At 39.9% G+C, this 57,671-nt stretch carries 59 protein-coding genes and 4 pseudogenes; 42 read left to right on the top strand and 21 right to left on the bottom strand.

All coding sequences use genetic code 11. The features are described from left to right. Positions 1–84 precede the first annotated feature (84 nt). Both PGLA_RS15905 and PGLA_RS15900 read left to right on the top strand, forming a co-directional pair. Entirely contained in the window at positions 85–1,341 is a 1,257-nt protein-coding gene (locus PGLA_RS15905; protein WP_068534409.1) for a sugar efflux transporter, read from the top strand. Positions 1,342–1,537: 196 nt separating this feature from the next. Then, positions 1,538–2,107, top strand: coding sequence for an SF0329 family protein (locus PGLA_RS15900; RefSeq protein WP_068534407.1), 570 nt, complete (start codon positions 1,538–1,540; stop codon positions 2,105–2,107). 94 nt (positions 2,108–2,201) lie between these two features. On the opposite strand, the pseudogene PGLA_RS27525 reads toward PGLA_RS15900, so the two are convergent. Continuing rightward, positions 2,202–2,333 (bottom strand): annotated as a pseudogene (locus PGLA_RS27525) (MFS transporter); the annotation flags it as partial. 44 nt (positions 2,334–2,377) lie between these two features. On the opposite strand from PGLA_RS27525, the gene PGLA_RS29440 reads away from it, so the two are divergent. The 6 genes and pseudogenes from PGLA_RS29440 to PGLA_RS15880 all read left to right on the top strand — a co-directional run bounded on the left by PGLA_RS29440 (position 2,378) and on the right by PGLA_RS15880 (position 10,697). Further along, positions 2,378–2,509 carry a hypothetical protein gene (locus PGLA_RS29440; protein WP_281197362.1) on the top strand — a complete coding sequence of 44 codons (132 nt, stop codon included), beginning with the start codon at positions 2,378–2,380 and terminating at the stop codon, positions 2,507–2,509. 745 nt (positions 2,510–3,254) lie between these two features. Then, complete coding sequence (locus PGLA_RS15895; protein WP_211269561.1) at positions 3,255–5,489, top strand: S-layer homology domain-containing protein; 2,235 nt, start codon at positions 3,255–3,257, stop codon at positions 5,487–5,489. 613 nt (positions 5,490–6,102) lie between these two features. Continuing rightward, positions 6,103–8,325, top strand: a complete 2,223-nt coding sequence (locus PGLA_RS15890) for a 5'-nucleotidase C-terminal domain-containing protein (RefSeq protein ID WP_068534404.1) — start codon at positions 6,103–6,105, stop codon at positions 8,323–8,325. Between the two features lie 248 nt (positions 8,326–8,573). Then, positions 8,574–8,744, top strand: a pseudogene (locus PGLA_RS29800) (acetyltransferase); the annotation flags it as partial. A 338-nt stretch (positions 8,745–9,082) separates the two neighbouring features. After that, a complete protein-coding gene (locus PGLA_RS15885; protein WP_068534402.1) occupies positions 9,083–10,120 on the top strand; it encodes an NADH:flavin oxidoreductase/NADH oxidase in 1,038 nt (345 codons plus the stop codon). Positions 10,121–10,265: 145 nt separating this feature from the next. After that, positions 10,266–10,697: a MarR family winged helix-turn-helix transcriptional regulator gene (locus PGLA_RS15880; protein WP_068534400.1), complete on the top strand. Its 432-nt coding sequence runs from the start codon at positions 10,266–10,268 to the stop codon at positions 10,695–10,697. Between the two features lie 111 nt (positions 10,698–10,808). On the opposite strand, the gene PGLA_RS15875 is transcribed toward PGLA_RS15880, so the two are convergent. Then, entirely contained in the window at positions 10,809–11,387 is a 579-nt protein-coding gene (locus PGLA_RS15875) for an LURP-one-related family protein (protein WP_211269560.1), read from the bottom strand. A 298-nt stretch (positions 11,388–11,685) separates the two neighbouring features. On the opposite strand from PGLA_RS15875, the gene PGLA_RS29435 reads away from it, so the two are divergent. From PGLA_RS29435 to cysI, 6 genes are all read left to right on the top strand, one after another. Then, positions 11,686–11,820, top strand: a complete 135-nt coding sequence (locus tag PGLA_RS29435; protein ID WP_281197360.1) for a hypothetical protein — start codon at positions 11,686–11,688, stop codon at positions 11,818–11,820. Positions 11,821–11,846: 26 nt separating this feature from the next. Continuing rightward, the gene (locus PGLA_RS15870) at positions 11,847–12,281 is read left to right on the top strand and encodes a DNA alkylation repair protein (RefSeq protein WP_084411162.1); all 435 of its coding nucleotides are present in this window, start codon (positions 11,847–11,849) and stop codon (positions 12,279–12,281) included. Between the two features lie 491 nt (positions 12,282–12,772). Continuing rightward, positions 12,773–13,138, top strand: coding sequence for a helix-turn-helix domain-containing protein (locus PGLA_RS15860; RefSeq protein ID WP_068534394.1), 366 nt, complete (start codon positions 12,773–12,775; stop codon positions 13,136–13,138). A gap of 361 nt (positions 13,139–13,499) precedes the next feature. Further along, the gene (locus PGLA_RS15855; RefSeq protein ID WP_161487929.1) at positions 13,500–15,254 is read left to right on the top strand and encodes a methyl-accepting chemotaxis protein; all 1,755 of its coding nucleotides are present in this window, start codon (positions 13,500–13,502) and stop codon (positions 15,252–15,254) included. Between the two features lie 352 nt (positions 15,255–15,606). Then, the gene (locus tag PGLA_RS15850; protein ID WP_068534390.1) at positions 15,607–17,439 is read left to right on the top strand and encodes an assimilatory sulfite reductase (NADPH) flavoprotein subunit; all 1,833 of its coding nucleotides are present in this window, start codon (positions 15,607–15,609) and stop codon (positions 17,437–17,439) included. A 37-nt stretch (positions 17,440–17,476) separates the two neighbouring features. Beyond that, on the top strand, positions 17,477–19,201 hold the full coding sequence (gene cysI / locus PGLA_RS15845; protein ID WP_068534388.1) for an assimilatory sulfite reductase (NADPH) hemoprotein subunit: 1,725 nt from the start codon (positions 17,477–17,479) through the stop codon (positions 19,199–19,201). 104 nt (positions 19,202–19,305) lie between these two features. On the opposite strand, the gene PGLA_RS15840 is transcribed toward cysI, so the two are convergent. Then, positions 19,306–19,662 (bottom strand): hypothetical protein, encoded by a 357-nt coding sequence (locus PGLA_RS15840; RefSeq protein ID WP_068534386.1) that lies wholly within the window; start codon positions 19,660–19,662, stop codon positions 19,306–19,308. Between the two features lie 465 nt (positions 19,663–20,127). On the opposite strand from PGLA_RS15840, the gene murB reads away from it, so the two are divergent. The 3 genes from murB (at position 20,128) to PGLA_RS15825 (ending at position 22,295) form a co-directional block, all read left to right on the top strand. Continuing rightward, complete coding sequence (murB, locus tag PGLA_RS15835) at positions 20,128–21,039, top strand: UDP-N-acetylmuramate dehydrogenase (protein WP_068534385.1); 912 nt, start codon at positions 20,128–20,130, stop codon at positions 21,037–21,039. Between the two features lie 362 nt (positions 21,040–21,401). Further along, the gene (locus tag PGLA_RS15830; protein WP_068534384.1) at positions 21,402–21,614 is read left to right on the top strand and encodes a VOC family protein; all 213 of its coding nucleotides are present in this window, start codon (positions 21,402–21,404) and stop codon (positions 21,612–21,614) included. Positions 21,615–21,797: 183 nt separating this feature from the next. Beyond that, the gene (locus tag PGLA_RS15825) at positions 21,798–22,295 is read left to right on the top strand and encodes an 8-oxo-dGTP diphosphatase (protein ID WP_068534383.1); all 498 of its coding nucleotides are present in this window, start codon (positions 21,798–21,800) and stop codon (positions 22,293–22,295) included. A gap of 171 nt (positions 22,296–22,466) precedes the next feature. Here PGLA_RS15825 and PGLA_RS15820 read toward each other — a convergent pair whose 3' ends face one another. Continuing rightward, complete coding sequence (locus tag PGLA_RS15820) at positions 22,467–23,165, bottom strand: DsbA family oxidoreductase (protein WP_211269559.1); 699 nt, start codon at positions 23,163–23,165, stop codon at positions 22,467–22,469. Positions 23,166–23,322: 157 nt separating this feature from the next. On the opposite strand from PGLA_RS15820, the gene PGLA_RS15815 reads away from it, so the two are divergent. Beyond that, the gene (locus PGLA_RS15815; protein ID WP_068534381.1) at positions 23,323–24,639 is read left to right on the top strand and encodes a voltage-gated chloride channel family protein; all 1,317 of its coding nucleotides are present in this window, start codon (positions 23,323–23,325) and stop codon (positions 24,637–24,639) included. 30 nt (positions 24,640–24,669) lie between these two features. Here the strand turns inward: PGLA_RS15815 and PGLA_RS15810 are convergent, their stop codons facing one another. From PGLA_RS15810 to PGLA_RS15800, 3 genes are read right to left on the bottom strand one after another with little or no spacing between them, the layout of a single operon-like run. Next, complete coding sequence (locus PGLA_RS15810) at positions 24,670–25,821, bottom strand: Ger(x)C family spore germination protein (protein WP_068534379.1); 1,152 nt, start codon at positions 25,819–25,821, stop codon at positions 24,670–24,672. Beyond that, entirely contained in the window at positions 25,818–27,302 is a 1,485-nt protein-coding gene (locus tag PGLA_RS15805; protein WP_245699989.1) for a spore germination protein, read from the bottom strand. The genes PGLA_RS15810 and PGLA_RS15805 overlap by 4 nt, the downstream gene beginning before the upstream one ends. Further along, positions 27,299–28,393 carry an endospore germination permease gene (locus tag PGLA_RS15800; RefSeq protein WP_068534378.1) on the bottom strand — a complete coding sequence of 365 codons (1,095 nt, stop codon included), beginning with the start codon at positions 28,391–28,393 and terminating at the stop codon, positions 27,299–27,301. The genes PGLA_RS15805 and PGLA_RS15800 overlap by 4 nt, the downstream gene beginning before the upstream one ends. Positions 28,394–28,608: 215 nt before the next feature. Between PGLA_RS15800 and PGLA_RS15795 the strand changes: the two genes are divergently transcribed. After that, positions 28,609–29,379, top strand: coding sequence for an exodeoxyribonuclease III (locus tag PGLA_RS15795; protein WP_068534376.1), 771 nt, complete (start codon positions 28,609–28,611; stop codon positions 29,377–29,379). A 36-nt stretch (positions 29,380–29,415) separates the two neighbouring features. Beyond that, on the top strand, positions 29,416–30,654 hold the full coding sequence (locus PGLA_RS15790) for an aminopeptidase (protein ID WP_068534374.1): 1,239 nt from the start codon (positions 29,416–29,418) through the stop codon (positions 30,652–30,654). A 112-nt stretch (positions 30,655–30,766) separates the two neighbouring features. Here the strand turns inward: PGLA_RS15790 and PGLA_RS15785 are convergent, their stop codons facing one another. Continuing rightward, positions 30,767–31,432, bottom strand: coding sequence for an S-layer homology domain-containing protein (locus PGLA_RS15785; RefSeq protein WP_068534372.1), 666 nt, complete (start codon positions 31,430–31,432; stop codon positions 30,767–30,769). A 183-nt stretch (positions 31,433–31,615) separates the two neighbouring features. Between PGLA_RS15785 and PGLA_RS15780 the strand changes: the two genes are divergently transcribed. Next, positions 31,616–31,948 (top strand): antibiotic biosynthesis monooxygenase, encoded by a 333-nt coding sequence (locus PGLA_RS15780; RefSeq protein ID WP_068534370.1) that lies wholly within the window; start codon positions 31,616–31,618, stop codon positions 31,946–31,948. Positions 31,949–32,137: 189 nt separating this feature from the next. Here the strand turns inward: PGLA_RS15780 and PGLA_RS15775 are convergent, their stop codons facing one another. Together PGLA_RS15775 and PGLA_RS15770 are read right to left on the bottom strand one after the other, a co-directional pair. After that, a complete protein-coding gene (locus tag PGLA_RS15775) occupies positions 32,138–32,602 on the bottom strand; it encodes a DUF2062 domain-containing protein (RefSeq protein WP_068534368.1) in 465 nt (154 codons plus the stop codon). 103 nt (positions 32,603–32,705) lie between these two features. Beyond that, on the bottom strand, positions 32,706–33,560 hold the full coding sequence (locus tag PGLA_RS15770; RefSeq protein ID WP_084411158.1) for a YihY/virulence factor BrkB family protein: 855 nt from the start codon (positions 33,558–33,560) through the stop codon (positions 32,706–32,708). A gap of 397 nt (positions 33,561–33,957) precedes the next feature. Here PGLA_RS15770 and PGLA_RS15765 point away from each other — a divergent pair, with 397 nt between their 5' ends. Together PGLA_RS15765 and PGLA_RS29100 are read left to right on the top strand one after the other, a co-directional pair. Continuing rightward, the gene (locus tag PGLA_RS15765; RefSeq protein ID WP_068534366.1) at positions 33,958–34,614 is read left to right on the top strand and encodes an HD domain-containing protein; all 657 of its coding nucleotides are present in this window, start codon (positions 33,958–33,960) and stop codon (positions 34,612–34,614) included. A gap of 115 nt (positions 34,615–34,729) precedes the next feature. Next, a pseudogene (locus PGLA_RS29100) lies at positions 34,730–34,840 on the top strand (cupin domain-containing protein); the annotation flags it as partial. A 292-nt stretch (positions 34,841–35,132) separates the two neighbouring features. Here the strand turns inward: PGLA_RS29100 and PGLA_RS29795 are convergent. Further along, positions 35,133–35,339: a LacI family DNA-binding transcriptional regulator gene (locus PGLA_RS29795; RefSeq protein WP_425415397.1), complete on the bottom strand. Its 207-nt coding sequence runs from the start codon at positions 35,337–35,339 to the stop codon at positions 35,133–35,135. A 231-nt stretch (positions 35,340–35,570) separates the two neighbouring features. Here PGLA_RS29795 and PGLA_RS15760 point away from each other — a divergent pair, with 231 nt between their 5' ends. Together PGLA_RS15760 and PGLA_RS15755 are read left to right on the top strand one after the other, a co-directional pair. Beyond that, positions 35,571–36,251 (top strand): class I SAM-dependent methyltransferase, encoded by a 681-nt coding sequence (locus tag PGLA_RS15760; RefSeq protein ID WP_068534363.1) that lies wholly within the window; start codon positions 35,571–35,573, stop codon positions 36,249–36,251. A gap of 210 nt (positions 36,252–36,461) precedes the next feature. Continuing rightward, positions 36,462–37,286, top strand: a complete 825-nt coding sequence (locus PGLA_RS15755) for a Cof-type HAD-IIB family hydrolase (protein WP_068534361.1) — start codon at positions 36,462–36,464, stop codon at positions 37,284–37,286. Between the two features lie 258 nt (positions 37,287–37,544). On the opposite strand, the gene PGLA_RS29095 is transcribed toward PGLA_RS15755, so the two are convergent. The 3 genes from PGLA_RS29095 to PGLA_RS15745 all read right to left on the bottom strand — a co-directional run bounded on the left by PGLA_RS29095 (position 37,545) and on the right by PGLA_RS15745 (position 39,051). Beyond that, positions 37,545–37,835: a hypothetical protein gene (locus PGLA_RS29095; RefSeq protein WP_245699987.1), complete on the bottom strand. Its 291-nt coding sequence runs from the start codon at positions 37,833–37,835 to the stop codon at positions 37,545–37,547. Positions 37,836–37,920: 85 nt separating this feature from the next. Then, positions 37,921–38,301: a class I SAM-dependent methyltransferase gene (locus PGLA_RS29090; RefSeq protein ID WP_245699985.1), complete on the bottom strand. Its 381-nt coding sequence runs from the start codon at positions 38,299–38,301 to the stop codon at positions 37,921–37,923. Between the two features lie 222 nt (positions 38,302–38,523). Then, positions 38,524–39,051, bottom strand: coding sequence for a dihydrofolate reductase family protein (locus PGLA_RS15745; RefSeq protein WP_068534360.1), 528 nt, complete (start codon positions 39,049–39,051; stop codon positions 38,524–38,526). 81 nt (positions 39,052–39,132) lie between these two features. Between PGLA_RS15745 and PGLA_RS15740 the strand changes: the two genes are divergently transcribed. The 5 genes from PGLA_RS15740 (at position 39,133) to PGLA_RS15720 (ending at position 43,794) form a co-directional block, all read left to right on the top strand. Beyond that, a complete protein-coding gene (locus tag PGLA_RS15740; protein WP_068534358.1) occupies positions 39,133–40,110 on the top strand; it encodes a helix-turn-helix transcriptional regulator in 978 nt (325 codons plus the stop codon). 16 nt (positions 40,111–40,126) lie between these two features. Then, a complete protein-coding gene (locus PGLA_RS15735; RefSeq protein WP_068534357.1) occupies positions 40,127–40,930 on the top strand; it encodes an amino acid ABC transporter substrate-binding protein in 804 nt (267 codons plus the stop codon). Positions 40,931–40,975: 45 nt separating this feature from the next. Further along, positions 40,976–41,644: an amino acid ABC transporter permease gene (locus PGLA_RS15730; RefSeq protein ID WP_068534356.1), complete on the top strand. Its 669-nt coding sequence runs from the start codon at positions 40,976–40,978 to the stop codon at positions 41,642–41,644. Positions 41,645–41,658: 14 nt separating this feature from the next. Then, positions 41,659–42,411: an amino acid ABC transporter ATP-binding protein gene (locus tag PGLA_RS15725; RefSeq protein ID WP_068534355.1), complete on the top strand. Its 753-nt coding sequence runs from the start codon at positions 41,659–41,661 to the stop codon at positions 42,409–42,411. 537 nt (positions 42,412–42,948) lie between these two features. Continuing rightward, positions 42,949–43,794, top strand: coding sequence for an alpha/beta fold hydrolase (locus PGLA_RS15720; protein WP_245699982.1), 846 nt, complete (start codon positions 42,949–42,951; stop codon positions 43,792–43,794). 85 nt (positions 43,795–43,879) lie between these two features. Here PGLA_RS15720 and PGLA_RS15715 read toward each other — a convergent pair whose 3' ends face one another. After that, complete coding sequence (locus PGLA_RS15715; protein ID WP_068534353.1) at positions 43,880–44,326, bottom strand: OsmC family protein; 447 nt, start codon at positions 44,324–44,326, stop codon at positions 43,880–43,882. 204 nt (positions 44,327–44,530) lie between these two features. On the opposite strand from PGLA_RS15715, the gene PGLA_RS15710 reads away from it, so the two are divergent. Continuing rightward, positions 44,531–44,797: a CPBP family glutamic-type intramembrane protease gene (locus PGLA_RS15710; protein WP_068534350.1), complete on the top strand. Its 267-nt coding sequence runs from the start codon at positions 44,531–44,533 to the stop codon at positions 44,795–44,797. Between the two features lie 281 nt (positions 44,798–45,078). Here the strand turns inward: PGLA_RS15710 and PGLA_RS15705 are convergent, their stop codons facing one another. Continuing rightward, positions 45,079–46,197 carry a DUF4303 domain-containing protein gene (locus tag PGLA_RS15705; protein ID WP_068534348.1) on the bottom strand — a complete coding sequence of 373 codons (1,119 nt, stop codon included), beginning with the start codon at positions 46,195–46,197 and terminating at the stop codon, positions 45,079–45,081. Between the two features lie 132 nt (positions 46,198–46,329). Here PGLA_RS15705 and PGLA_RS29585 point away from each other — a divergent pair, with 132 nt between their 5' ends. The 3 genes from PGLA_RS29585 (at position 46,330) to PGLA_RS15695 (ending at position 48,108) form a co-directional block, all read left to right on the top strand. Beyond that, positions 46,330–46,515: a hypothetical protein gene (locus tag PGLA_RS29585; protein WP_068534346.1), complete on the top strand. Its 186-nt coding sequence runs from the start codon at positions 46,330–46,332 to the stop codon at positions 46,513–46,515. A gap of 72 nt (positions 46,516–46,587) precedes the next feature. Continuing rightward, on the top strand, positions 46,588–46,731 hold the full coding sequence (locus PGLA_RS29580) for a TetR family transcriptional regulator C-terminal domain-containing protein (protein ID WP_342671691.1): 144 nt from the start codon (positions 46,588–46,590) through the stop codon (positions 46,729–46,731). A 189-nt stretch (positions 46,732–46,920) separates the two neighbouring features. After that, positions 46,921–48,108, top strand: coding sequence for an MFS transporter (locus tag PGLA_RS15695; protein WP_068534344.1), 1,188 nt, complete (start codon positions 46,921–46,923; stop codon positions 48,106–48,108). Positions 48,109–48,235: 127 nt separating this feature from the next. On the opposite strand, the gene PGLA_RS15690 is transcribed toward PGLA_RS15695, so the two are convergent. Next, complete coding sequence (locus PGLA_RS15690; protein ID WP_068534342.1) at positions 48,236–48,571, bottom strand: Asp23/Gls24 family envelope stress response protein; 336 nt, start codon at positions 48,569–48,571, stop codon at positions 48,236–48,238. Between the two features lie 329 nt (positions 48,572–48,900). Here PGLA_RS15690 and PGLA_RS15685 point away from each other — a divergent pair, with 329 nt between their 5' ends. The 4 genes and pseudogenes from PGLA_RS15685 to PGLA_RS26930 all read left to right on the top strand — a co-directional run. After that, positions 48,901–49,980: an AI-2E family transporter gene (locus PGLA_RS15685; RefSeq protein ID WP_068534340.1), complete on the top strand. Its 1,080-nt coding sequence runs from the start codon at positions 48,901–48,903 to the stop codon at positions 49,978–49,980. A gap of 401 nt (positions 49,981–50,381) precedes the next feature. Continuing rightward, on the top strand, positions 50,382–51,143 hold the full coding sequence (locus tag PGLA_RS15680; protein WP_068534338.1) for a LuxR C-terminal-related transcriptional regulator: 762 nt from the start codon (positions 50,382–50,384) through the stop codon (positions 51,141–51,143). Between the two features lie 98 nt (positions 51,144–51,241). Continuing rightward, on the top strand, positions 51,242–51,886 hold the full coding sequence (locus PGLA_RS15675) for a hypothetical protein (protein ID WP_068534336.1): 645 nt from the start codon (positions 51,242–51,244) through the stop codon (positions 51,884–51,886). A 110-nt stretch (positions 51,887–51,996) separates the two neighbouring features. Beyond that, positions 51,997–52,188, top strand: a pseudogene (locus tag PGLA_RS26930) (long-chain fatty acid--CoA ligase); the annotation flags it as partial. 248 nt (positions 52,189–52,436) lie between these two features. Here the strand turns inward: PGLA_RS26930 and PGLA_RS15670 are convergent. Together PGLA_RS15670 and PGLA_RS15665 are read right to left on the bottom strand one after the other, a co-directional pair. Next, complete coding sequence (locus tag PGLA_RS15670) at positions 52,437–53,327, bottom strand: alpha/beta hydrolase (RefSeq protein ID WP_084411150.1); 891 nt, start codon at positions 53,325–53,327, stop codon at positions 52,437–52,439. Positions 53,328–53,402: 75 nt separating this feature from the next. Then, the gene (locus PGLA_RS15665; RefSeq protein ID WP_068534334.1) at positions 53,403–53,792 is read right to left on the bottom strand and encodes a VOC family protein; all 390 of its coding nucleotides are present in this window, start codon (positions 53,790–53,792) and stop codon (positions 53,403–53,405) included. 182 nt (positions 53,793–53,974) lie between these two features. Here PGLA_RS15665 and PGLA_RS15660 point away from each other — a divergent pair, with 182 nt between their 5' ends. Together PGLA_RS15660 and PGLA_RS15655 are read left to right on the top strand one after the other, a co-directional pair. After that, positions 53,975–54,391: an ROK family protein gene (locus tag PGLA_RS15660; RefSeq protein ID WP_068534332.1), complete on the top strand. Its 417-nt coding sequence runs from the start codon at positions 53,975–53,977 to the stop codon at positions 54,389–54,391. A gap of 59 nt (positions 54,392–54,450) precedes the next feature. Further along, positions 54,451–54,789, top strand: a complete 339-nt coding sequence (locus PGLA_RS15655; RefSeq protein ID WP_068534330.1) for an ROK family protein — start codon at positions 54,451–54,453, stop codon at positions 54,787–54,789. Between the two features lie 164 nt (positions 54,790–54,953). Here the strand turns inward: PGLA_RS15655 and PGLA_RS15650 are convergent, their stop codons facing one another. Further along, positions 54,954–55,682, bottom strand: coding sequence for an SDR family oxidoreductase (locus PGLA_RS15650; protein ID WP_068534327.1), 729 nt, complete (start codon positions 55,680–55,682; stop codon positions 54,954–54,956). A gap of 202 nt (positions 55,683–55,884) precedes the next feature. On the opposite strand from PGLA_RS15650, the gene PGLA_RS15645 reads away from it, so the two are divergent. Then, on the top strand, positions 55,885–56,238 hold the full coding sequence (locus PGLA_RS15645) for a winged helix-turn-helix transcriptional regulator (protein ID WP_068534439.1): 354 nt from the start codon (positions 55,885–55,887) through the stop codon (positions 56,236–56,238). 116 nt (positions 56,239–56,354) lie between these two features. Next, a complete protein-coding gene (locus PGLA_RS15640) occupies positions 56,355–56,948 on the top strand; it encodes a hypothetical protein (protein ID WP_068534437.1) in 594 nt (197 codons plus the stop codon). Positions 56,949–57,067: 119 nt separating this feature from the next. Here PGLA_RS15640 and PGLA_RS15635 read toward each other — a convergent pair whose 3' ends face one another. Next, positions 57,068–57,430 (bottom strand): hypothetical protein, encoded by a 363-nt coding sequence (locus PGLA_RS15635; RefSeq protein ID WP_068534325.1) that lies wholly within the window; start codon positions 57,428–57,430, stop codon positions 57,068–57,070. Positions 57,431–57,671 lie beyond the last annotated feature (241 nt).

The raw sequence follows: 57,671 nt of genomic DNA, 5'->3' as shown, positions 1-57,671 counted from the left end.
ACTTCTTTACGATTAACTATTTAATACTATAAAATATACTAATTGAAATATACGAGATACATAGAGGGAAAGAGTGGGAATAGGATGAGTAACTTTTTAGCTGCAGTTAGAAAACGAACACAATCCGTAATGGGCATTGATGGTTTTTCGGTCATTTTGCTGGTAAATGTTTTTCTTGGGATCGCTTTCTCATTTGTACTACCGTTCAGCTCCATGTTCGGGATTGATGAAATCGGCATGAGCAATACGGAGTTTGGTGTGTTTATGATGGTCTCCACGCTCTTCGGCGTCGGCTTCAGCACCTATATCGGCAAGTTGTCTGACCGTGTATCTGACCGTAAGATGATTCTTGTTATTTGTGCTCTCGCTGGAGCGATCGGATATATCGGGTATGCATATTCCCGTAACTATTATGTGCTTCTCGCGATCTCTGCCACATTTTTAGGTATATCTTCCTCCACCTTTTCACAAATTTTTGCTTACGGACGGGAGATATTAGTGAAGGCTAAGGTACCTGCCAAAGAGATTCCGTTTTATATGAACATACTGCGTGTTCTTTTTGCCCTATCTTGGACTGTAGGTCCTGCCATCGCGGCTTATGTTCTGCTATATTTCGGTTTCAAAGGGATGTTCCTGGTAGCAGCAGCCTGCTATATCATCGTTGTAGGTATCGTTCTGCTCTCTCTTAAAAAGACATCTAAGGAAGAAATAGCACAGCCAAAACCACCACAAGCATCGATCCCTCTGCGGCAAGTCATCTTCCAACCATTTATATTTGTTAATTTGATTGCCTTTACACTGATTTCAACAGCGAACACGATCAGCTCGCTGAACATGGCCCAATTCGTAACGAAAGTATTGAACGGTGAAGAGAAGGATGTTGGTATCATTTTCAGTATTCCGCCTGTCTTCGAAGTTCCTTTTATGCTTGGGTTTGGCATTTTGGCGTTGCGGGTCAAGAGCGACCACCTGATTCGTCTAGGCTCATTGCTCGCTTTTGCATACTTCGGCACCATCTTCTTCGCCACAGATATATGGCATATATTTCCGATTCAGGTACTTAGCGCGGCATACATTTCTATTACAAGTGGCATTGCTATTACCTACTTCCAGGACTTCATACCGGATATGCCCGGTACCGCAATGACTCTCTATTCCAACACAGGCAAAATCGGCTCCTTGCTCGGTTTCCTGCTGTTCGGTTTACTATCAGATGCGTTCGGTTACCGTAACGTCTATCTATGGTGTGCGATTTTTGCTTTTATCGCTATGATAATGCTCTTCGCTTTAGTAAAAGCCAAACGAGTCCAGTTCGGATCCAGTTCGTCTGTAAGTGCATAACCCTTGTAAACAAAACAACACGACCTGATATTGGTTGTGTTGTTTTGTTTGTGTGGTCAATAGAGAGTATAGACTGCGCTTTTTCATTTATTGGAGGTTACTTGTATTTAGTATGATAGATGTGTTGGTTATTGTATTATGGATAATAGAACGACTGCCTCAATAGGTATTAATAATATAGAACATAGGAGGCAACATGTCCTGGAGCAAATTGAAGCAACAACTGGAGAGTTTTCTCTGTCCTGCGTTAAATGGAAGGGTCGAATACCGTGCAACCAGCTACCGTTATTTACCTGATAAAGCAGGAATTTGTTATATTGCGGTAGATAAAAAGAACGTACTCAATATGAGTGATATAAATACCTTAATCAGATGGTATCAGACGGAGCTGGAAGTTAAGAATGATTCAGATATCCAAATTCCTATCAACAATGAAGAAATTGAAGCGGTCAGAATAGATACCAAGGGGAAAGTTCCGGAGGATCGTCTAAAAGTAATTGTAAGAAGTAGGAAAATATCGGAACATGCCAAGGAGCTTATGTCTGCACAGTCATCATTAAGCAAATCAAATTTTATCGTTGTGGCTAATATGTTTTTATCCATATCTATAGAGGAAAGCTTAGAGAGCAATGATATCTTATTGAATATTCTAGCTTTGGTGGACAGACGAGTTGGAAAAAAGCGAATTTTAAACATGACCGAGAAGATGAAGTTAAAGCATCCAATTGTGCAGTATTTTTATGAATTACGGCTTAGTACGTTATGAAAATAAAAAAAAGTTATTTACCTCCCGATCGGGAGGTTTTTGATGCACGGTGATTCGTACCACTCAATGGTTTGTAGATTTGAACTTGTTGAACCTACGACTCTTGCAATTGCCCTGACTCCCGGCGCCGCCGACTCATGAATACCAAAGACAATGCAATTACCGTGAGGATAATCCCAAGCAATTGAAATCCCTCGAACCTGAACTTACCTCCCATTACGATACCTCTTTTGGAGAACTTTGGAACAAGGCTTCAATGAATTAGCTATAATGGCTGGTAGATTGCAAGCAATCGAACCATTGCGACAGAAGCAGGTTGAACTAGAGGAACAGTTAAAGCAGGAATTGGCTCCACGACTGTACCAGATACTTAACTGGGAGGAAACGTTGAATTTATCGTAATGCCCTTGAAAAAGAATGGATGTATCCTGCAGGAATAAAAGATGGCATGAAATGTCTTAAGGAGATACAGGATTTTACATCAGATTGAAGATAAAGAGCGGAAGAGTTAAGCATGGGTGCTTACCTTCCGCTCTTTATTTTGTGTTCAGGATTTAAGTTTATCGTACTCGATTTCAATTAAATGAAAGAAAGAGGAAGGCTTAATATTCAGCCCATCACATAGTTCAAATATCTTGCTGACAGAGGGCTCGTTTCGACCTACCACTATCAGATGTAAGAGCGATCTACCTCGCATTTTCCAGCTAAGTCCTCTTTATTCGTATAGCTTTTAAGGTTTTACCGATAACTTGTTTGATAGTTTGCTCATTATGGTCCAAAGGAAAAGACTCCTTTTAAAACCATTATCAATGAGTTATCATCAGGCGCAGGAGGATTTGCAAAATGGGTATTTCAACTATCAGTATCGGACAGAACAACGACACGGATAAAACAATTGATTGACAAGAAATTTGTTTTATTGATACTATAGCAGAACTACATAGTTGATAATGAATATCATTATCAGTAAAGCAAGCTATTTAGAAAATCTTTCTTTCTTTTTTGAGAACGTCTAGATTGATTATCTTTATCAATTCACTAAGCTATTTTGAGAGGAGATGTGAGCAACAGGTTCAGGTTTGACAACTACAGATTGATTCATGCAAACAAGAATGGTGAAAAGGAAAGTGAGACAATGAAGAAAAGCATGTCAATATTTACGAAATGTGTTTTGTCAGCTACTGTGATGGCTTCCGCCCTGTTCGTCGGGTATGGAGAGAAGGCATTAGCTGCTCCCGTGTTTAGTCAATGGGGAGAAGATGGCGAGGAGGAGGGGCAATTTAGTTTTCCCCAAGGGATGGCAATTGATCAAGCAGGAAATCTTTACGTCGCGGATACAATGAACAGCCGTGTGCAGAAATTCACATCAAATGGGCAGTTTCTACAAGAATGGGATATTGACGGAATGGTCTTCGGAATGCCAAGGGCCATTGCGGTTGATCATAGTGGGCTTGTCTATGTGAATAATGGACAAGGCAACATTCGGGTATTTCAGCCAGACGGCACCGAACTGAGGCGTTGGGATGATAGTGATTTTCTGAATACTGGCGTATTGGGACTGGCAGTCGATCAGGAGGGTAACGTGTATGTATCGAATGCCGGATTGCATCAGGTGCGAAAATATGATCCAACTGGACAAATTTTGCTCACATGGGGAGCGCCTGGAACCGCTCCCGGGCAATTTAATGCTCCGTCTGGCATCGCGATCGATCGCGATGGCACCATTTTTATCGCTGACCCAGGCAACTTCCGCATCCAGAAATTCGATGCCATGGGCGACTATCTTGGACAATGGGGAGAGGGGGAAAGCGCCGAACCAGGGCAATTCAGTTTTCCACAAGCGCTCATCTTTGATCGGTACGGAAATCTGCATGTAATGGAGACGAAGAATTATCGGATTCAAGTGCTTGATCCGTATGGGAAATCAATCAGGATGTGGGGTACGGAAGGCTCAGCTCCTGGAGAATTTGAGGTTACATTCGGTGTTGCCACCGATAATGCCGGAAATATCTATGTAGATGATTCCATGCTACGCCGTGTGCAAAAATTTTCACTCACCTTGGACAGCCCACAAATCGTGACAACTTCAGACCAGGCGACCGTCACATGGCCTGAGGTAGAGGGGGCAACCGATCTCGAGCTTGAATGGTCGCAAGACGGAGAAAATTGGAGCAATAAGGCCTTGGCCGCCAACGAAACGAAGACAACGATTTATCCATTGACAGTCAATACAAACTATCAGTTCCGCCTAAGCGCCAATTTTGCTCCTGGGCAAAGAATGGCCTCCAATCTGGTGGAAGCCAGAACCGCGAACCTACCACCATTGCCACCCGTCTATCCGGTAACGGATGTGTCTTCGACACAATCGACGTCACCAAGTGAAACCAAATTGACTTCAACAAATGGTCAAATAACGCTTCCCGCGGGTAAAATGGGCGAGGTTAGTCTTGAAGATATGATCAGGATCTCGATTCCGGCTAATGCAACAAATAAAGAACTGAAATTAACGATAGAGAAAGTCCTGAACTCCCAAAATATTCTAAATAATAAAGAGGTTCTGGGCAGCTCGATATTTGAAATTCTGAAAAACTTCCCGGAAAACTTCAGTAAACCGGTAACGATAACTCTAACATTTGATCCAACAAGTTTGAAGAGCAATCAATCGGTGGGTGTCTTCTATTATGAGGATGGGAAGAAAGAATGGATGGGTGTCTCCGGGGGTAAAATCAACGGCAACCGCATTAGTGTGGAAGTTAATCACTTTGGGAAGTTTGCAGTACTCGTTGTAGATCAAGCTACGGGTATGCCCGTAACGAACCACCCAACGGAAACGTCAACGGTAGCTAGTATTAGTGATATCTTTGGGCACTGGGCAGAGGCGAACATCAAGCAAGCAATAAGTAGCGGAATCGTCATGGGTTATCCGGATGGTACATTTAAGCCGAATCATACCGTGACACGTGCGGAATTTGCAGTAATGCTGATGAATGCGCTGAAGCCACAAGAGGCAGGAGTGGCGCTGACCTTTACAGATTCTGCGAAGATCGGAGCTTGGGCGCAGAAAGCGGTCGCGCAAGCTGTACAAGCAGGTATAATTAAAGGGTATAAGGACAGTACCTTCCGTGCGGATGCTGAGATCACACGCGCTGAGATGGTAGCAATGATTGGGAATGCTCTGGGTCAGTCTATCGAAGCAAATTCCGTAACTGACTTCGCAGACGACAAGGATATTCCGGCGTGGGCGAAAGGCAGTGTGGCTAACGTGAAGCGAGCAGGTATTGTGCAAGGTAAAGGAGCGAACCAATTCGCCGCTCAAGACCATGCAACGAGGGCTGAAGCCGTAACGGTTCTGCTGAAAATGTTGGTTCAAAAGAGTAAGTAAAGTAAAAATAACAAGCTTGGACGGTCCTTGTGGACCTTCTAAGTTTGTTTTGCATTCGGTCAAATTTGAAACCAAATTTGCGATAGTATTTAGAAAGTTATTTTCTCAATATTAAGCATACGACTCATGTGGAGTGCGTAGGAAAACACCTTTCTTATGTGGTATCAAGGAAATGTCTATCAACCATGCCAATTCAATTTCGAGTCGCTCATTTCAGCTACTCGTGTACGAGTGTTCATCATCGATGATTCTGTGCTCAGCCGCAATCGAAGTAAGAACAACAGAGAACAACAGCCTGAATGCTATCCAACTGATGTTTGAATCGCTCTAAAGTCTACGCCAATTATGGATTTGTTTGATCACAAGGCCATTCAACCAAAACAGAAAAGGAAGCGTGCGATCATAACCTTGAACTGACATCCACAACTCATAGAAAATCTCGACAACAATGTATAAAATAGAACAATTTTATTTTTTGATATATCTAAAATGCAGCATATACATTAGAATGAATATGTCGAAGGGATCAGGAATGTGCGGTATGTATTCTATCGATGACAAGCTGTATCTAGTTAGCATGTACGGTAATCCAACACAACAAAGGAGAATCATAATGAAGGCTAAGAAAAAAATGCTTTTTGCTATTGTTGCTTCACTATTATGTGGCAGCGCTTTCATGTCCATCCCAGTTTCGGTAGAAGCGGCGGAATCGGCAAGTCTGGATACTGAGATTTCCATTTTAGGTACGTCGGATATTCATGGACGGTTTATGCCATGGGATTATGCGCTGGACGGCCCCAATCCAAGTGGCAGTTTAACGCAGTTGTTTACAATCATTAAGAAGGTTCGTGAAGAGAACCCGAATACGATTTTACTCGATGCTGGTGATATGATTCAGGGTAATTCGGCGGAATTATTTAATGACCAACCGAAGTCTCCGATGATGGTAGCTATGAATGAAATGAATTATGATGCTTGGGTGATGGGCAATCATGAGTTCAATTTTGGGTTGGATGTGTTCAAGAAGGTTACCTCTCAGTATAAAGGCCAAATGCTGGCGGGAAACATCTATAAGGACAATGGAGATAGATTCTTACCTGCGTATACCATTATCGAAAAAGCAGGGATAAAGATTGGGATTATTGGAATGGATACTCCTATGACGACAGAATTTGAGAAGGGCACTAACCATTTAGATGGGCTCGTATTCAAGAATCCTGTAGATGAAACGAAAAAAGCTATCAAGGAATTAGAAGGTAAAGTAGATGTAATAGTTGGGCTTATGCATATGGGGCTAGAAAATGAAAATGGTGTCCCAGGTACCGGCGTGGCCGATATTGCCAAAGAGAACCCTGAGTTAGCTGCTATTTTTGCTGGTCATATGCACAAGCTTATTAAGGGGGATACGGTAAACGGTGTTCTAATAGTCGAGCCGGATAAATACGGAACTCACGTTTCTCGTATAGACCTTACATTCACGAAGCAAGGCGATAAGGTAGTCCTGAAGGATAAGAAAGCTATTGCATTGCCTGTTAAAGCTGCGGATGGAACGAATGCATTATCGGAACCGTCTTTGGAATCTACACTGCAGCCGTATCATGATTTCGCAAGAGCAGATGCCAATGTCGAAGTAGCACAACTTAAAGGAATGAACCTTGTACCTAAGAATGAGATCAACGATATTCCTACTGTACAAATTCAAGAAACGCCGTTATCGGACTTTTTTAACGAAGTCATGCTGCATTACAGTAAGGCGGATGTAGTGTCTCATCAGATTGATAACGATAAGGCGCGGTTGGATGTAGGTCCCATTAAGAAAAAAGATATTGCCTATAACTATCAGTTCGCTCTGGGTGAAATTACAGTTTACCAAGTAACGGGTAAAGATTTGAAAGATTACATGGAATGGGCAGTAGGCTACTTTAACTCGACCCGACCAGGCGATATAACGGTTAGCTTTGATAAGACACGTCGCGCTTCCAAGTATAGTACGAATGATTTTTTTGGTGGCGTTAAATATGAAATCGACTTAACGAAGCCTTATGGTAGCCGAATTACGAATTTACGAAAAATGGACGGAACCTCTATCAAGCAAGATGATGTTATCAAATTGGGCATGAATGCATATCGGATGGACGCTCTGAAAGCAAAGGGTGGAGCACTCGAAGGACGGAAATTCCAACAGCTATGGTCCTCCAAGGATGCAAGCGCATTTGGCGAAATGGATGGAACTATTCGTAATCGTGCAATTGCTTATTTGAAAGAAGTGAAGAAGGGTGTATACGAGCCTCAAATTCAAAATAATTGGAAAATTATTGGCGTTGATACCACTTCACCTGAACGTGTAGATGTAATTGAACTTATTAACACAGGCGTATTAGAGATTCCTAAAACGGATGACGGTAAATACACCAATGTAGCATCAATTAACATTTTGGATACGATCACTCGAAAAGAGATTGATGAATTGTCTCAAAAAGCAAAGGTGAGAACGGACCTATCTGCACGTGCTATGACAAAAGGCGAGTTCTATCATAAGCTTAATGTAGCCATAAAAGCAGCAGCAATTGTTCCACAAGAAGAAGTTAAACCAGAAGCAAAACCAGAAGCAAAACCAGTAAAACCACCAGTGGTAACTGATGTTACGAATCAAGCAAAGGTAACAGCATACTTTTTGAATGTTCGTGCCGAAGCTTCTTCCAAGGCGAAGATCTATATGGCGGTGCCGAAGGGAACTGTTCTTGAAGTGCTAGGAACGAAGTATGGCTGGTTGAAGGTTACTTATAACGGATCTATTGGCTATGTGTACGATGAATATGTAGATATGTTAAAATAATTTGTGTATAAGCAGTCCAGTCTTTTAGACTTGGGCTGCTTTTTTTTGTGCTACGGATAATGGGCCCGTAACCAGTCTTGCCAGAAAACAAATGTAGCACGAATGGTTAGAGCATGCTGAACATCATGAGGTGTTATAGGCGTAAGGCGCAAATCAGCTGAGCATTAATTGCAATATGTCTCCGTATTGCTCGAGTGTATTTCCAAAATAGCAATACAAGCTCACCAGAGAATTTCTATAACAATATTCAGCATCATTATGACTTTTTAGGTGATAAGTTAATTATCGGTAAGTTCTGCGCTATCGCTGAAGGAGTTTCTTTTATTATGAATGGTGCTAATCATCGAATGGATGGTTTTACAACATATCCTTTCAATATTTTTGCTGGAGGATGGGAAAAGGTCACTCCAACGGTAAAGCAGTATTGGTGATGGTGCAATTGTTGCTTCGAACTTTAACTGTTGTAAAAAACGTTGAACCGTATTCAATTGGAAGTCCAACTCCTGCAATAAGATTTTTTTTCATGCGATTTTTATTTTTCTTGGGCAAACGTCCATATATCTAGCTGTCTTTCAAGTAGTAAGGATCAACAAGTAATGTAGCGTAAGTCTAGTACTACACTTTGGACTAGTTGTTGACAGAAGCTGCGATATTAGGTATATTTACATGCATGAGCATACATTCAAATAATTTGATTAAATATTGGATTATATGAAGATAATGAAATTCAATAAATCATACAAAGAGGAGACAAAACATGAAGGATTTATTTACCCCCTATGAATTTAAGGATTTGAAACTAAAAAACCGTGTGGTTATGCCTCCGATGTGTCAATATTCAGTAACCAACAAAGACGGAATTGCTACGGATTGGCATTACATGCATTATGTGAGTCGAGCTATCGGTGGAGCGGGGTTAATTATTATTGAGATGACTGATGTTGATCCTGATGGCCGAATTACCGATTTCGATCTCGGTATTTGGTCAGATGAACATATTCCCGCGTTAGCTAGAATTGTTGAGGCGTGCCATTCGTATGGTGCAAAAGTGGGAATTCAAATTGCTCACGCTGGACGTAAGGCTGAAGATGCGGTAGTTCCTGTAGCGCCATCGGCAATTCCTTTTGACTCAGAGTCTACAACACCAAGAGAACTAACAACTGAAGAAGTACAAGTTATGGTCGAGAAATACCGTAAGGGTGTAAACAGGGCTGTGCAAGCTGGAGTTGATGTTATTGAACTTCATGGTGCGCACGGTTATCTTATACATCAGTTCCAATCCCCTCTAACTAACCATAGAACTGATGAATATGGACAAGATTTAAACCGATTCGGAACTGAAGTTATTCGTGCGGCAAAAAGTGAAATGCCGATAGGAATGCCGTTGATCATGCGAATTTCTGCTAAGGAATATGTCGATGGAGGATATGGAATCGAAGAGAGCCTGAAATTCAGTATGGCATATAAAGAAGCAGGGGTAGATATGTTCCATGTTAGTGCAGGTGGTGAAGGACCAATTGCAGCTGCTGGAAAACCGGGAACACATGCGGCATACCAAGTCTCATTGGCTAGAGAAATAAAGGAGAGTCTGAATGTTCCGGTGATTGCGGTTGGGAGATTGGACGAACCTGTTCTTGCCAATGCGGTTATAGGTAATGAGGATGCTGACCTTGTTGCCATCGGAAGGGGAATGCTAAGAAATCCTTATTGGACGCTAGAGGCTTCGGTTCAACTTCAAAAAGAGACAGAAATTCCAAAGCAGTATGAGCTTGGATTTCCCAGAACCAAAAGATAAAGACATAATTGAATAACTTGATTATTGATGGGGAGACTCGCAGGAAAGCCTAAGCGAGTCTCTTTCTTTATACAAGAACGCGATTGTGATGTTATAATGTGATCAGAGAATTCATTCGCTTGATGTCTGAGAAAGGAATTATGAGATGAAGAATGTCCTTAACAATGACCTTATAAACAACTGGTTAGCATTAACGTATATCCAAATGAACGTAGCCAATACATTGGAAGCGAATTTGCAAGAGAAACATCAATTGTCTTTGAAAGAATTTTATTTGCTGTTATTCTTGTATGAGGCGCCAGATATGAAGCTGAAGTTACAGCAATTGGAGTCAATGGTAGGTTTAAGTCAGAGTGCCGTATCTAGACTCGTTAGCCGATTTGAAGCAAAGGGCTGTGGGGCTTTAAAGAGACATGCGTGTGATGATGATAGAAGAAGTATCTATACCTCTTTGACACAAATAGGGCAAGATAAGATCAACTTAGCAAAAGTAACTTTTAATGAAATTTTATCAGAGGCATTACCCGGAAAGGATCTAGAACAGTTGCTACAACAAATGCTCCATTTAAAACAATAAGGATCTCACAATATTTGTGTGAACTGGACATTGAGATAGCGCTAGATGTTGCAAAATAGTATTACATTAAACGCCCAGATATAGAGTTATATCTGGGCGTTGTTCATATATTTAATCTTGTCTACCTTCGATTGCACTTAATAAGACGCTAGCGGCAATGCCAAGTCTGCGATCGAGCAATTGTTGTCTGTCCATTGAGAAATCTAGTTCAATCTTCTGGACAAAAGGATTGAATCTTTGTTTGAAAGTTAACACATCGTGCTGCCCGATTGTTCCAACGAACGTCTGCGGTATAAGATTGGATAGAAATCTTCGAAGAATAGCCATTAACATGCTATCTTCTGTAATAAGTCCAACCTCACGTTCTTGCTGGTCGAGAATGATCCACTCATCCTTCAAGATAGACTTCATGCCCTTTCTTCTAAAGCTACCTACCGTTTCGTTACTTATGGAGTCAAAGACATCGTATGTAGCGGAGAAATCGATCCGTGATCGTGCTTTTATAACTAGAACTTCTTCCGTCATATCCTCAGAACTATACACCCGAATATCTTCCTTGAGCTTAAAAGCCTGTTGTTTAACGTAGAAGACTAGGCCATCTTGAGGGTCATAAATATGAAAAGCTCCACCGAAAATTTTGAAAAATTGTTTGCGAACTAAGTAATTGGAATGATTAAAACGATCCTTCATAAATACAGTCTCCTTTAAAACCAAGTTGTACATATTATCTCATAATTTCGAAAAGAAGGGTGAAAATTAATACAAACAAAATAGAGAATGAACTTTTTAAGTTATTGGTTATTGAGTAGGTACCAAGAGGTTTCCTATCTAAGAAGCGAATAGTCAGGAAATGGTGAGGGTGATCCGAAGGTAAACACGGATCACCCTCACTGTATTCCAGATTTTTAAATTGGCTTCGTTTCACATCGTGTACTAATATATATATATCAGGTAACTAGAAGGTTATACGATGATGGAGGTGTTGCTAATGAAACTAATGGATGCCTTAGCACAACAACTGGAAGCATGGGGAAACGAGAAGCGCAGAGAGATCAATATAAAGAATGGGGATGGAGAGAACCAGGTATGGTGTTGGGAAGGTGCAACTTCGTGGTCTTGCTAAGAAACTTAAGAAGAATCACGAGCTAGATGCAACTATGGGAAACAGGTACTACGGATGCAAGGATTCTAGCCACAATGATGATGGACAGTAACAAGTTATCTAAGCAAGAAATTGCTGATATGGTCCAATCAATTACATATTCCACGCTTATTGATGAGTTAGTCTATAACGTTATTATGAATACGTCGTTTGCTGATGAATTGGGATCGCAGTGGTTAGATTCTCCAGAGGAATTTGTAGGACGAACTGGGTGGAATATTCAAGAAGCGGAAATGAAATTGGCCCCCCTACGTAAACAAGGATCGATGAATCGCTGTCTGGTTGAAATCGGAGTACGTATACCGGTATACACAAGGTGTATCATTATCGGTGAACAAATAGGGAGGCTAGACAATAAACCTGTACATAAAGGTTGTACATCGTCATATGCACCCGAGTGGGATTGCTGCGGTTCTTCATAAGAAGACTAAATAATGAAGAGAATTCTTTACTTATGTTTGATTTTCGTACAAGAAAGTAATCAATAGGATCAACCCCAAACACGATAATGAAATAAGTAGAAGCATTGAGCTACCGTCTTTTTTCTTCTGAGTTGGAATTGAAGTGTTGGTATCTTCAGTTCTTGCTTCATTCTTTCGAAGATGGGCTTTGAAAGACTCATATAACAGAATTCCGCAACGATCACAGAATTGTGCTCTATCGCTGTTCTCAAAGTTACATTTTAGACAGATCAATGTTCATTCTCCTTTCATGGGTTACATTAAGAGGAATTGTGCAGAATAATTAAAATTAATCATGAATTACCTCAATTATCTTGAGTTAAAACAGTGAGTAAAGATCTAATAAAGTAATTATATACCATTTGAAACTACCAGTAAATATAATGGAACTAACAGTATATTAAATTTCTATTAATCTTTCACTACTGTTTAGGGTGGAGGGTGATACAAAGATGGATTATATTCAATTAGGATCGCGATTACGTCAAGAACGACTTAAGCATAATTTCACCCAAGAGAAATTGGCAGAGAAGATCGACGTATCACATGCATATATAGGACAGATTGAACGAGGAGAGCGAAGCCTTACGCTCGAAACGCTAATCAAATTAGCGAATCAATTAGAAGTAACAGCAGATGAATTACTTCACGAGTCTCTCAAATTGAATGAAGGTCACTACATGCATAAAATCATACAATTGGTTCAAGAACGTCCGATGCATGAGCAACAAATGGCACTGGAAATGCTTGAAGTTATGTTTGCTCATCTTGATCAGATGAATTCGATAAGTAAAGATACAACAATAAAGAACCTTTGATTGCAACTTCTTAATTACAGGGTCACGTTCTGCAGGTAAAGAAAAATAAAGGTTTACAACGAGGTCGTTTTTAGGAAGTTCTCCCAGCATATCAGCGGGATACCTTCTTAAGAACGACCTTTGATACAACATCGAATTTCACAGGAAGAGCTTGGTGTTTTTAATCTGCCTCCGGATTTGACACGTCTGTCGTTCACACTTTAAGTTTTCAATGCATACGATTTACATTGTGTTTACATAATCATGTATTCCCTTTAACATCTATCTCCTACAATCAAGGTGCTAGTAAAATAGTCCTATTCTATAGTGCTAGGACAACAGGAGGATGATATTGTTGAAGGGAAGCGGCTTGCACCTATCTATGAAATGGAAATTGATTCTAAGCTTCTCAGCGGTTGCTCTAATTTTCCTTGGAGTGGCTTTTTACCAAAACCATAAAATCAAGCAGGTTGAAATTTCAATGGAAACGCAAAAGACAGAGATGGAAAAAAGAATCACCGTAGCTCAAATAACCCAACTACTACAAGAGTTAAATGGCTTGGAAACATCACTCTCTCAATCTAGTGATCTTGAATATTTTAAACCTTTCCTAGAAACACAAGAGAAGCTTAATAAGGAAATAAATGCGGTGAGTTTTGCGGAGAATTCAGATGCGTACAATGATTTACAACGATTACATATTCAGACTGATAAATATAAGGGGAATGTTGAGGAATTAGTTACTACGTTACAGAATGAAGAATTGGATCCGTTGATGGTCCTTGAGAAAATTGATAGCTTACATACCGAAGCTCTTGTTATCAATCACGCTATGCTTAAGACGAATGAAAAATTGTACGCGGCAGCAGCGGAGAATGCTATAAAGGCGGAAACACGTTCTTTTATTTTATTAGATGATACAACTTCTATTTCTGCTTATGCAGCGGTGTTCGTATTTCTATTGACGCTTAGTATAGCGATCGTGCTTATTCGTTCCTTTATATTACCCGTAAATAAGCTACAATCAGCTCTGCTTCAAATTTCAGAAGGCGATTTGAGATATCAAATCAATTCACCATATAACGATGAGTTAGGTCGTCTCAGTCATCATTTCGATCATATGGTCGTAAGGGTTCGGGATATGCTGCAACAAACACAGGCTGTGGCATCGTCGCTTGCAACGTATTCAGAGTCCTTCCAACAATCTTCAGTTATTACAGCTCATACGAATCAAGATATTGTACAGACATTTCAAGAAATCTCGGTAGGAGCGGGACAACAAGCTGAGCAATCAGAGCATAGTGCGAGTCTGATACAGGAGTTGGAACGAGGAGTAAATGAAATTTCGGAATATACGGATGTCATGGTATTAACAAGTGAAACGGCTAATATCAACACGCGCAAAGGGTTTGCAGCTGTCACAGTCTTACAGAGTGTATCTGAACATTCCCGAGAATCAATAGTCAAGGTTTATGATGCATTAATGAAGCTAATGGAGCAATCGAAACAAATATCGAGAATTACTCATACGATTTCGGAGATTTCGACGCAGACGAATTTACTTTCGTTGAATGCGGCCATTGAGGCATCACAGGCAGGAGCTTATGGCAAAGGATTTGCTGTCATTGCCGATGAAGTGAGGAAATTGTCGTTGCAAACCAAAGAATCATCTGTTCATATTGGGAAAATAGTCAATGATTTGCAAAGAGGAATGGCCGAATTCCAGAAATCTATGCTTGAAACGAAAGGGAGCTTAGATAAGCAGGATCATCAAGTAGCGGAGACTCTTTCTTCTTTTAAAGCCATAGATCATACTATTGAAGAAATTAGCAAGCAGATTGGGCAAATTCACGATAAGGTGGATATGACTCGGGCTAACAATGCCAGACTTTCTGAATCTGTTCACTGTGTAGCTTCTATCGCTGAAGAGACTGCTGCAGGAGTTCAGGAAGTAAACGCATCAAGCATTCAGCAGGATAGCGCTATTAGTAATATTGCTGAGCAAGCCATTCAAATTAACATTATTTCGCAAAAACTGTTCCAGGAAATCAATGTTTTCAAGATCAGCGATATTGAGATCATTGAGGCTAATGTAAATGAGATTAACCCGGGAATCAATGCAGTAGATGATATATAAGGAAAACTTATGATTCCATTGCAATTCTATTATTGGACTTCATGGTTGACCTGTATTTATAATGAAATATATGGTATTACCACAGATATTAAATGCTATTATTATCATATAATGGCATTTTTTTATTATTAGTCATTCTATGTAGAGAGTTTGCGGTCAAAAAGTTAACTCATTAATAAAGAAAATCATGATATGAGGGTTTCTCTGTAGTTATATATATGTGCAACAATTTAGCAGTTTATGTCTTTCCATTGACCATGTTGGCACATTATGGTAGCTTAAAATAATATATTAATACTATGTGTATACTCTGAATTATAAATGATTGTATTCCTATGTGAGGTGGATAACGTTGCAATTTCAGGTCATGAACAGCCCTTTTAGTCAGGAGCAAGTAGAACTTCTTAATCGTCTAGTACCAACATTAACGCAAGAACAACAGATTTGGCTAAGTGGATATCTTACAGCTATTAACACTTCTAATACTACATTACATACCATACCAGATGTTACAACAGTGATCTCTACGGATAGTTCGGTTGCGATTTCTCGGGAAGTGACAGTACTATTTGGTTCCCAGACCGGCAACAGCCAAGGATTAGCTAAGACATTGTCACAGAAATTAGAAGGTCTAGGGTTTCAAGTTACACTTTCTTCCATGAGTGATTTCAAGTCGAATACGTTGAAGAAAGTTCAGAATTTACTGATTGTGGCTAGTACGCATGGGGAAGGAACGCCACCTGACAACGCGATACCATTCTATGAATTCCTCCATAGTAAACGTGCGCCTAAATTGGAAGATTTACAGTTCTCCGTCTTGGCTCTCGGAGATAGCTCATATGAGTTCTACTGCCAGACAGGTAAGGATTTCGACAAACGCCTGGAGGAATTGGGTGGACAACGGATTAGTCCACGTGTTGATTGTGATTTGGATTATGATGACTCTGCAGCAGAGTGGATTGACAATGTGTTAGCTAACCTGAGAGGGACGATAGAATCCACGAGTACCTCTGGTGCGCTCACAGCTACTGGAATCGAGAAAGTAGCAGAACAATCAGCGTATTCTAGGACGTTTCCTTTTAAAGCAGAAGTACTTGAGAATATCAATCTTAACGGTCGCGGATCTGATCGAGAGACTCGTCATCTTGAGCTATCTCTTGAAGGATCGAATTTCCAATATGAACCGGGTGATTGTGTAGGGATATACCCAGAGAATTCCCTTGGTTTAGTAGAGTCATTGATTGAGAAGATGGGTTGGAGTTCTGAGGAACTCGTGTCCGTGAATAAAAAGGGCGAACAACGCCCGTTGCGAGAAGCACTATTAAATAATTATGAGATAACGGTATTAACCAAACCATTAGTGGAACAAGCTGCGAAGTTATCCTCGAACAACGAGTTGCAAGCACTTGTAGCACCTGGCAATGAAGTAGAACTTAAGAATTACCTGGAAGGACGCGATTTGTTAGATTTGGTGCAGGATTTCTCGCCTTGGGAAGTATCCGCTCGGGATTTCGTATCGCTCCTTCGGAAGATGCCTGCTCGCCTGTATTCAATCGCTAGTAGTTCAAAAGCAAGACCTGATGAAGTTCATCTCACCATCCGGACGGTGCAATATGAAGCTCATGGACGGGATCGCTACGGTGTTTGCTCTACACAATGTGCGGAGCGGTTAGAACTAGGTGAACAATTATCGATGTACGTACATCATAATCCTAATTTTAAACTTCCTACGAAATCGGATACACCTATTATCATGATTGGACCGGGTACTGGCGTTGCACCATTCCGAGCTTTTCTCGAAGAAAGAGAGGAGTCAGGTGCTGAAGGGAAAGCATGGTTATTCTATGGAGATCAGCATTTACTTACAGATTTCCTCTATCAACTTGATTTTCAACGGTGGGTTAAAGATGGCGTTCTGACTCGGATGGATGTTGCTTTCTCACGAGATACAGCTAAGAAAGTTTATGTTCAGCACCGAATGCTTGAGAAGAGGAATGAACTCTATCAATGGTTGGAAGAAGGGGCGTTCGTATATATTTGTGGGGATGAGAAACACATGGCTCATGATGTTCATAACACCTTAATTACAATCCTTGAACAAGAGGGTGGTAAGAGCAGGGAAGATGCCGTAGCTTATCTAACGGAAATGCAACAGCAGAAGCGCTACCAGCGTGACGTATATTAAGATCTTTGAGAACGAAAGCGAAAGGAGCTAACAAATAATGACTCATAACAAAACAGTAGTAGTACAGGATGGACCACCGAGCGATGTTGAGGACATCAAGACACGAAGTCGTTACCTGCGTGGGGAACTTGTAGAAGCGCTCGAAGACGGAATTACTGGGTCGATGTCTGAGGATGAGAATCGATTGATGAAATTTCACGGCAGCTACATGCAAGATGATAGGGATTTACGAAATGAACGCCATAAGCAAAAGCTTGAACCAGCTTACCAGTTCATGGTGCGGATACGCGCCCCTGGCGGAGTTCTTACATCAGCGCAGTGGTTGGAGATGGACCGACTAGCTCGGGAATATACAACCGGATCGATACGTATAACCACTCGACAAGCGATTCAGTTCCATGGGATTCTTAAGTGGAATTTGAAGAAGAGTATTCGGACGATTAATGATGCACTCTTGACTACACTTGCTGCTTGTGGTGACGTGAACCGTAATCTTATGTGTAACCCGAATCCATATCAGTCTGAGGTTCATGCAGAAGTATTTGAATGGTCCACACGAATTAGTGACCACTTGTCTCCGAAGACGAACGCGTACCACGAGATTTGGCTTGATGGCGAAAAGATCGTGGACAGTACTGCGGATGAAGCAGAGCAGGAGCCGATTTACGGAAAGGTCTATTTACCGCGTAAGTTCAAAATCGGTGTGACCGTTCCACCTACCAACGATGTGGATGTTTTCTCCCAAGACCTTGGCCTGATTGCTATTTATGAGGATGGGAAGCTTAAGGGGTTCAACGTTGCTGTTGGTGGTGGTATGGGGATGACTTATGGTGATACTCAGACGTACCCACAGTTGGCACGAGTTATTGGGTTCTGTACCCCTGAACAGGTCATCGACGTGGCGGAGAAGACTGTCATGATACAGCGCGATTTCGGAAATCGTTCCGTCCGTAAATATGCTCGTTTCAAATACACGATTGATAGATATGGTATAGAATGGTTCATTAATGAACTACAGAATAGATTAGGGTGGAATCTCGAAGAAGCTCGCCCTTATGAATTTAGTCATAACGGTGATCGTTATGGCTGGATCAAAGGTAGTAACGGGAAATGGCATCTGACGCTATATATCCCAAGTGGTCGGATCGAAGATCAAAAGGGCTATCCGTTGATGACTGGTTTACGTGAAATTGCTAAGATTAATACGGGCGATTTCCGTCTTTCTCCGAACCAGAACCTTGTGATCGGAAATGTGACGACTCCGAAGAAACGTAAGATTGAAGAGTTGATCAAGCAGTACGGTCTTACGGATGGTAAACGTTATTCAGCATTACGTAGAAATGCCTTATCTTGTGTAGCTTTCCCGACTTGTGGGATGGCTATGGCAGAAGCGGAACGTTATCTTCCAACCCTACTGGACAAGATCGAGACCATATTGGCGGAAGTTGGACTGAGCGAAGAGGCGATCAACATTCGGATGACGGGTTGTCCTAACGGATGTGCTCGACCAGCTTTGGGAGAAATTGCTTTCATGGGCAAGGCCCCTGGCAAGTACAATATGTATCTGGGTGCCGGATTCTCAGGAGAGCGGCTGAACAAGATTTACCGTGAAAATATCGGTGAAGAAGAAATTCTGAAATTATTAGAACCAATGTTTCATCAGTATGCACAAGAACGCCAGACAGGCGAACACTTCGGTGATTTCGTCATACGTGCTGGTTATGTCAAAGCGGTTCAATCTGGACTGGATTTCCATAACTAACATGAAATAAAGAGAGGCTATTCCAAAAGGTCAGTTAAGTAGACCTTCTGGAATAGCCTCTTTTGTTTACTGGTATTCAGATGTTACATTAGCTAATATCCTTTTTATCTTATAATACCAGCATTGTAATTCAAAAGATTCATTATCTGTTCTGTGTTGTGACTGATTCCTTCACTTGAAGGCCTGGTAGAGTGATTCGTATAGTTTTCTGTAAGAGTTGCTTCATCAGTGTTCTGTTTGATCTCACTCACTAGAATTTTCGAACCGTCCGAACTAACAATATATTGTCTGATATACCCACCTTCGTGACTAGTTACCAATTTCCCAGAAGGATCTTCCTTTTTCTCTTCTTTTGCTTTTAACTGTTTTTCTAATTCAAAATTGAATGTCAATTGCAACGGATTACTTCTAGCATTTTGTATTGATAATCTATTGTTATTGATTCCCGATTGGATACGCAAGTTATCACCTCCATATACAGTAATAAGTATTATATCGGTTAATACTTGGGATTTTATAATAATTGGATACACAAGCCATTAGTTTTCAAAGGGATTTGGATCTTGAAACCTTTTGGTGAACGCATGGAATCTTTGTCGTGCATCAACTGACGTATCCTCAATCAACAAAGAATATCTTATCTAGTGTCTTTATCCATTGGTCGAGCGTCTTCAAGGCTATACAATTTATATCTTCTTTGTGGTGGAGGATAAGGCTAGCAAATCCATTTGAGGTTCGCAACGTATATGAGATCACAGCGTTGGCATACACTTTAGTAGTGGTATTAAAAGCCGATTTGTTCATCTTCTACATAACTGTCACATTTCAATGAAAGCTTGTACAGTTTAACGTCATTTCGCATGTTATGTTAATATAAGATATACAACAGACGAATGAATTGATTAACGTGAAAGAGGAGTGCAGAAATGGACATCAGTCAGATTTACGAAGACTTACAGACACTAGTACCGAAAGCGGTTATACAATGCCATGAAACGTTAAAAGGATACGTATACACACAAATGGGAGGTAACGCGGATATTCGTGTTGTACCCTCCACTTATGATGAAGTTCAAAGTATTATCAAATACGCAGTAGATCATAATGTAATGATTACAACACTTGGGAATGGATCAAATGTGGTTATCCGAGATGGGGGTATCCGTGGGATTGTACTTCAGATGACGAACCTACAGGAAATTACGGTCTCTGAACATACGTTGGTTGCTCAAAGCGGTGCATCTATTATACATGCGTCACAAATTGCATTACAGCACCAATTGAACGGACTAGAATTTGCATGTGGTATTCCTGGTACTGTAGGTGGAGCGCTATATATGAATGCTGGGGCTTATGGTGGTGAAGTAGCAGATGTGTTATTGGATGCCCTTGTGGTGGATTCCACTGGACAATTGTTGACCTTACGTAAAGAGGACATGAAGTGGGGTTATAGACAAAGTATATTTACGGGTGGGCAATACACGATTCTACAAGCAAGATTTGGCTTAGAGTCTGGTGAACATTCCTCCATAAAAGAGAAGATGGATGAGCTTACATTCTTACGTGAGTCGAAACAACCGTTGGAATATCCTTCTTGTGGAAGTGTCTTTAAGCGTCCTCCTAATCGATTTGCAGGTCAATTGATCCAAGAAAGCGGCTTACAAGGTGTACGTATCGGTGGTGCAGAAGTATCAACGAAACATGCAGGGTTCATTGTTAATGTAGACAATGCCACTGCAAGCGATTATATTGCTTTAGTTGCTCATGTCAGAGAAACGGTTAGAGAGAAGTTTGGAATTGATTTGGAGACCGAAGTCAAATTTATTGGTGAAGAATAATTAACGAATGTAGTGGATGAATGAGCATAGTGAGTTATCCGTATTCATATTCATATCGATACAAACAAGTTACCGAGACCTCGGTAGCTTGTTTGTCGATCTCATTTCTTGAAGATGACTTGATCCCTTAACAGTCTCACGTTACATGAGCAACTTATTCCAAGGTAACGTTGTATTTGAGCTCTTGCTGAATTTAACTCTAATTCTTCGTTAGCCAAGTTGGTTACCTTCAAATCTGTCGTAACAATATCATACGTGTCTTGCGGTAGTGACACCATGTTACCATCGCTGTTAAGTGTACTCCCCAAGTGAGATCATGGATGATACAATGAAAGTATCTTTTAATTTAAGGAGGAGTGAGAATGATTAAAGGATTTCATCATGCTCAAATAACGATACCCCCAGGAACAGAAGAGGGGATAGATCATCTTAGAACGAAAGCTCATCTCGCTTATGAAGTCGATGATCTTGTACAAATAGAAGAGAAGTTAAAGAACAATGGAATTGAGATCATATCAGCTATTCCTATTTCAGGATTTGAAAGATTTGAATTTAGAGATCCATTTGGAAATTGAGTCGAATGCATTAAACCTGTGCTATGAATCAAACCCATGAATTCTTTGGGTGGAATTGTCCTACACATCTGTGAGCAGGTTAAGAGACATATCCGAAGATATTTTAGCTTATTGTGATAGTGCAGGAATTAATTGTTAGAAGTGATAGTAAGTGATATTCATGAAAATATTGGAGTTGAGCACATGTCATCTGAAGTTAATCATAAGTTATTTACAATGTGTATGATCGAGCAAGGAGATAAGGTTTTACTCATGAATAGACCTGATAAGATGGGATTTCCCGGCTATATTGCTCCTGGAGGGAAAGTGGATTTCCCTGAGAGTATTGTGGATGGAGCCATTCGAGAAGTCAGAGAAGAGACAGGTCTGATCGTGAAGGACATTATATATAAAGGGTTAGATGAGTTCTGTGATCCAGAAACGGGCTTAAGATATATGGTGTTTAATTATCTCGTTACGTCCTTTGAAGGGGAGTTACTAGAATTCCCGCCTGAGGGAGAATTGTTGTGGGTTGAGAAGTCGAGGGCATTGGAATTACCAATGCAAGATTGGTTCAAGAGACGGTTTCCATGCTTCTTTCAACAAGGAACATTCGAGCGGAGTGTTATATGGAATAAGAAGAGCAACACAACATTGGGTGAGACCATACAACATTATGGCGTAGGCGAGAGTTCTAAATAACCACTGTACGTATTAGAGTTATCAGAAATTAAGAGGGCTCAGCGAATTAGAGAAAATGTCATTCGCGGGGCGTCCACGCAGATCATCCCTTGCTCCAACAAAAAAAGGAGTGTCCTTAGCCATTTCCATGGCTTTTGGGACACTCCTTTTGCATGAATCATAATAGTGTTGTTATATTAGGCAATTGCCGTCATCACAACTGTTACCTGCACCGCCTACAACGGTAATTGGGTGTGCGTCATTCCAAGCTTGACGAAGGGCGTCGAGGAACACTTCTGTTGATTGCGCGCCAGAAATCGCATATTTTTCATTCGCAAGGACAAAAGGAACGCCGCTTACTTTCAGAGAATGAGCGCGACTCTCATCGGAACGAACATCTTCAGAATATTTGTCACTTGCTAGCATTTCTCGAGTTGCATTCTCATCAAGACCAGCCTTTACAGCAACTTGAACGAGCGCTTCGTTATCACTAACAGTCACTCCTTCTGTAAAATACGCGCGGTAGAGATGTTCATTAATTTTTTCCACAAGCCCCTGATCGGATGCAAAATGGATGAGTCGATGAGCATCAAATGTATTTTCGTTTTTGGTGAGATCGAATCGATACTCAAGTCCGTCTTGTGCTGCTAAATTAGTGATTTGTGCCATCATTTGTTTCACTTCATCAGCCGATCTACCCATCTTCTTAGATAGGGCAGCGACAAGATCCCCACTTTCGCGTGGTGTAGAAGGATCAAGTTCGAAACTACGCCAGATCACTTCAACCTCTTTACCATGTTCGAATTGAGATAATGCCTTCTCAAATCTTCGTTTTCCTATATAACACCATGGACATACAATATCTGACCAGAATTCCACTTTCATTGTCATCACTAAATCCCCCTTTGTTGTTCCTATCTATCATCATAATGATTACAGATACAAAAATCAACTTTTTAGCTACTATATTTCATTGACAAGCTTTTCTTTATGATCTAGAATTTCGTGAATAGATCTTAATGGACGTGAGAGGGTAGGTCTTACGAGAATGAATAGGATACGGAAAATAGGGTTGAACATCTCGAGTCAATTTATCCATGTTTTAATATTACAATCTTTTCTGAAATGGATTTTCTTTGGTGCCGTAGTCGGGTTATTGTCAGGTACAGCATCTGCATTATTTCTGAAAAGTCTTGAATATGTTACCCATATTCGATTAGTAAATCCATGGGTGTTGTTCTTATTACCATTAGGTGGAGCATTTGTAAGTTACCTTTATTATAAATATGGCATGAATAGTACTAAAGGAAACAATCTGATTATTGAGCAAATCCAAGAGCGGGCATATGAGCATGTCCCTTTACGTATGGCACCCCTTGTCCTATTTGGTACATTAGTGACACATTTATTGGGAGGATCGGCGGGGCGAGAAGGAACAGCGGTTCAGATGGGTGGAAGCCTAGCGGAACAGTTCGGTAAATGGATAAAGGTAGGACCTATAGATCGGCAAATCCTATTGATGTGTGGCATTAGTGGCGGGTTCGGATCTGTATTTGGAACTCCGATAGCTGGAGCTATCTTCGCCATTGAGGTAATAGCCTTAGGAATGATGCGATATGATGCGTTAATTCCATGCTTTGTCGCGAGTTTTGTAGGAAATATGGTAGCTATGGATCTATGGGGAGTTACGCACATTCAGTACGATATGGGTGAAATTCCTTCACTAACGTTGATCGTATTATTGAAAGTATTGGTTGCTGCTGTGTGTTTTGGGTTAGTAAGCATGATCTTCAGTGAGTTAACCCATTTTCTCAAAAAGAACTTCGCTTCCATCATGCCTAACCCCATGCTAAAAAGTGCTATTGGGGGCGTAATCATTATCCTCATGGTATATCTGATTGGATCACGGGATTACTTAGGATTAGGAATGCCACTTATATCGCAGTCTTTCGAGGACAACGTTCATCCATTCGCTTTTCTTGGAAAACTTCTCTTCACATCAGTAACGTTAGGCGCAGGATTCCAAGGTGGGGAAGTAACCCCCTTATTTGCGATAGGTGCTACTCTAGGGAATTCACTAGCAGGAATGCTTCAACTGTATGCACCTTTTCTTGCTGCATTAGGATTCATTGCTGTTTTTTGCGGTGCAACCAATACGCCAATAGCCTGCTTTTTGATGGGGATCGAGTTGTTTGGATCTGAGGGTGCTATATATATGTTTATCGCGTGTTTGGTAAGTTACTTGTTCTCTGGATACACAGGTATTTATACTTCTCAACTGATCGGTGTATCGAAGAGCAATCTATTGAAGGTTCCGTATGGAATAAATATATCTTCGGTTAAAATAAAACGAAAAAAGATGTAACATTCACCCAAGTTAGAGTGAGTGTGACTGTTACATCTTCGATTTATATTTACCACCATGGATGAAATGGACTTTAACTTCGACATCATGCAGAGAATCTTTTGTTAACAGGAATGCATCTTCTTTCTCTTGATGTAATTTATGCCATTTGTGAGGATTGGATCGATAAAGGGAGTCCTCCAAATTCAACACGTCACTTTTAATAGTCAGACCTTTATTAAATGTATTTCGGATTTGTGAGACGAGAACTTTAGCTGTTTCCTTTTCTAAATTGGGCTCAGATATAGATTCAATCAATTCATCCAGATATGCTTGTACAGTAATTTTAACGTCATAGTGTACTTTTCCGTCTACAATTATCGGAGTTATGGCATTGTGGGGATTGATTAATACCACAGTTGCTACGGGATCACCTCTATCTGGAACATTTGTGAGTGTTCGTTCTAGATCTCGGTCCAGCCAGCGAGAACCCTTCAGATCTTCAACTGACATCCATCCTGCTAATTTGTGATTATTTAACATATATGCCCCATTCATTTTGAGCATCGGCTTCTTCTGCTCATCTTCTAGCCACGTTTTATTGTCAATTGCAAGGGATGGCAGCATACAAGACCCACCACCTTCGTTTGAATCCGCAATAACTTTATACCCATAGACGGGTTTAATAAGAGATAACTGGGAGTAAACTTGTTCCGGTGTGCTCAAAATGGACTCGATCGGAGAGAAATTTAGCAAGGATTTCTGTGCAAATATTTTAGTTATAGGCTCTTTCGTACCATACATTAGAATGTTATACCTTATTTCTCGATAGCGATTGACTGCAGAATAGATATTTTGGATTTTAGCTTGCTTCAACAAATTTTCGCTATAGATAATGGTTCTGACGTGGCCCCATAACACCCTTTGTTGCGAGGTGGAATAGAGCGAACTCATGGATTCAGTAACCGTCTTACCTTCCCCTTGTCCAATCCACGCAGGCACAAGTTTCCCTATTTCCGTCGCCTCGTTCTTCGCTATATTGGAGAAATTGAGAACCTGTGCATAAGCTTTATACTTTCCGTCAACATAGTCAAAACCCAGTGCAGTGACATAAGCTATGTTCTGAATCTCTTTAGCATCCCAGCAACCTGATAATAGTGCCAGGGAAATAACAATGCCGAAGAGCCTTCTTAGTGGTATCATGTTGGATCTTCCCCTTGATGATCAGAGTCTTTAGTATTTAAATTTTGTGGTCTGTTGATCATTTTAACCCAAGGAAAACGTAATATAGTTCTGGGTATATCTTTAAAAATTGGAGGTGAAAGGGGGGATAAATAAGGGATTCCAAATGTTTGCAACCTTGACATATAAATAACGAGAAGTATCACTCCCAATATCAGACCATACATCCCCAGAACAGAAGACATTATAAATAATCCAAGTCTCACAAGACTAAGAACTGAACTCATGGTCTGATTAACCAATGTCACCCCACATACAGCGGTAACAGCTCCAACAACGACGACGGAGGGAGATACAAGACCTGCACGAATAGAAGCATCTCCTATGATTAGCCCACCAATGACAGTTAAGGTCTGTCCAATTGAACTTGGTAATCGGACCCCAGCTTCACGAAAGATCTCAAGGAGAATAATTAGTAAGAACATTTCCACGGATGATGAGAATGGAAGTCCAAACCTTGTACTAGAAATAGTCGCCATTAAATAGAAGGGAATCTGATCCGGGTGATATGCAGTTAATGCTACCCATAATCCTGGAAGTATTATAGATAACAAGAAACTTAACGCACGAATGAGTCGAACAAATGAGATATAATAAAAATTAAAATGTAGATCCTCGGGTGATTTCAAAAGTAAAGTGAATGTTCCTGGTCCAATCAGTACCATCGGACTCCCATCAATAATGATGACAAATCTTCCATTCAGTAAACAATTAACCGCGAAGTCCGGACGACCCGTGAAATCAAGTAATGGAAAAAGAGAGTACTTTGAATCGGATAGGATCTCCTCTAGATGACCGACACCCGAGATACCATCCACATCAATCTTATCTAATCTTCGCTTAATTTCCGTCAGAATCTTAGGCGAAATGATATCTTGAAAATAGAGTAAACCTACCTTAGTTTTGGTTCTTTTACCTAGAATGAGTTTCTCATAACAAAGTGACTTACTACGAACTCGTTTTCGAATGAGCGCAACATTAACAACAATACTCTCTACAAAACCATCCTTAGGACCTTTAATAGAAATTTCCGTGCTTGATTCTTCGGGCATTCTACCGGGAATCTGACTGATGTTCAGGGTTAAGAATGTATTGAGTTGTGGAAAAAAAATCACAAGAGAACCCTCAAATATGACCTCATAGAGGGTCTCTTCAGAAGCCTTGTTCTGAAGAGGTTCAAGTTGTAAAGATCCAAACATTAACCCTTTATGAAGAACGAATTCTTCATTCTCCCGATACAATGCGTGAAGTTCAGGCAGTACGGTACGGCTGATTAGGCTAGTGTCTATCGTTCCATCACTATATATTAGGACGACCGTTGAAGATGGAGACTCATCGTATTGATGAACGAAAATGTGTATATCGTCTGATTGCTTGAACATGTCTTTCAGTGTTTGAGGAGTCCAGTGTACTTCTGTTTCTTCGACCGAATGATTGTTCAAGTGGAACCCTCCTTTGTCGGTTTAGTGAATATCGAAATATACAGTAAAAATAAAGAGAGTAATACGCTTATACATAAGGTCGCAGGAACATATAGTTCGTACGCCCAAAGATAGAAATCATTTTGACTAATAGGTAACAAAGACAACAGAATATAACTTGTCGCAATGAGAAGAAGAAATCGAGTCCTCGTGACTTGATTCTTAAAGGGTAGTAAATCCGCAAGTAGATACTGTACAAGACTTATTCGAATCGTTGCCCCTGCTAACCATTGAAACACAGATAAAAAGTCGACATGTTCAATATACTCTCCGAGTCTCAGAAGACGCCATTGTTCATATGGGGATTGATACTGTTTGGATGCCTCTACTGGACCGAATTCAGTGATGGCTCCAATAATCGGTCCTAATGAAATAAAAGTTAAGATAGCTCCAATTAAAAGGAGTTGCCACATACGTATCTTGGATTTCAAATGGTGTTGTAGGACTACAATAATAAGTAACTCCGTAACACCTCCCCCAATATACACTAAGCCGTTGAATACAGGTCCCCATCCATGTTCTAACATGGGCGTCAATCGTGCGTAATCTTTCTGAGGCGTATTCGTTATACTCACAAAAATACCAAGGAGAACGACAAAGGGAAGGAGTATCCCAGAACCTATAGCAATGGATGTAATACCTGCCTTAGCACAGTAAAAGCACACAAGAACTAAGACCACTACTAATACCAGCTTTGGCGTAGAGGGTAGAAAGTTGGTAAAAGTCCATGTTGTTGTATGAAATACGGTTGTTCCACCAATTAAATAAAGTTGTATACAGATCGGAATGATGAGTATCCAAGCGATGATTGGATTAGTTCGTGAAATAAGCCACGGGAGCAGCTTCTGTTGTCCTGACTTTCTCATGAACATTACGAGTAAGACGAACCAAGGTATGAAAATAAAAAAGGACACCACGACGGAAATCCAAGAATCTCTACCTGAAGCATCGAGGAGCATAGGATTGATGATGACGTGTGTCATCAGTCCGTTACTTAACATCAGAATCATAATGGTCTGTACAATACTGATTTTTCCTATTGAAATGCTCATCCATGGATCACCTCATTCTTATCGCTTTATCTTTCTGTCCCTCTAGGATTCCCTCGAAATCCAATTTCTATGTAATCAACAAGAAAGATAACGATAAACAAGTGGGATCGAATCTGCTCCTATCTCTTCTGATAGAGCTGGATCCTCCTCATCTGAAAGAATGGATTTGTGATACACTGGGAATAGAAATGAATCGGCAAGGAGAATAGACGACAATGAAGTTGGTATCATGGAATGTAAATGGGTTAAGAGCGTGTGTAACGAAAGGGTTTAATGATTATTTCGAAGCATCTGGAGCAGATATAGTGTGCGTTCAGGAGACGAAATTGCAGACAGGACAAATTATTCTTGATCTGGGTGAGGAGTATACTCAGTATTGGAATTATGCAATCAAAAAGGGTTATTCGGGCACTGCAATTTTCACAAGAATAAAGCCACGTTCTGTACGATATGGGATGGAAGAGGACGAAGAGGCTGAAGGTCGCATCATCACGTTGGAATTTGATACTTTCTACCTTGTGAATGTATATACACCTAATGCAAAGCGTGATTTAGCGCGGTTAGATTATAGATTGGAATGGGAAGATCGGTTCCGTAACTATCTTCAACAACTGGACGCACATAAGCCTGTCATCATTTGTGGTGATCTGAATGTTGCTCATCAAGAAATTGATCTGAAGAATCCGAAATCTAACCGTAACAACTCTGGGTTCACGCCTGAAGAACGGGGGAAAATGACTACTTTATTGGATGCTGGGTTTATTGATACGTTCAGACATTTCTACCCTGAGCGTGAAGAAGCCTATAGCTGGTGGTCTTATATGGCCAAGGTGAGAGAGCGGAACATCGGATGGAGAATTGATTATTTCCTTGTCTCATCCAGATTGAATACTGTCCTGATTGATGCAGGAATTGATCACGAAGTAATCGGAAGCGATCATTGCCCGATTACTCTGGTTCTAGAAGACATAAACAACGGATTATAAAACGAAGTCACTATCTTGATATGGGGGAAAAGGATTATGAAAGAGTTCGATATTATGTTGGATAAATACGCTGAACTAGTCGTGAAGGTCGGGGTGAATATCCAACCTGGACAAGTTCTAGTCGTTCAATCGCCACTCGAAACCGTTGATCTGACACGTCTAATTGTGTCTAAAGCGTATGAGGCTGGAGCCAAATATGTACAGGTAGAGTGGGAGGATGAAGGGGTCACGCGTATTCGGTATGAGAAGGCGAATGACGATTCATTCAATTATTATCCGAAGTGGCAAGCTAATATGATGGAGCAACTCGCTGAAGGCGGTGGAGCCATTCTACATATAAAGGTTCCTAATCCGGAATTATTCAATGGGATTGATTCCTACAAGGTATCGAGAGCTGTCAAAGCCGCTGCTGTAGCGCGTGAGAAATATTCTACTTATGTACGCACGAATAAATTCAGTTGGTCATTAATTAAGGCTCCGACACGCGCATGGGCTAATAAAGTCTTTGCTGACCTTCCGGAAGAAGATCGTGTGCAAGCGATGTGGAAAGCGGTATTCCTGATGAACCGTGTTGAAGCGGGCGGCACACAAGACCCCGTAGAAGCGTGGCGTGAACACATTAAGCAATTAAAGGTAACCCAAGAGCGAATGAATGCCAAGCGTTATAAGAGCTTGCATTACCGCGCGCCTGGTACTGATCTACATGTTGAAATGCCAGAAGGACATCTGTGGCTTGGCGGCGGAGACGAGAATCAAGATGGTGTGTATTTTGTAGCGAATATGCCAACAGAGGAAATATATACGATGCCGCTACGCACAGGAGTGAATGGCAAGGTAACCAGTACACTTCCATTGAATTTAAATGGGCGGTTGGTTGAAGGAATGACTTTGACATTTAAAGAAGGTAAAGTCGTCGAGTATGATGCGAAATTGGGCCGCGAACATTTAACATCACTACTGGATACTGATGAAGGGGCATCTTATCTTGGTGAAATGGCACTAGTACCTCATGATTCTCCCATTTCAAGATTGAACCGGATTTTTTATAATACAGGTATTGATGAGAATGCATCGTGTCACTTTGCACTTGGCAGTGCATATCCGGTGAATATCGAAGGTGGCACAAATCTTAGCAAAGATGAACTTTTATCCAAAGGTGGCAATGTTAGCTTAACGCATGTCGATTTCATGATTGGCTCAGACAAACTTGAGATTGACGGTGAACTTACGGATGGAACGGTCGAAGCTGTATTCCGCAACGGAAATTGGGCTTAATGTCATAAATTCAAATAACCACCGAGCTCTTTGTAAAGCAGAGAGACGGTGGTTTCTTTGATTAGAAGTTCGTTGAATCTGATCAGCGTGGATTATAAGAATGTATAGTGATTTATTGTATCTTTACTGTTTGAGATTTCAAGTATTCTAGGGCATTGAATATCATAACAGCTGCTTCTGACCTAGTGATTTCGCTTTTAGGATTGAATTTCGCACCAGTTGTAAGTGTATTGATGTTCCACTTAAGTGAGCGCTGAATAGCACCTTGATACATAGCTGTAATCTCTTCCTCATCCGTAATGGTTACAGGTACAAGATTAATCATAGGTAAATTACCTACTTTTTCAACACCCTTAACAAGATGATACGTGAACTGTTCCTTTGTCATCGATTTGGATGGTTCGATATCCATGGGAATATCAATGTTATTATAGAAGGCATTAATGAATGCTTCAGCGAACCAAGCATCATTCTTCACATGTGTGAAGTTGTCGCTTGCCAGCGGCGCTTTGATGAATTTCATCGTTCTAAGATTGAGTTGAAGTCCTTTCGTGATGAACTGTATAGCTTGAGCATTCGTCAATATGGCCTCTGGACGAAATTCGGTTTCAGTGACTCCTTTAATGAAACCTTGCTCATGAAGGGCGATGATTTTGTCTGTTCCAGGAATCGATCCTAAATCTGTGAACGTGTTGTCAGCTGCATACATCAGTCCTCCAAGTGAAAGAGAAAGGATAGATGCAATCGTTAGCGTCGTCAATGTCTTCTGTATTTTCATATTGTGTTCCCCCTAAGTGATTTGTGTGGCATTTATTACCTTATTTGACGAAGGCGCTGTTAAGAATGTTGCATCCTGCACCTTGTTCACTTAATAATTGACTATGATAATCATTATCAAATACAATGGAGATATCTTAATTACACAAAGGATTGGAAATAATATACTCTAGGAGGATTACAAGTGCTTATTCAAACAAGAACGATAGTCGTAGAAAAAGGTAACGCAGAACAAGTTGTTGAACGTTTCAGTCAAGAAAGCCCTGTAGAAGGTATGGAAGGACTCATAGATATTAGTGTACTGCTGAACAAACGAAGTAAAGAGAATGAGGAAGTTGTTGTAATCATTCGATGGGAGTCAGAAGAGGCATGGAAGAATTGGGAGAAGAGCGATGTTCATATTCAGGGGCATCGGGAGAAGAAAGGGCAGACTCCACCCGAGTATGTTATTAGCTCTACGGTTAATATGTATGTGACGAAAACGATCAAAAAAGGTAAAGCGTTTAGTAATCAATAGAATAGATGATGCTTCAAATTAAAAGGAGGCATCTTTCATTAGCAAATTGATTTTGCTAGATAGAATGAACTAAAGACGAACCTCCACATTCATGATCTTGTTTGATATCATTGAACGTGTGAGCGCAAATATAGTTCAATCTATATGTGAAGGATGCCTTCTTTGCTTATTTCAAAATTAATATTAGAATCAAGTACGCTTAAGCCTCTTGAGTAATGGAAGGCGATATTTCATTAATACAAAACGAAGAAGGAAATACCCTATAATAGAAAATACAATACTATTTACAATGGAACCTACTAAGAAATTCATACCCAAATGGCCAAAACTAATACCGGTCATAGCGATTTCTGGTGTACCTTGAATGGAAGTGAAGTAAAACAAGCTTATGAGCACGAGACCTATTTTATAATTCAAAAAAAACAGACCCGGCCACATTAGTGTTCCTAGTGAACCTGAAATAACAGCAGCAACAATGTTACCACGTAGTAAGCGAGCAAGACCTATGGAGAGTAAAATTCCGATTCCAAAGGTAGGAAACCAACAATGAAAAAATCCTGCAATAAAACCAATAGAAATTAAGTGGTCTGACTTCTTGATGCGCAATAATCGCAAACTATCATACTTTAATTTCCTGAAGATTCTTAATTTCATGTCATAACTTCCTTTACTTGTGAAGTCTACAGTTATTACATCATAGTAGCATAAAAAATAGCTCCGAGTTGTACTCTACAGAAAACTTTTAAGGGGTGATTGTCTATTTCATGAACTTCAAATAAGATCTTTTTTTTCGGTAAGCTAGGGCAGCATTAATTTCTCCACCGACCAGAATAATAATAGAACTAATATACAACCAGATTAGGATGATCATCACACCACCTAGACTACCATAGGTTTTGGTGAAATTTCCAAATTGGTTAACATAAACTGAGAATATAATCGATGTTAGGATCCAACCGATGGTTGTAAATATCGCTCCAGGAAGCGCTTCTTTAAATGAAATTCTCCGATTTGGACCAAGCAAATAAAGCAGTGTAAAAACAACAATCATGACAAGTAATGGAATGACATATTGAAGGAAGTTCCACAATTGGTGAAGTCCATCAGAGAATTGAAATAAAACGGATAGTTGATCTCCAACCCAACCACCGAATACAAGTAACAATATGCTTAGTAGCACGACAATTCCAATGATAAAAGTTGCTAGAAGGGAAAAGATTCTTAGCTTCCATCGCTTTCGATCTTCTTCAATATCATAAGCCTTATTCAGACCTTTGATAATGGCATTGATACACCTAGATGTTGCCCATAATGTGGCTAACATCCCGAAAGAAAGTAACGCCTGACTTCTTCCCTCAGATACTTCTTTTATAATTTCTTCAATAATGGTTACAGCTTGTACTGGGATGATTTCTCTTATGAAATCAAGATTATCTTCCATAGAAATATTGGCATAACCAACCAGTGTCATAACAAAGATTAGAAATGGGAAGAAGGAAAGTAGTAGATAATAGGTTAATTGAGCACTGATGGCTTGAACATCGTCAGCTTTTATTTTTTTAAATAGTTGTTTGGTTAAATCAATTAACCATGCCACTCTTGATTTCTCCATTATAGCCCTCACTTGGAAATTAATCTTTGCAACCTCTATAATACCATTGTTCACTGAAGCAGTGAAATTAATCAGTATTTTTATGAAAAGAGTAACTTCTTGAAAAGTGAGTTCGTGCCATAAGGAAACCTTTTATGGGGGTGGGGATAAGGGTGGAATGGTTAATGTAGGTATTTTATGATATATTAATATCTTTGTTTATTGTTAGCGAAAAGTAGGTTGAAATGGGGCTTGAGACCGCTAGGTGTCATGATTATATTGAGCGTATTGTCCATTAACTTTGTGGGTGACGACCTTCGTGATGCTCTCGATCCGAAAAATACGAAATAGTAGTATCCGGTAATCCTCATAATGAGGGTTGTCGGTTATTTATCTATCTATCCTAAAGGAGCTTAATATGGAGACTATATTGCAAACATTGATTATACAAAAAGCAACGGAATTTGTTCGAAATGAACTAGAGAACGAGAGCAGTGGACATGACTGGTATCATATTTATCGTGTTACGCAGTCAGCGAAGACGATTGCAATAGAAGAGGGTGCAGATCTATTTGTGTGTGAGCTTGCTGCGCTACTCCATGATATCGCTGATCCGAAGTTAAACATTAGTGAAGAAGTGGGTTTAGCTAGAGTGAACTCTTGGTTGGAACAAAATGAGGTTCCTAGGGATGCTAGCGAGCATGTTATGCAGATTATATCGACGATGTCTTACAAGGGTGGAGGCAAACCTCCAATGGCAACACTTGAAGGTAAGGTCGTTCAAGACGCCGATCGTCTAGATGCGATCGGGGCTATGGGGATTGCGAGAGTCTTTGCATTTTCCGGCGCGAAGGGGCGAAAGTTCCATGATCCTTCTATAGATCCGCGTATGGACATGTCTGAAGAAGAATATCGAAATGGTGAGGATACCGCTATCAATCATTTCTACGAGAAACTTCTGAAACTCAAAGATCTCATGAATACGAACTATGGTAAAACATTAGCGATGGGACGCCATCAATTCATGCAAGATTATTTAGATCGATTCTACGCTGAATGGGAGGGTAAGAAGTAAACGGCATTGAAAGGAGTTATACTGAATTATCGAAAGACATAACCCTATATCGACCTTCATATATTCCAGTTGGTATGTCTTTGATAACCAATCGGTACGATAGGAGTGTGAAATTCAGTTAGTACGTGATAATCTGAACGTTGGATCTGAGGTCATGAATTCTTTACGGAAAGAAAAGTGGCCTGTTGTTCGATTCCCTGGATACTCTTACGAGAGCAATGAATGATTTAGGGTGAAAAGTAAGTATTGAGTCGTGAAGCTCTAAAGAAAAAGGCTGCGGTGGGTGCAGCCTTTTTGTGCATGTTAAAAAATGAATTTTAACAATAGTAGTCTGAGTTTAGTTATATTTCCTGATTGCTGTTAATCTTGCAATTGCAAATATTCGAATAAAAGAAGCAAACCACCTATCGAGAACATGACTGCATTTGAACTGAAAATATCAGCATAATTGAACCTAATACGCCAAATACGCTTCCTTGGAGTTCTTCTGAGACTTCCAGCTTAAAGGAGGATGTTAATTAACAAAGTACAAAATGAAAACATGAATCCAATGATGAGGTTGATTGGAGTGATCGAGCTGTAAGACTGGGAATGTAATGAAGCTCTGCTGCTAAACGCAAAATTTGCGAACGTGTTGTTTCCGGAATCGTCTGATTATCAACATTGTTCAGTACATAACTAACAGTAGCAACAGAAACGTTGGCCCTACTAGCAATATCTTTCATTGTTGTCTTTTTCAATATAAGGATCACCCTAGTCATTTGTAATATCTTCAAGTTAGCATTTCAGTCGTGAGAGAATCAATAGAAAGAAGCTATATAATTCATAGAATTATTATAGGTGTAGCCTATAAAGAAGATAATATCTATATATTTCCAATTTATCAATATCAACTGTAATATAAAATGAAAATACGAGGTGAATCTTTTTTCGAAAAAAGAAAGGTGGTATGTAGGATGAGCGACTTATTAAAAGAACAATTTGATGCTGTAGCACAGAGTTATGACCTTCAACGTCGTCAATTAATTCCTTGTTTTGATGATTTCTATAGCACGGCTACGGCTTGGGTTAATGTAGATAAGATATCTCCACGAATATTGGATTTAGGTGCTGGAACAGGGCTGTTCTCCTCTTATGTTCGGAAGAAGTACCCTGAAGCACAACTGACACTATTTGATCTAAGTGAAGAGATGTTACAAGGGGCTCGTATCAGGTTTGGTGAGGATTCTAGCGTTCAGTATATTTCAGGAAATTTGGCGACCTATCTTTTCGAGGGAAAACAGTATGATGCTGTCATTTCATCACTAGCCATCCATCATTTATCTCATCAAGATAAAAGAGCGCTATTTCACACCGTACATAATATTGTAACCGATGGAGGTATCTTCGTTAATGCTGATCAGGCAGCCGGCACATCTGCTTATTTCGATAATCGTTATAAAGGGCAATGGGAGCATACGATTCGTCAGAGTGGACTGTCTAATGAAGTTGTTGCTTCCGCTATCGAACGAAGAAAGTTAGATCATAATGCCACTGTTGAGAATCAGCTCAAGTGGTTGCGTGAGGCGGGGTTTGTAGAGGCAGAATCCGTATACAAATATAATGAGTTTGCAATTTTCTTTGCACAGAAATATTAATGCACCTAATCTTCCCAATTCTAAGACTTAAGAAGCCAATTAATGATATTATAAGGACAGTGCTGAGCATCAAGGTATTTAAACACGATGACCTTTAAATAAGAGTTTCCGGAAAGAGTAGAAAGATTGATATTAGGGACATTTGAAGAGGGTTCCTAATATGTAGCACTTTGCACTCATACTAGATGTATACGAAGGGACGAAAGAATAATGAACTATAAAATGATCGTACTTGATTTGGACGATACGCTACTCTGCGATGATCATACAATATCACCACGCACGAAGAAAGCATTGATGGATGCACAAGAGGCTGGAGTTAAAGTAGTTCTCGCTTCAGGTCGTCCGACATTTGCTATGACGCATATTGCTAAGGAATTAGAGCTTGAGAAATACGGAAGTTTTATTCTATCTTTTAACGGAGCTCAAATTAGAAACTGTACAACCAACGAACTCATATTCAGTAGCACGCTAACAGCAGAAACTGTACATGAGCTATATCATATTAGTAAAGAAGAAGAAGTGGGGATTCACACCTATGTTGGGGATGATATCGTAACCCCAGCGAATAATGAATATACCGATATTGAAGCTCAAATTACGGGAATGCCAATTATAGAAGAAGTAGATTTCGTAAAGGCAATCCAAGAGCCAGTTGTAAAGGTATTAATGGTAGGGGCCCCAGAGGGATTAGTTCACTTGGAAAAGAAAATGCAGCTACAACTCGAGGGGAAATTGAATGTCGTACGTTCGAAACCATTTTTCTTAGAGTTTACAGAAGCGGGTGTAGACAAAGGAACAAGCTTACATCATCTCATTCAGAAATTAGACATTCAGCAAGCAGAGGTTATCGCTATAGGAGATAGTTACAATGACCTTGCGATGATTAAATTTGCTGGACTTGGTGTGGCTATGGGAAATGCACCCGATGATATTAAAGAAATCGCGAACTACGTAACAGATACGAATATGGAAGATGGCGTGGCGAAGGTCGTTGAAGCGTTTATTCTGAAAGAAATTGTACACACGAAATAAATTCGTTCTTCTGTTAGCTAACATAAGACAAAAGGGGAGCTTGCTTAAGCGAAGTTCCTCTTTTGTTTATTTAAATAGTAAGCCATGAAATAAAGGAAATGAGAATAAGAAGTGAGCTGTGTTGCATGAACTATTAAGCTAGCTGATAACGATAGCGATATCGTCATAAAAGAACCCGTCTAACACGTTATTTCGTGTTTTGACTGGTTCTTTTTTAATGGATCATAATAGTCCGCTTATTGATACTTTGAATCGATCCTATTTGATAGCCATGATCAGGAATCGATGTTCTGTACTGTGAACAAACCCATCTTGTTCAAGTTTTTCTTGTAGTAAGCATAGTTGGTTGAAACATCTTTCTACTGAGAACTGAGGGAATTCCCACTCAATGATTGTCGCGTAATATACTAGCGCACCAATGTCCATAAATTGCCGAGACAGGAAACATTCTCGCGCATCAGTAATTGAGAACCCAGCATTGCTTATAGCAGCCTTGGTTTCTTCAAGATTGAACTCAGCGTGAATGGTGAACGTATCACTACCCAACAAGAATTTAGAAAGCTCCTTGTTATTATGTCCCCCAACTTGTTGGGTGACAAAGACTCCACCTGGTTTTAGAATCCTGAATACTTCCTTAGGAGGAGAATGACGTATGCCTGTTTATGATGAGATCAAAGAAAGAATCTTCAAATGGTAATTTCTCATCATCAAAGACTTGTCGAACCTCAATACCATGATCCGGTAGTGTATTCATACATAACTCAACATTTGGTGGGTATGATTCCGTGGCAAATGTTGTGCCTGCTGGTGGATGAAGTGATACAAGAAACTCTCCACCACCTGTACCCATGTCTAACATGGTAATGGATCGATCGATATAGGATGTAACGATGGTTTGATAATTCCAAGGTAATTCTTGTGTTGAAGTGCGGTGTGCGATATATGAGAAATCCCAGCCCTTGAAAGTCATTTGCTCTTCAGATTGCCAAAATTGTTTTAATTGATTGATATCCATTCGTAAACCCCCATCTCACATTTGTGTAGTTAATCCATGTGATGAGGTGCAGCTGACTGATAACCAGTTCTCCATAGCTCGGCACAATCTGTTATCAGATTATTTCAACTGCACCGAGCATTTACCGAATTTGTATGTCATCTATTGTTCACCATACCTTTTAGATAGAATTGTTACATCGTATTTAATTCGTCTTTGTGGTTCATTTTCCTTTATTCATCTCTATTTAAAGTCATAATGTAGTTCCACGAACTGTCCATATCGCGTTGTATTGACTAGATTCAATGATTGGAAATCCTTAATTCCAGTCAATAGTGGGATACCACTTCCTAATATAACGGGTGCAATAGTTACCATAAATTCAGTAATATATTTTTTATTGATGAGCTCAGAAATCAGTTGACCCCCTCCAGTAATCCAACATTTTGTATAAGATAGCGTTGCAAGAGAGGATATTAATTCTTCGATCGTACCATTAATGAAGGTTACATTCTCATCTGCTCCATAACGTGTATTGGTATATACATAACAGTCCTTTCCACTGTAGGGAAAAGGAACATCAAAGCTTAAAATCGTCTCATATGTGTTCCTACCCATGATCACCGCATCGGTTCCAGAATAATAATGATCGTAACCGTTATCTCCATCCCCTTCAATGTGATGTAACCAATCCACATTTCCCTCTTGTGTTGCAATATAGCCATCTAAGCTCACCGCAATATAAACACTCATTGTTTGTTCTTGATTCATAATGATCACTCCTTGTTATTGTATTAAGGTCATACTAAGATATAATCACGACAAAATTTGACGTTTAATATGGAGGACAAAATGAATAAATTTCAGCAATTAAATGCCGTTTGGCTATACATCAATCAAGCAAAAGTATTTAATGCAAAGGACATCGCCATACAATTTAACATCTCAGAAAGAACGGTTCAAAGATATATTGCGGAGTTATCTGAACTGGGTCTTCCAATTACCTCAGAAGCAGGCAGGGGTGGTGGTTACAGAGTTATGCCTAATAAATTATTGCCACCCATATCATTTACGCATGATGAAGTCTTTAGTATCTTTTTTGCATATCAATCCATTGAGAATATAAAAGGCTTACCTTTCCATGCTGATTACAATGCTGTCTTGAACAAATTGCTGAATCAGACAGAAGCAAAGTTCAGAAGCGAAATCAATGATCTGAAAGAATACATCGTATTTCTGTCACCTAACAGAGATTACGACAATCCTTTTTTGAAAGAAATATTTATACATTCACGAAATAAGGACACTATAATCATAGGTTATCAATCGAAAAATCAACATTCAGTGAAAAAGGTAATTCCCATTGGTGTGTACACATCAAAAGGGTTGTGGTACGTCGTAGCATCTGATGTATTTAAAGATAAAATCGTTACTTTACGTGTAGATCGAATCGAAGACTTGGAATTTCATCATTCGAACACGGACAAGTTACATCTGCCGACATTAAATGATTGGTTAAGCAATCAAGGACACGACTCTTTCGGATCGATGATTCAGTATCATGTTGAATTGACTCCACAAGGTGTAATGAAATGCCGGGATAATGAATTTCTAGACAAACATATTTGTCAAAATGAAGATGGAAGCGGGTACGTAGAAATAGATGTCCCTGAGTCTGAGTTAAATCATATGACAGATTATTTGTTCACGCTTCATCAGGATGCAACAATAATTAGACCTCAGGAAGCGATTAACAGAATATGTGATATGGCCAAAGGGATTTTGGATCAGTACAAAGGATCTAAGGATGGATTAACCAGAGAAATTTAAGCGAGGGATAATAAAGATGAAAAAATGGTGTAAGATGGTTCTTCTTGTTCTGAGCATGGTAATGATAGCGGCTTGTGGAAATAATACCAATCAAAAACCGTCAGGTACAGAGGGGCAAAGCAGTTTGGCTGTCGTGAAAGCAAGCGGTAAGCTTCGTATCGGTACAGAAGGCACTTACGCTCCCTTCACATATCATGATGCGAATGGGAAGTTAACGGGTTTTGATGTTGAAATTGCTGAGGAAATAACGAAGCGTTTGGGAGTTACACCTGAGTTTACTGAAACGCAGTGGGACGGGCTCGTTGCAGGCATGGATGCTAAACGATTTGATGTTATTTTTAACGAGGTATCCATTACGGACGATCGTAAAGCCAAATATGACTTCTCCGAACCGTATATTGTTTCAAGGGCTGCACTAATTGTAAGTTCAGACAATGATGATATTAAGTCTTTTGCTGATCTAAAAGGGAAAAAGGCGGGTCAATCCCTGACAAGTAACCTCTCCGCGATTGCCCGTGAGAATGGTGCGGAAATCGTGGCTGTGGATGGATTTAACCAGGCCATTGACCTGTTGATCTCGGGACGTATTGATGCAACCATCAATGACAGCTTGTCTTTTCTGGACTTGAAGAAAAAGAAATCGGATGTGAAGATCAAACAGGTAGATGAAATTGCGGGCGGGTCTTACAGCGCAGCGTTATTCCTGAAAGGCAATGATGAGCTGGTCGCAGCGGTCAATAAAACGCTAACCGAAATGAAGAATGACGGAACGTATTTACAAATTTCAAAGAAATATTTTGGAGAGGACGTTTCCAAATAATATAGCTGCGCGATTGATAAAAAGTCCAAAAAGGATGTCTGATCAATGGATGAACGTAAAATACAAATATTAATGGATTCATTGCTACCCCTGCTTAAAGCCGGGGTGGCATTTACCATCCCTCTATCTTTGATTTCATTTGCAATAGGATTAATATTGGCTGTGCTGACCGCTATTGTCCGTATTTCCTCCTGGAGGATCCCAAAGTTGATCTTCCGGTTCTATGTATGGGTCATTCGAGGGACACCGCTTCTAGTGCAGTTATTTATCATTTTTTATGGATTGCCTGCCATCGGAATTACATTGGAGCCGTTAACGGCAGCTATCATTGGATTCTCGCTTAGTGTTGGGGCATATTCTTCAGAAATCGTGCGTGCAGCTATTGTATCCATCCCCAAAGGACAGTGGGAAGCATCATTCTCGGTCGGTATGACTCGTAGTCAGGCACTTCGTAGGGTTATATTACCGCAAGCCACTCGAGTATCGGTTCCACCTCTAGCGAATACATTCATCGGTTTGGTTAAGGATACGTCGCTTGCTGCAAGCATCACATATATGGAGATGTTCCGAACTTCACAACAGATTGTAGCGACAACATACGAACCACTTCTACTATTTTGCGAAGTTGGTGTCATCTATCTACTATTCTGCTCTATTCTGTCTGCTTTGCAAAACTACCTAGAGAGGCGACTTGCTAGATATTCTGCGGGTTGAATGGGGGAATACGCTTGATTGAGATACTTGATTTACATAAGTCTTTTGGTGCACTAGAGGTATTAAGGGGGATTAATGTAAAGCTTGAGCATGGCAAAGTACTTGTTATTATTGGACCATCAGGTTCCGGTAAAACCACGTTATTACGTTGCTTCAACCTACTTGAAGTACCTGATCGTGGAAGCATTGAGCTTGGTGGAATGAAATTGAGCTTTACAGATTCCAAGACAATCTCACAACATAACGTTGTGTCCTTCCGTAAAAAAACAGGTATGGTCTTTCAGTCTTACAATCTATTTCCGCATATGACGGTGTTAGGTAATGTGATGGAAGGTCAGATCACGGTACAGAAGCGATCGAAAGAGGATGCACGCAAACGTGCATTGGTACTTCTGGAAAAGGTGGGACTCGTTGATAAAGCAGCGTCCTATCCACATCAGCTGTCCGGTGGACAACAGCAACGAGTAGCAATTGCTAGGGCGATGGCTGTGGAGCCAGAGGTACTTCTATTCGATGAGCCAACGTCGGCACTTGATCCCGAATTAGTAGGGGAGGTACTGAAGGTCATAAAGCAGTTGGCTACTGAAGGCATGACCATGGTTATTGTTACGCATGAGATGAAGTTTGCGGCTGATGTGGCGGATACCATGATATTGATGGAATATGGTCATATTCTAGAAGAAGGAACTCCGGATGATGTTCTTAAGCATCCTAAAAGTAAACGTGCCCAACAATTTCTCAACCGATTAAGTGGTGAAGAGGACTAGTCGAGAAGTTGTGTATTAATAATGATGAGCACTCCGTAGAATAAACATTGGAAAAAAACCACAGGATTAATGGTATTATCCCCCTTCAGGTTAACATTCAAGAAACTCATGAATTCCATGAGGGAAATGAGTGAACTTGGAGGGGGTTTTTGTATGTCAAAAAAGAGACAGGTGTTCCATTCTAACGAATATTTCTAACATATATATGTTACTATTAACCTTATTTTACTGATTGGATGAAGATTTACCGCGTGTTTGTCACTGTTGTACTTCTCTTTAAGTGCTTCATGATTGTAGGCTGTAACTCTAATGAAATTTCAGATAACAACCAAAAATCAAATTTGTAATAAATCTAACGCTATGACACTACATATAGAAAGATCGTAGGAGAAGTAGAACATATGGAGAAGAATTCGCAAAATTATACTTTATGTACTTTTTATCATTATTTTACTAGCGGGAGGAGGAATAGTGTATCAATAGTATGGTTCGAAGCAGGACGCAAAGTCTTATAAACCTGTCGGTAAGTTATATGATGTGACGGGTCATAAGATGCATCTGTACGCAGAAGGTAAAGGGGACACGACAATTGTATTCGCTTCGGGCTGGGGAACGGTGAATCCATACGCGGATTTCTCCCCCTTGTATGAGGGGCTTAAACAGCATGTGAAAATTGCTGTGTATGACCGATTCGGCTACGGTTACAGCGATACAACAGGTATGAAGAGGGGCGTCGACACGATTACAGATGAGGTTCATGAGTTGCTCCGCGTCTCAGGTCAGAAACCACCATATATCTTCGTGGGTCATTCACTCGGCTCACTGGAAACGATTCGTTATGCACAAAGGTTCCCGGAAGAAGTGAAGGGAATAATTCTAATGGATGGCGGGAGTCCAGAGTACTACAAATCTAGCGCGGTGTTAACGGCCATTCCTACCATTTATCAGATACTAAGAAAAACTGGTGCTCTGCGTGCGCTGTACCATATCGATGGATTCGCAGAATGGGGTTCGGACCAGAGCAACGGAGAGAAACTTTTATCGGAGGAACTGAGAGAGATTAATCGAATAGCTACGCTACTAAAGACGGGAAACAAAGATACAACCGATGAAATCCGCCAAAGCCGAAAAAATGCTGAGATTGTACTCGCCGGTAAGAAGCCACTCGATATCCCGATTACTGTCTTAACCGCAGATTATTTCGGTAAACTGAGCGATGATAAAGCATGGATGGACAGCCAAGCGGTACTTCCTAATTGGTCCGTATTCGGTAAGCAAATCATTGTACCCAACACTTCCCACTACATTCACAGCTACCAACCTGACGTGATTGTTAATGAGATCCTTAAAATTGCAGAGCTCGAATTAATAAAGACTGATTAAAAGGGCAAAAGCACAAGTAAGATAAGTGAGAAAGGACAACAAAAAAACCGCAAGGGATGCGGTCTCAAAATGGTTTGCGAATGGTTTAATTCTCAATAATGATACGATCTAACTTGACGTTAACCGGATTCGCAATGGTATCCCCAACAGGACATTTACTTTCTAAGAATTGTACGAATTCCTCAACCTTCTCTTTTGGAGAATCGGTTTTGATAGTGAAAGTATATCGGATATCAGAGTAACCTGGACGGACTTCGGATTTGTTAAAGAATCCATCAAGATCAAGATCTCCTTCAACATCTACACGGAAATCATCAAGTTTCACCCCAAACTTGGGTGCATACACTCTGGCAACGATCGACTGGCATGCGCCCAGTGATGCAAGGAGAACCTCGACTGGATTCATTCCGGTATCTGTTCCACCCAAACTCTTCGGTTCATCAATAATTAGTTCGAAATTTCTCGAAGTGGTTCTTACTTGAACTCCATCTTGTAAATGCGCAGACGCTTTGAAAGTTTGAATAGCAGCCATGGGAAGATACTCTCCTTAAAGAAAATTATAATCATCTCTTAATTGATATTTATTATACCAACTAAGTTACTATGAATAGTGTTTATTATAACAATGGGAATAAATAACTGTCAATTAGGTATAGAATAATTTTTTTATTAGTAAAAAATGGATATTACATAATGTGAAAGGAGAGATATCATACATAGGAAAGTTGAGTGGAATGTGAAGCCTAAGGGGAACGATTCATGGTTTGTTATGTGGTTGATCTCATTGTTAACGCCTTCAAGATCGGCATCATTCTGGATTGCAATCGTCATGACTGGCGTCCTGTTTGGTATAGCGCATCTTCCAGGAGTAATAAAAAAAGGATATAAGGCAACTCCTATGCTAATTGGATCGGCTGTGTTAGGGAATCTATGGGTTTCTTTATTCTGCGGTTTTCTACTTTGGCAATATCGTCTGATTGCTGCCATTGTAGTTCACATGTAATTTCACGTAATATGGTACCCATGGGATCGGACAGCGTTTAAAAAGTTGAGTGGAAAGAGATGACAAATTCATCTGAAATCAATATCCGTACAGGGGCATAATGAATTATTCTGTAATCGAAAAGATTGTAAGCAAGTAGTTTATGATAGAAAGCCACAGTAATCTCCCTATAGGAGGGAGCTGCTGTGGCTTTTAATGATATGTTCCAGTTTAGTTCGGTTATTTAACAGTTCCAATGCTTCTACAGAAGAGAAGGGGGAAATTAATAATCATCTGAGGGATCACTGATTCACAAAAAACATCAATTCTTGAGAGGTCTCTTTTAAACCGTCGTCATCGTCAAGACTTCTTGTGATCATACGATCAGCAATAATAGAACAATCTTTGAGTTGTTCCTCCGTAAGTTTACCGGAAAAATGTAATGCTTCAACATAAAAATAAATGTGATCATAATCTTTACGTTCTAGATCTTCTACATCAAGGATTTTCTTTATTCGCTCTAAACATTCTTGTGCTAACGCATCACCGAAATGTTCCATTTGTTTGAATACTTCAATTTCTGATTTGAGAAAAGAAAAGGGTGTTTTAAGTCTATAATTACTATTCATAGCATCGGACCAATAAGCTAAGTATTCATTGACTGATAAATGTTGGTTTTTTTTCATTTCTTCGTTGAATTGGATATCCTTCTCTCGAATATCTGGGAAAATTTCATAAAACAATTCAGAGCTTATCGATTTTCGCATAACGATACTATAGTCGATATAATCATCTCCAGTAGCTGCAAACGCAATAAAGTTCTCTGTTGTGTTCAAAGATTCAAACGCATTGTCAGAAATCAATCGAAGGACAGCCTTTATAGCTAGTAGTTGAAATCCTGATTTAATAATACCTGCCTCAAATGCAATAATTGGCACGTCATCATCACTGAATGACTCTTGATCTGAATGTGATACCAATTCAGCTAAATTTTCAAAAGACTCTACAATTTGACCATGCACCCCCATATGCTCTTGCCACAATTGAAAACCAAAGTCACCTTGATTATATTTCAATGTGTTTATTTCATAGGGATTTCTCTGTTTTGGATAACTTTCCAGTGTCTTCTTAAAACTGTCAAGAGTGTTGATGTATATATAAAAACAATTATGTTCATCTGCGTATAAATTAAAAACGTATATTTCTTTGTTATCAGAACCACTAGCAAAGGATTCAATAGCAACCTTACATCCTTCTACTAATGCATCAACAAAATGTTCTGCCGTTATGCTTTCAATATCAAAAGGCTTCGTTAAACTATATTTTGCTTTATTTTCTTCACATAATACGAAATAACCTTCTTTATCAATAGGAGTTCTTTCTTCTAGTAATCTTGCGAGCTGTGAATAATATGTATTCATCGTAAGTCTCCTTTGTAGTTGGTACTATAATTTGGTGGAATCAGAATCAATGTATATGTATTATTCGTGTTCCAAGATGAATCACCTTTATTTGCTAGGTTTCGTCACAGTTTACGAGGATACATTTTTTTATTGAAAGAATCTTCTGTTCGTGTTAACATACTGAATGAACGTTCAGTAATGATCGGAAACCAAATGTTTAAGTTCATTGACGAATCGGAGTGGAAGCATGTGAACAAGAAGCAGATCCAAAGCGAAGACACCAAAAAAAGAGTTGCGGACGCTGCAAGAAGCCTGTTTGATTCAGAAAGGATATAAGGCAACTTCCATTGAAGATATTATGGGCATAACGAGGAGTAGGCTAACGATGTTGAAGAACGAATAACCAAGATGCTAACAGGACACCTTAAATTCTATCAACAATTGATACAACAAGGCATTGATAAGGGAGAATTCAAAGACAATAATGCGGAGTGTCTTTCCGTTGTATTTGAAAGCTTAACGACGGTCTCAGTCAAATGTCTCGAAAATTAAATCAGAAGGAAGCACTCGTATTGTATCATTTAGTGGTTAAAGTGTTCCTGCACGGGATCGCAAAAGAGCCTAACTGATTCTAATAGGATGATAGATTCAACAAGCTTCATGCATTCACAGAATGAACGTTCAGTATAAATATTTCCACATAATTACAGCAAAGAATGCAAAATTCGGGGGATTATTTCAATGACATTATTATTAAGAAATAGGGGCGCACTTTTACTCCTGATGTTTAATATTTTTCTGGTCTTTACAGGTATCGGTCTCGTAGTACCTATAATGCCTACTTATATGAGAGAACTCCATATTAGTGGAAGTACTGTTGGTATGCTAGTAGCAGCATTTTCATTAACACAACTTATATTTTCACCTGTAGCTGGTAGGTTGTCTGATTCATTGGGACGCAAAAAGATTATTGTTGTAGGCATGATTGTTTTTGCACTGTCAGAGTGGCTATTTGGTTCTGCAAGTTCGACTTATCTGTTGTTTGCAGCTAGATTCCTTGGAGGAGTTGGAGCAGCATTCATTTTCCCAGCAGTTATGGCTTATGCAGCAGATGTTACCTCGGATGAAGAGCGTGCTAAAGGTATGGGGTTCATTACTGCAGCGATCACAACAGGATTCATCATCGGTCCAGGAATCGGAGGGATTCTAGCAGAGTACGGTATTCGTGTACCATTCTACGCTGCAGCAATAGCTGGGGGGGGAGCGGCCATCATTACCGCATTGATTCTACCCGAATCATTAACAGCTGAGAGGCGTAGAGTCGCGAAGAATGTTGTCAAACAGAGTTTACCTGCACAATTAATGAGTTCATATCGAGAACCTTATTTTTTAAGTTTGATCATTGTGTTTGTTGCTTCTTTCGGGTTGGCTAACTATGAGACTGTATTTGGGCTATTCGTCGATCATAAATTTGGCTTCACAGCGAAAGATATTGCCTATATTATTACGTTTGGATCTATAGCGGGTGCTGTTGTGCAAGCTACGGTATTTGGATGGATATTGAATAAATTTGGTGAGAGAAAGGTCATCTCTTATAGTTTGATCATATCAAGTGTATTCGTATTTCTAACTCTTTTTGTACACAAATATTGGTTGATTGTTGTGGTTACGTTTATTGTATTCTTAGCTATGGACGTATTACGTCCGGCAATTAGTACTCAGATGTCAAAGGTGGCACCAGAACAGCAAGGATATGTAGCAGGTTTGAACTCGGCTTACACAAGTCTTGGGAATATCATTGGACCTATCGTTGCAGGCTTTTTATTCGATGTGGATATTAATTATCCTTATCTGTCAGCTGCTATCGTTCTAATGTTATGTTTCGTCTTATCGATGAAGGCAAAAAGAAGTCAGATGGCTGAATCCTAAATCTGAATATCAAGAAATCTTACTTATGTATGTGATATATCTTCAAAAGTATAGGCTAAGGTTGTCGACCTTAGCCTATACTTTTTTATTATTATGTTAGATTGGAATCTTTTTGAACTTTAATGTTTTAGACAATTCCTGCGAAATCGACTTTTACGTTGACTACAAGAAGTCCAGTCAAATTTTCTAGGGTCTTCTTCACATTCGCTTGAAGCAAGTGGGATATTTCAGGAAGTGAGAATCCATATTTGGTAATCACACGCAAACCAATCTCCACATCATTCACTTCACTGATGTTGATATTCACAGCTTTATAGAAAAATTTGCTGTTGACAGATTTTTTTCCTACGAACATGGCTACTATGCCAGGAGTGTCTTGTATAACTTTTCCTGTGATCTTGGCGACCACTTCTTTTGAGATGAGAATATATCCGTTATCGTCATTAAGTTGTTGTTTCGTCATTTTATTTACTCCTTAATATATAATATTGTTATATTAAAGCTTAAAGCTTCTTGTTCTCAAAAAGCAAATCTCGTTATATTCAATCGGTAATTCTGTATTTAGTGTTGCTTATTCACGATTGTTAGTAAATATTAATTCAATCTTAAGCTTACTTTAAGGTAATTTAAAACTTCCAAGTGTATACTTGGATTTTAGTTATATTTTCAAATGAGAAGATTGAAAGAAATACAGATAAAAATGGGGGACAATAGAGCTCAGTACGTATGGAGAAGATGGGACATTGTTCAGCATTCATTTAAGAAGAATTCATATAACTTGGGGGAAACATATTGACGTCATTAAACCGATTCATCAAGATTGGTATCGCTGTAATATTAGTATTTATTATTATTTATTTAGGATCACTTGTTAGTTTTGTATTTAAGCCGCTCCTGTCGTTGTTGAGTATTATTATGGTGCCATTAATGTTAGCCTCTTTTTTCTACTACCTTTTACGGCCGCTGGTGAACTGGATGGAGCGCCCTAAATTAAACAGATCGTTGGTTATTTTAATCATTTATTTAGTTATTGCTGTCCTATTTTCCGTATTTATTATTGGAGTATTTCCATCCCTAAGGACTCAATTTTTCAATTTAGTGAATAATGCACCAAATCTGTTGAATGCGTTGGGCAAGCAGTTACAAGACCTAGAACAGACAGGATTTCTATCGAAAATCCTTCCAGAAGATGTGAGTCCTCTAACTCAATTGACCGAATATTTGAATAAGGGATTCTCATTATTGTCCAATTACGTAGCGGGTATGTTTTCTTTCTTCTCGAATTTTGCGGTTATTATGCTGACATTCCCAATCCTTTTGTTCTACATGTTGAAAGAGGGAGACAAGTTCGGTCAGAAAATTGTTAGCTTCATGCCTAAGCGTTTCCGTGAAGAAGGTACTAAGGTCGTTCATGATATTGATAGTGCTCTTAGCGGATTCATCGTGGGTAGAGTGGTAGTGAATCTTGCACTTGGTGTCCTTATGTTTATAGGATTCCTTATAATAGGTCTGCCTTATACGTTATTACTGACTGTGATCGCTGTTATTATGAACTTTATCCCTTTCATTGGAGCAATTCTGTCTGCGATACCGATTGTAATTATCGGATTGATCGAATCACCTTCCGTTGCAATTTGGTCGTTAGTGATCATCCTAGTTTCACAACAAATTCAGGATAATATTATTTCACCTTATATTTTTGGCAAACAGCTAGATATTCATCCACTTACGACGATCATATTGGTCTTGGTTGGTGGTGACGCGTTTGGAATCATAGGTGTGATTGTCATTATTCCCGTATATATGATTGTCAAAATCGTAGTTGTTAAGCTTTATCAGTTGTTCTTTAAACAGAAGTGGGAAGATGCTTAAGAGTTGAGGAGTTACGTAATCATTTGCCAAGCTCCAGGGAGTATTTCAGAAGAATATAGACACAAGTATTCTAATGGCAAAGAGGAGAGGTCGCGTAAGATGCGGCCTCTTTATTGTTTTATTCCACCTGTGACGATCTCTTTATTCTCTTAACGTAGTCAATTCCTCTAAATGTATATCCCGTCACCCGATATATCTCGTCTCGTTACTCAATTTGCTGTTCTGATTAAGATTGGAACCCGTAAGTAAGCTGGTGCAATTTAAAGTTCTATAGTATCTTACTACACTCTACGCTGGTAGGTTTAAAGCACATTCAACTTTTTTCCTTGTTTGCCGATATATAGGGAAGGAGATTCTTTTGTTCTCCAGAAGTATCCATGCAGTAAGGAGGCAGAAATGTAATGCCCGGAACGATAAATACTTTACGTCAGCATTCGGAGGGAGGCCATCCAAGAGAGAGTGTTTTCTTAACAGGATCATTTCTATCCAAGCAACAATTTGAATATGCATGTACGAAAAACAAACTCTTAATTATGGTCTTTCAACATTGCATTTCTAATATTAAAGAACATCTTTCAGGTACATTTCTCTTCTTACTTACTGATGCCGAGGGTGTTCTGTTAGCGATGGACTACAGCGAGAATCTAGCAGACACGGTGATTCAGTCACCCATCCGTTTAGGAATGTATTTTACAGAAGAGAGTTGTGGCGTTAATGCGATTTCAGAAGCAATTAGGCTTGACGATCAGATCTATTTGCCACCTGAAGAGCATGAAAGTCCTTTTTTTAAGAGCTGGCATTGCTTCTCTACACCATTGACCATAGGTAGAAATAATGTAGGTTATCTTGATGTGTCCACGATTAATGCGGATATGAAAAGTGAACTAGTGGCCATAGCCAAGTTAATACCAGCACATATGCTGAGCAGTTACCAAGACCAGCTCACCACCCAACATGCAGAGCAGTTCCCGGTGAAATTTACAGAACGCCAGCAAAAAGTTCTAAAGCTGATTTCACAGGGAGTGACAGTTAAGGCGATTGCGATTAAGCTTCAAATAAAAGAATGCACAGTTAATCACCATAAGAAAATTATCTTCGATAAATTGGGTGTTCAGTCTAGTACTGAAGCCGTTTCGATAGCCAGTCGTCTTTCATATTTATAAATTACTACCTATAGTTTTGTATAGGTGGGAATATCAGGGATATGTGATAAACTTTTCTGGTCTGTAAAAAGAGAGAAACAACAAATCAGGAGGGTCTTATGTCTAAGAAAAAGATTGGATTATTGTCGTTTGTTATGATGTTGGTTTTGGTGTTGGTTACAGCATGTGGGGGCAAGGATAAAGAAGTGAGCTTAGGGACAACTGAAAGTGGTTCTTACACCAACGATTATTTTGGTGTATCGCTATCCTTTCCAAAAGAGTGGAAGTTTGAAGATGCGGTTGGAATGAATAACCTGATGGAAGCTGGTAAAGAAGTTGTGACTGGTGATGACGAGAAAAAGAAGGCCCAAATGGAATTGGGTCAAGCAAAAACGCTTAACCTGCTGATGGCTTCTAAATTTCCATTCGGCGGAACAGAGGCAGGACCTTCCATTTTAATCATTAGTGAGAAAGTAAGCTTGCTGCAAGGCGTCAAGTCGGGTGAAGATTATCTTGAATCTTCGAAGAAACTGATGACTGAGACAGAGATCCCGTATGAGTTCAAAGACATTACAACTGCCAAAATTGGTGGTAAAGATATGCATACAATGCAGACCACGATTAATGCAGGAGAAATAGTTCTTACACAGGACTACTACAGCACCATCATCGATGGTTATGCTTTCAATATTATCCTTACCTCTGTAGACGATGCGAGTAAAGCTGAAACGGATAAAATACTAAAATCGATTACTTTTAAATAATCAAATGAGTTTCTTTCCTTCTGGTAAAGAGAGCTTAAACCCGGTAAACTCTCAAAAAGAGCTGCCGGGTTTTTATGATTACAGACCTCTGAAATCGCAGGAATAACACCGAAGAGACAAATAAAGTTCTTCGAAATGGTTGGCTGCATACTGGAGATTTAGGGAGATTTGATCATGACGGTTATTTGTATCTCGTGGATAGGAAGAAAGATATGATCATCGTGGACGGTTCAAATGTATATTGCTCAGAGGTGGACGAAGTACTGTGTAAGCATCCTGCTATTCTTGAGATTGCTGTAATAAGATAGGTGAAATTGAGGTGATAAATTGCAATCTGGTATCGACCAAGGAGATCACGTGTATCGTTGTAAACAAGTACATTCTGCATGGAACTTGATTGGAATAGCTGCGACGTGTTGGAATTAAGCGAAACTGTAACAGGTCTTCCTCCAAAAGAGGCTAGTGAGATAAGAACATGTTGGAGCACCGATTATTTGTATGTACGATTCTTATGTGAGTTGTGAATATTGAGTGTGATAGTGGACTCTATTTATTTTCCTGAGTAAAAAAGTAAGTAGTCACTCGCGTGCCTACTCCAGTACTCATGATCATGACCACCTGAAGAAAGATGATATTCCGAGGTCACGTTCCTGCTCTGTAACTTGTTGTACAGTACCTCAGCACCTTCATAAAATTTATAGCCATCCTCATCTCCAGAATCGAGATAAATAGACAATCCTTTCAGATTCTGAGTCTCTACGAGGAACAAAGGATCTCTTTGCTGTCGAAGGACTTCAGAAGGGTAGAGCCGATCTTGCAGTCCCGCTGCATTGCCCCAGTCATCCATAAATAAAGCTGGGCTGTGGCCCCCCACTTTACTAAATAACTCGGGATGTTGGAATGCGTTAAAGAGTGCAACCCATCCACCCATTGATAATCCGCCGATATATCGGCTCTCTCTAGTGGTATCAGTATTGAAATGACTATCAACGTATTGGATTAGATCTTTGACAATATAATCACTATAATTTCCTTCCGAAATAGAATTGAACCCGTAGCTGTTATCAATTTGAGGGGCAACGATGATAAGCGGATTAATCTTGTCTTCACTTAGCATTTCATCCGCATTTTTATCTAGTCCTAATTCTGGTATCCATGAGTTTTCATTTGCACCATATCCATGAAACATGTAAAGTACGGGGTATTGCTTATTATCCTTGTAACCTTTTGGAAGGTAAATATTAAATTTCATATCTCTTTCCAGTGACTCGCTGTAAAAAGTAACCTTTTGAACGTTTGGAGAGTGGGAGATAACCTCAGCACGAACGGACTCACTGACCTTCACATCACTTATTGTCACGGGTTGATCCGTATTGGTGCAGCTGGTCGTAAGTGCACTTAACAGTAGAATGCATGCAATGATCGTATTACCAAACCTCATGGATAGGCCCCCTTGGAACAAACATAATAAATATGAATTCAAGGATATTTTACCATATTTTATGACATGAATGAGTTAGTCCGCATAAGTGGAATGAATATTACCTTCAGGGTCCGCAAAGAAAGCCGTTGTTTGCCCCCAAGGCATTACCGTGGGTTCTTTAATAGGCGTGGCTCCTTTTGTGATTATATCACTGTAGGTCTGTATAACATCTTCTGGCGAATCGCATGGGAAACAAAGCTCAAAAGCTTGACCTCTATGTTCTTCTTTAAAAGAGTACTGACCATCCGTGTTAATCGCCATTAAAGATTTAGAGCAAATGGAGAAACGAACGCCACTATTCTCAAACTCAACATATTCTTCAGTATCTACTATTGTGTGAAATCCAAGTGTATCACGGTAAAAACGAGTCAATCGGGCAACATCATTAGTTAAAATCGTAATCACGGTTATTTGAGCTCTCATCTACATAACTCCTCATTTATAATCTGTAATTTCAATCGACATTGTGGAAGAATCAACCACAAAGTGGTTATCTTTCAAAATTTATATAATGTGGGCATGTGACTGGAATAGGATGACTGCAACTCTATCATTTGCAATTGTGCGGCTTATCACAATTATGACCAATAGGAGAGACGAATGATATGAATTCATATGTAGGCATTGAAATTGATGGTGCTCAGATGTATATGATGGCGGAGACAACTAGCGGTCATTTGGAGCATACGGTACCTACGGGCAAAGATTGTACGTTGCCGCATCTCCAACATGAGGTTGAGGCCTTTGTAGCCAAGTTGGAATTTACTCCAAGTGGCATCGGCATGGGTATGCCAGGGCTAGTCGTCGGCAGCGATAAAGTAGAGTTGAGCCATGTCTTGCCGGCGCTAAACGGTGTTACAGCGGATATGTTCGCAACGTCAGCAAACATTCCGGTAGCATTTATCAATGATGTTAAGGCGGCGACGATGGCCGAAGCTGCTCATTACACAGACAATGAAACAAACTGTTGTCGTCATCATGGCGGACGCATTTATCGCGGCAGGCGTTGTAGCCTCAGGTGAATTACTGCTTGGTGTGAAAGGGTGGAGCGGGGAGATGGGTTACATGATCCTTACCGTGGATGGGAATCCAGTTCTGCTCGACACGATTGCCAGTGGTTGCGCTTATGAATCAAACAGGGTTGGATGATGCTGCACTACGCGAGCGCCTCGAAGCAGCTGATGAGCAAGTCGCTGATCTTGTAAGGAAAGCAGGGCAGTACTTCGGCTATGCGTTGACTAACTTACTACACTTGTATAATCCAGATGTAATCGTGGTTGGCGGTAGTACACCAACCTATAAGGGCTATATGGAAGCTGCAAAGGCTGCCCTTGAAGCGTATGCGTTGCCCGAATTGCTCAACTGTTGTACGATAACGACACCAAAGATTCAGAATAGAGTGATCGCCTTCGGCGCTTGAGAGTGGATTCGTAAGCTTACACATCATTGATATACATACGAAATAATCATAATTTTCATAAAAAAGTAACACAAAGCAAAGGAGGTCGCCCTCACTTTACTCTGTATTTAAATTCCGACTAATATTATCAGTTAACAATAAAATTGTGTGATTCTTACTAACGATCAACGCAAGATATAGCCACCATCCGGGAATAGGGTACTTCCTGTTGTGTATCTATTGGTCATCAAATATATTGTAGTATGTGCTGCTTCATCTGCTTGACCGACTCTGCCAAGAATATTGATTTTGGTATATCCTTCGTAAGCTTTATCTCTAGTCTCTTGGTCTGCATCTTCCCAATTAAATGAGGTATGTATGGTGCCTGGAGAGATTACATTCACCCGAATGGGATTAAGTTCCACGGCTAAAGCTTTACCCAGACTTTCAATCGCACCATTGCAAGCAGCATATGAGGCTCCATCCGCAAGTGGGCGTTGACTAAAGGCACCTGACATTAGCACAATCGAACCGTTAGGGTTGATAAAAGGGGCTGCGAATTTTACAGCGTTGTATTGTGGCCAGAATTTAGCATTAAAGCAACTATGAGCAATCTCTAAGCTTGACGTAATTGGACCTCTGACATAGGAGGCGCCTGGCGTAAATAAATGGTCAAACTTTCCGATTTTCTCGAAAAAGGCCTTCAACTGCACTTCGTCCTGATTATCCAAAGGATAAGTTTCCACGGAGTCGAATCCAAGAGTATGTTTCGCTGAGTCCAATTTATCTTTCGATCGACCAGCTATAATGACATGTGCCCCTTGTTCGAGCGCCTGTTTGGCAGTAGCTAATCCAATCCCAGAACTTCCTCCGATGATTACAATTCTTTGATTCTTTAATGAAATAGTAGACATCATGAATGATCTCCTTTATATAGTAAAATTTATATTTAGCTTCTTTATTATTAGTGAAAAATCGATTCCTGCAAAGTACGCACTTTGTTCGTACTAGGTACGAATTTTCGTACTCATATACTAGAATTAGGTATTATTAGAACCAGTGTGCAATAGGAGAGAGCAATATGTATGATGGTAACGAGAGGGTGAAACGATGAATATGGATTTGAAGGAGCCTAGATTGAAAGGGGTACTAACAACGCTTCAAATGATCGGTGGGAAATGGAAGCCGCTCATTTTGTTTATTTTACTAATAAATGGAACTCAACGTTTTGGAGAACTAAGACGCCTTATTCCGGATGTCTCACAAGGAACACTAGCCAAGCAACTGCGGGAGCTTGAGGAGGATGAACTTATTGTCCGTGTAATCTTTCAAGAGATACCCCTTAGGGTTGAATACAGTATTTCGGAGCATGGGAGAACGCTAACCTCTGTTTTGGATAGTATGTGTGGTTGGGGCAGACAACACTTGGATTATATGAAAATCGAGGAATTTAGTTGTCGCAAAGTGTGAAAATGTAAGAGATTAAAATTACAGGATGCGCAAGTAGCGCCACCTAATAGGAGTGAAACATTATAAATTCGTTGGTCCGTAATGTCATTGTCTACCTATTCATATTTATCGTCAGTATGATCTTATCAATGCGGAATATATCTACAGTTTACATTGTTAGTGTTGCTATACTCATTGCAATCTTATCTATAATGCTTCCGTATATTCATATGGTATTACAAGAGACTAATTTGGTACGACTGGAGAAGTTTTTAATTAGACAGCGAAAAAATCCAGCATTGTACCTTTTTTATGCCATTGCGAATAAACAGGATGAAGAGGTTAGGATTCTGATCGACCGTTTGCTGGTCAAATATAAGCACCCGCAAAAACAAGCTTTGTACAAGGCAATTTACGGTACGTATCGAAAAAATATAACCACCGTTAAGAACGAAGTTTCACTTATTCAATCGGTCCAATTCCGTTATTATTATGAAACATATGTCTATATTGAGGAAGGTAACCTGGAACTTGCTCGAGCAACTACGGCTAAAGTGTCAAAGCCATGGATGAAAAACAGCCTGCTATCTGAGATTGAATTGCAAACCGGGAACCGTCCCGAAGCGATTGAACTAGCAAGGCAAGCTTTGCAAAGTAGCAGAGGATTGCAAAGGTATATCGTGTATAAGAACTATGAGCGTGAGCTACCCGAGGCTGTGTTAGGTGCTTAATTTTCTAATGATAGAGTTGCAGTTCTGCTATGGAGGAATAGAGTGTAGACAAATAAAATCAACCTCGTGCCATCGCACGGGGTTGATTTTATTGTCTGAAAGTGAATGTCATAGTAGCATTAATTAGTTAGGCTCGCCAGGAAATGCCAACTTCCTGAACTTGATATAACGGTTCTATAATCACCAGCTGGTTGGTCCGTTGCTAGTGTTATCAAGGGTGTTGTTACTGACCCTGGGTAGATCCATTCTTGAGAATTCAATGTTATTGTTTTCGTGCTAATCAGCTGATCTCCTCGATAAAGTTTGATTGTTAAATCATCGCGATACTTACCTGTGTTGACAATAACGCCATAACCAAACTTGATTGTGCCGCTTGTTAGCGTTCTACTCGGGCTAGATTCGCTGAACGCAGCAAACGCTGTTGTTGTAAAACTTAAAATAATGACAAGCATGATACAGAGAGAAGATACCGTTTTTTTCATCCTTACACCTCCTTTCTTACAAAAAGATTAGGAACTTGTGTCAGGAAATCTCTGTACTATATATTATACTTAAAGTATATAAATAAGTAAATAATGGAAATAATTAAGCTATTTTATGAACGATACTACATATTTCTGCCTAAATGCATAATATTTAGTTACCGTAGCAATGTAATGGAATTCTTAAGATTTTGAGTGAAGAGTGATATGAGTGATGCAGTTCGTCAGGTGAGAGATGGCT

Origin of the sequence: Paenibacillus glacialis, assembly GCF_001637205.1 — a bacterium.
GTDB lineage: Bacteria > Bacillota > Bacilli > Paenibacillales > Paenibacillaceae > Paenibacillus_AQ > Paenibacillus_AQ glacialis.
Note: the sequence above shows the minus strand (reverse complement) of the source record. Positions and strands in the feature narration are given on the sequence as shown.

Coding starts and splice junctions, on each gene's coding strand:
- PGLA_RS15905 (WP_068534409.1), top strand. CDS start 85: ATGAGTAACTTTTTAGCTGCAGTTAGAAAACGAACACAATCCGTAATG.
- PGLA_RS15900 (WP_068534407.1), top strand. CDS start 1,538: ATGTCCTGGAGCAAATTGAAGCAACAACTGGAGAGTTTTCTCTGTCCT.
- PGLA_RS29440 (WP_281197362.1), top strand. CDS start 2,378: ATGGCTGGTAGATTGCAAGCAATCGAACCATTGCGACAGAAGCAGGTT.
- PGLA_RS15895 (WP_211269561.1), top strand. CDS start 3,255: ATGTCAATATTTACGAAATGTGTTTTGTCAGCTACTGTGATGGCTTCC.
- PGLA_RS15890 (WP_068534404.1), top strand. CDS start 6,103: ATGAAGGCTAAGAAAAAAATGCTTTTTGCTATTGTTGCTTCACTATTA.
- PGLA_RS15885 (WP_068534402.1), top strand. CDS start 9,083: ATGAAGGATTTATTTACCCCCTATGAATTTAAGGATTTGAAACTAAAA.
- PGLA_RS15880 (WP_068534400.1), top strand. CDS start 10,266: ATGAAGAATGTCCTTAACAATGACCTTATAAACAACTGGTTAGCATTA.
- PGLA_RS15875 (WP_211269560.1), bottom strand. CDS start 11,387: ATGAAGGATCGTTTTAATCATTCCAATTACTTAGTTCGCAAACAATTT.
- PGLA_RS29435 (WP_281197360.1), top strand. CDS start 11,686: ATGAAACTAATGGATGCCTTAGCACAACAACTGGAAGCATGGGGAAAC.
- PGLA_RS15870 (WP_084411162.1), top strand. CDS start 11,847: ATGCAACTATGGGAAACAGGTACTACGGATGCAAGGATTCTAGCCACA.
- PGLA_RS15860 (WP_068534394.1), top strand. CDS start 12,773: ATGGATTATATTCAATTAGGATCGCGATTACGTCAAGAACGACTTAAG.
- PGLA_RS15855 (WP_161487929.1), top strand. CDS start 13,500: ATGAAATGGAAATTGATTCTAAGCTTCTCAGCGGTTGCTCTAATTTTC.
- cysI (WP_068534388.1), top strand. CDS start 17,477: ATGACTCATAACAAAACAGTAGTAGTACAGGATGGACCACCGAGCGAT.
- murB (WP_068534385.1), top strand. CDS start 20,128: ATGGACATCAGTCAGATTTACGAAGACTTACAGACACTAGTACCGAAA.
- PGLA_RS15830 (WP_068534384.1), top strand. CDS start 21,402: ATGATTAAAGGATTTCATCATGCTCAAATAACGATACCCCCAGGAACA.
- PGLA_RS15825 (WP_068534383.1), top strand. CDS start 21,798: ATGTCATCTGAAGTTAATCATAAGTTATTTACAATGTGTATGATCGAG.
- PGLA_RS15820 (WP_211269559.1), bottom strand. CDS start 23,165: ATGACAATGAAAGTGGAATTCTGGTCAGATATTGTATGTCCATGGTGT.
- PGLA_RS15815 (WP_068534381.1), top strand. CDS start 23,323: ATGAATAGGATACGGAAAATAGGGTTGAACATCTCGAGTCAATTTATC.
- PGLA_RS15810 (WP_068534379.1), bottom strand. CDS start 25,821: ATGATACCACTAAGAAGGCTCTTCGGCATTGTTATTTCCCTGGCACTA.
- PGLA_RS15800 (WP_068534378.1), bottom strand. CDS start 28,393: ATGAGCATTTCAATAGGAAAAATCAGTATTGTACAGACCATTATGATT.
- PGLA_RS15795 (WP_068534376.1), top strand. CDS start 28,609: ATGAAGTTGGTATCATGGAATGTAAATGGGTTAAGAGCGTGTGTAACG.
- PGLA_RS15790 (WP_068534374.1), top strand. CDS start 29,416: ATGAAAGAGTTCGATATTATGTTGGATAAATACGCTGAACTAGTCGTG.
- PGLA_RS15785 (WP_068534372.1), bottom strand. CDS start 31,432: ATGAAAATACAGAAGACATTGACGACGCTAACGATTGCATCTATCCTT.
- PGLA_RS15775 (WP_068534368.1), bottom strand. CDS start 32,602: ATGAAATTAAGAATCTTCAGGAAATTAAAGTATGATAGTTTGCGATTA.
- PGLA_RS15770 (WP_084411158.1), bottom strand. CDS start 33,560: ATGGAGAAATCAAGAGTGGCATGGTTAATTGATTTAACCAAACAACTA.
- PGLA_RS15765 (WP_068534366.1), top strand. CDS start 33,958: ATGGAGACTATATTGCAAACATTGATTATACAAAAAGCAACGGAATTT.
- PGLA_RS29795 (WP_425415397.1), bottom strand. CDS start 35,339: ATGAAAGATATTGCTAGTAGGGCCAACGTTTCTGTTGCTACTGTTAGT.
- PGLA_RS15760 (WP_068534363.1), top strand. CDS start 35,571: ATGAGCGACTTATTAAAAGAACAATTTGATGCTGTAGCACAGAGTTAT.
- PGLA_RS15755 (WP_068534361.1), top strand. CDS start 36,462: ATGAACTATAAAATGATCGTACTTGATTTGGACGATACGCTACTCTGC.
- PGLA_RS29090 (WP_245699985.1), bottom strand. CDS start 38,301: ATGGATATCAATCAATTAAAACAATTTTGGCAATCTGAAGAGCAAATG.
- PGLA_RS15745 (WP_068534360.1), bottom strand. CDS start 39,051: ATGAATCAAGAACAAACAATGAGTGTTTATATTGCGGTGAGCTTAGAT.
- PGLA_RS15740 (WP_068534358.1), top strand. CDS start 39,133: ATGAATAAATTTCAGCAATTAAATGCCGTTTGGCTATACATCAATCAA.
- PGLA_RS15735 (WP_068534357.1), top strand. CDS start 40,127: ATGAAAAAATGGTGTAAGATGGTTCTTCTTGTTCTGAGCATGGTAATG.
- PGLA_RS15730 (WP_068534356.1), top strand. CDS start 40,976: ATGGATGAACGTAAAATACAAATATTAATGGATTCATTGCTACCCCTG.
- PGLA_RS15715 (WP_068534353.1), bottom strand. CDS start 44,326: ATGGCTGCTATTCAAACTTTCAAAGCGTCTGCGCATTTACAAGATGGA.
- PGLA_RS15705 (WP_068534348.1), bottom strand. CDS start 46,197: ATGAATACATATTATTCACAGCTCGCAAGATTACTAGAAGAAAGAACT.
- PGLA_RS29580 (WP_342671691.1), top strand. CDS start 46,588: ATGCTAACAGGACACCTTAAATTCTATCAACAATTGATACAACAAGGC.
- PGLA_RS15695 (WP_068534344.1), top strand. CDS start 46,921: ATGACATTATTATTAAGAAATAGGGGCGCACTTTTACTCCTGATGTTT.
- PGLA_RS15690 (WP_068534342.1), bottom strand. CDS start 48,571: ATGACGAAACAACAACTTAATGACGATAACGGATATATTCTCATCTCA.
- PGLA_RS15680 (WP_068534338.1), top strand. CDS start 50,382: ATGCCCGGAACGATAAATACTTTACGTCAGCATTCGGAGGGAGGCCAT.
- PGLA_RS15675 (WP_068534336.1), top strand. CDS start 51,242: ATGTCTAAGAAAAAGATTGGATTATTGTCGTTTGTTATGATGTTGGTT.
- PGLA_RS15670 (WP_084411150.1), bottom strand. CDS start 53,327: ATGAGGTTTGGTAATACGATCATTGCATGCATTCTACTGTTAAGTGCA.
- PGLA_RS15665 (WP_068534334.1), bottom strand. CDS start 53,792: ATGAGAGCTCAAATAACCGTGATTACGATTTTAACTAATGATGTTGCC.
- PGLA_RS15660 (WP_068534332.1), top strand. CDS start 53,975: ATGAATTCATATGTAGGCATTGAAATTGATGGTGCTCAGATGTATATG.
- PGLA_RS15655 (WP_068534330.1), top strand. CDS start 54,451: ATGGGAATCCAGTTCTGCTCGACACGATTGCCAGTGGTTGCGCTTATG.
- PGLA_RS15650 (WP_068534327.1), bottom strand. CDS start 55,682: ATGTCTACTATTTCATTAAAGAATCAAAGAATTGTAATCATCGGAGGA.
- PGLA_RS15645 (WP_068534439.1), top strand. CDS start 55,885: ATGGATTTGAAGGAGCCTAGATTGAAAGGGGTACTAACAACGCTTCAA.
- PGLA_RS15640 (WP_068534437.1), top strand. CDS start 56,355: ATGATCTTATCAATGCGGAATATATCTACAGTTTACATTGTTAGTGTT.
- PGLA_RS15635 (WP_068534325.1), bottom strand. CDS start 57,430: ATGAAAAAAACGGTATCTTCTCTCTGTATCATGCTTGTCATTATTTTA.